General features: G+C 65.7%; 58 protein-coding genes (2 of these 58 only partly in view). 21 read left to right on the top strand and 37 right to left on the bottom strand.

Features of this window, described 5'->3' with window-relative positions; translation table 11 throughout:
* Positions 1-396: the end of a hypothetical protein gene (locus tag FIV34_RS09165; protein WP_246058789.1), read on the top strand. 876 nt of this gene lie to the left of the window's left edge; 396 of the gene's 1,272 nt are visible here — the last part of the coding sequence; the start codon falls outside the window, past its left edge; the stop codon is at positions 394-396.
* Here FIV34_RS09165 and FIV34_RS09160 read toward each other — a convergent pair.
* Positions 285-1,175, bottom strand: a complete 891-nt coding sequence (locus FIV34_RS09160) for a hypothetical protein (protein WP_139981807.1) — start codon at positions 1,173-1,175, stop codon at positions 285-287. The genes FIV34_RS09165 and FIV34_RS09160 overlap by 112 nt on opposite strands.
* A 315-nt stretch (positions 1,176-1,490) precedes the next feature.
* Here FIV34_RS09160 and FIV34_RS09155 point away from each other — a divergent pair, with 315 nt between their 5' ends.
* Positions 1,491-2,645: a hypothetical protein gene (locus FIV34_RS09155; protein ID WP_139981805.1), complete on the top strand. Its 1,155-nt coding sequence runs from the start codon at positions 1,491-1,493 to the stop codon at positions 2,643-2,645.
* A 55-nt stretch (positions 2,646-2,700) separates the two neighbouring features.
* Here FIV34_RS09155 and FIV34_RS09150 read toward each other — a convergent pair whose 3' ends face one another.
* Positions 2,701-5,124, bottom strand: coding sequence for an autotransporter outer membrane beta-barrel domain-containing protein (locus FIV34_RS09150; RefSeq protein ID WP_139981803.1), 2,424 nt, complete (start codon positions 5,122-5,124; stop codon positions 2,701-2,703).
* A gap of 363 nt (positions 5,125-5,487) precedes the next feature.
* On the opposite strand from FIV34_RS09150, the gene FIV34_RS09145 reads away from it, so the two are divergent.
* The 3 genes from FIV34_RS09145 (at position 5,488) to FIV34_RS09135 (ending at position 11,494) form a co-directional block, all read left to right on the top strand.
* Positions 5,488-7,431 (top strand): hypothetical protein, encoded by a 1,944-nt coding sequence (locus FIV34_RS09145; protein WP_139981801.1) that lies wholly within the window; start codon positions 5,488-5,490, stop codon positions 7,429-7,431.
* Positions 7,432-7,459: 28 nt separating this feature from the next.
* The gene (locus tag FIV34_RS09140; RefSeq protein WP_139981799.1) at positions 7,460-9,496 is read left to right on the top strand and encodes a hypothetical protein; all 2,037 of its coding nucleotides are present in this window, start codon (positions 7,460-7,462) and stop codon (positions 9,494-9,496) included.
* Positions 9,497-9,622: 126 nt separating this feature from the next.
* Complete coding sequence (locus FIV34_RS09135; RefSeq protein WP_139981797.1) at positions 9,623-11,494, top strand: hypothetical protein; 1,872 nt, start codon at positions 9,623-9,625, stop codon at positions 11,492-11,494.
* Here FIV34_RS09135 and FIV34_RS09130 read toward each other — a convergent pair.
* The 10 genes from FIV34_RS09130 to FIV34_RS09085 are packed head-to-tail and all read right to left on the bottom strand — an operon-like array spanning position 11,484 to position 22,792.
* A complete protein-coding gene (locus FIV34_RS09130; protein ID WP_139981795.1) occupies positions 11,484-12,644 on the bottom strand; it encodes a GNAT family N-acetyltransferase in 1,161 nt (386 codons plus the stop codon). The two genes, FIV34_RS09135 and FIV34_RS09130, sit on opposite strands and share 11 nt — an antisense overlap.
* Positions 12,641-14,188: an oligosaccharide flippase family protein gene (locus FIV34_RS09125; protein WP_170207554.1), complete on the bottom strand. Its 1,548-nt coding sequence runs from the start codon at positions 14,186-14,188 to the stop codon at positions 12,641-12,643. Before FIV34_RS09125 ends, FIV34_RS09130 begins: the two co-directional genes overlap by 4 nt.
* Entirely contained in the window at positions 14,185-15,834 is a 1,650-nt protein-coding gene (locus tag FIV34_RS09120) for a hypothetical protein (RefSeq protein WP_139981791.1), read from the bottom strand. The genes FIV34_RS09125 and FIV34_RS09120 overlap by 4 nt, the downstream gene beginning before the upstream one ends.
* Positions 15,831-16,832: a UDP-glucose 4-epimerase GalE gene (galE, locus tag FIV34_RS09115; protein ID WP_139981789.1), complete on the bottom strand. Its 1,002-nt coding sequence runs from the start codon at positions 16,830-16,832 to the stop codon at positions 15,831-15,833. Before galE ends, FIV34_RS09120 begins: the two co-directional genes overlap by 4 nt.
* Positions 16,829-17,659 (bottom strand): alpha/beta fold hydrolase, encoded by an 831-nt coding sequence (locus tag FIV34_RS09110; RefSeq protein WP_139981787.1) that lies wholly within the window; start codon positions 17,657-17,659, stop codon positions 16,829-16,831. The genes galE and FIV34_RS09110 overlap by 4 nt, the downstream gene beginning before the upstream one ends.
* Entirely contained in the window at positions 17,659-18,435 is a 777-nt protein-coding gene (locus tag FIV34_RS09105; RefSeq protein WP_139981785.1) for a serine aminopeptidase domain-containing protein, read from the bottom strand. Before FIV34_RS09105 ends, FIV34_RS09110 begins: the two co-directional genes overlap by 1 nt.
* A gap of 2 nt (positions 18,436-18,437) precedes the next feature.
* Positions 18,438-19,805, bottom strand: a complete 1,368-nt coding sequence (locus tag FIV34_RS09100) for an outer membrane beta-barrel protein (protein ID WP_139981783.1) — start codon at positions 19,803-19,805, stop codon at positions 18,438-18,440.
* 23 nt (positions 19,806-19,828) lie between these two features.
* A complete protein-coding gene (locus FIV34_RS09095; protein WP_139981781.1) occupies positions 19,829-20,587 on the bottom strand; it encodes a P-loop NTPase family protein in 759 nt (252 codons plus the stop codon).
* Between the two features lie 12 nt (positions 20,588-20,599).
* On the bottom strand, positions 20,600-22,132 hold the full coding sequence (locus tag FIV34_RS09090; protein WP_139981780.1) for an XrtA system polysaccharide chain length determinant: 1,533 nt from the start codon (positions 22,130-22,132) through the stop codon (positions 20,600-20,602).
* Between the two features lie 36 nt (positions 22,133-22,168).
* Positions 22,169-22,792: an XrtA/PEP-CTERM system exopolysaccharide export protein gene (locus FIV34_RS09085; RefSeq protein ID WP_139981778.1), complete on the bottom strand. Its 624-nt coding sequence runs from the start codon at positions 22,790-22,792 to the stop codon at positions 22,169-22,171.
* A 154-nt stretch (positions 22,793-22,946) separates the two neighbouring features.
* Here FIV34_RS09085 and FIV34_RS09080 point away from each other — a divergent pair, with 154 nt between their 5' ends.
* Complete coding sequence (locus tag FIV34_RS09080) at positions 22,947-23,660, top strand: YdcF family protein (RefSeq protein ID WP_170207553.1); 714 nt, start codon at positions 22,947-22,949, stop codon at positions 23,658-23,660.
* On the opposite strand, the gene FIV34_RS09075 is transcribed toward FIV34_RS09080, so the two are convergent.
* Both FIV34_RS09075 and FIV34_RS09070 read right to left on the bottom strand, forming a co-directional pair.
* Entirely contained in the window at positions 23,657-23,950 is a 294-nt protein-coding gene (locus FIV34_RS09075) for an antitoxin Xre/MbcA/ParS toxin-binding domain-containing protein (RefSeq protein ID WP_139981774.1), read from the bottom strand. The genes FIV34_RS09080 and FIV34_RS09075 overlap by 4 nt on opposite strands.
* A 98-nt stretch (positions 23,951-24,048) precedes the next feature.
* Positions 24,049-24,363 carry a lipoprotein gene (locus tag FIV34_RS09070; RefSeq protein WP_139981772.1) on the bottom strand — a complete coding sequence of 105 codons (315 nt, stop codon included), beginning with the start codon at positions 24,361-24,363 and terminating at the stop codon, positions 24,049-24,051.
* A 127-nt stretch (positions 24,364-24,490) separates the two neighbouring features.
* Here FIV34_RS09070 and FIV34_RS09065 point away from each other — a divergent pair, with 127 nt between their 5' ends.
* Positions 24,491-26,029 carry a cation:proton antiporter gene (locus FIV34_RS09065; protein WP_139981770.1) on the top strand — a complete coding sequence of 513 codons (1,539 nt, stop codon included), beginning with the start codon at positions 24,491-24,493 and terminating at the stop codon, positions 26,027-26,029.
* Between the two features lie 4 nt (positions 26,030-26,033).
* On the opposite strand, the gene FIV34_RS09060 is transcribed toward FIV34_RS09065, so the two are convergent.
* Complete coding sequence (locus tag FIV34_RS09060) at positions 26,034-26,372, bottom strand: hypothetical protein (protein ID WP_139981768.1); 339 nt, start codon at positions 26,370-26,372, stop codon at positions 26,034-26,036.
* Positions 26,373-26,485: 113 nt separating this feature from the next.
* On the opposite strand from FIV34_RS09060, the gene FIV34_RS09055 reads away from it, so the two are divergent.
* Entirely contained in the window at positions 26,486-26,848 is a 363-nt protein-coding gene (locus FIV34_RS09055; RefSeq protein ID WP_139981766.1) for a peptidase C13, read from the top strand.
* On the opposite strand, the gene FIV34_RS09050 is transcribed toward FIV34_RS09055, so the two are convergent.
* Together FIV34_RS09050 and ispG are read right to left on the bottom strand one after the other, a co-directional pair.
* Positions 26,845-27,675: an aldo/keto reductase gene (locus FIV34_RS09050; RefSeq protein WP_139981764.1), complete on the bottom strand. Its 831-nt coding sequence runs from the start codon at positions 27,673-27,675 to the stop codon at positions 26,845-26,847. The genes FIV34_RS09055 and FIV34_RS09050 overlap by 4 nt on opposite strands.
* A 72-nt stretch (positions 27,676-27,747) precedes the next feature.
* Entirely contained in the window at positions 27,748-29,004 is a 1,257-nt protein-coding gene (gene ispG, locus FIV34_RS09045) for a flavodoxin-dependent (E)-4-hydroxy-3-methylbut-2-enyl-diphosphate synthase (protein WP_139981762.1), read from the bottom strand.
* Positions 29,005-29,072: 68 nt separating this feature from the next.
* On the opposite strand from ispG, the gene FIV34_RS09040 reads away from it, so the two are divergent.
* Entirely contained in the window at positions 29,073-30,548 is a 1,476-nt protein-coding gene (locus FIV34_RS09040; RefSeq protein WP_139981760.1) for a phospholipase D-like domain-containing protein, read from the top strand.
* Here the strand turns inward: FIV34_RS09040 and FIV34_RS09035 are convergent.
* From FIV34_RS09035 to FIV34_RS09025, 3 genes are read right to left on the bottom strand one after another with little or no spacing between them, the layout of a single operon-like run.
* Positions 30,545-30,838 (bottom strand): DUF6587 family protein, encoded by a 294-nt coding sequence (locus tag FIV34_RS09035; protein WP_139981758.1) that lies wholly within the window; start codon positions 30,836-30,838, stop codon positions 30,545-30,547. The genes FIV34_RS09040 and FIV34_RS09035 overlap by 4 nt on opposite strands.
* Positions 30,835-32,679, bottom strand: a complete 1,845-nt coding sequence (feoB, locus tag FIV34_RS09030) for a ferrous iron transport protein B (RefSeq protein WP_139981756.1) — start codon at positions 32,677-32,679, stop codon at positions 30,835-30,837. The genes FIV34_RS09035 and feoB overlap by 4 nt, the downstream gene beginning before the upstream one ends.
* Positions 32,676-32,921 (bottom strand): FeoA family protein, encoded by a 246-nt coding sequence (locus FIV34_RS09025; RefSeq protein WP_139981754.1) that lies wholly within the window; start codon positions 32,919-32,921, stop codon positions 32,676-32,678. Before FIV34_RS09025 ends, feoB begins: the two co-directional genes overlap by 4 nt.
* 116 nt (positions 32,922-33,037) lie before the next feature.
* Between FIV34_RS09025 and FIV34_RS09020 the strand changes: the two genes are divergently transcribed.
* Together FIV34_RS09020 and dacB are read left to right on the top strand one after the other, a co-directional pair.
* On the top strand, positions 33,038-33,823 hold the full coding sequence (locus FIV34_RS09020) for an enoyl-CoA hydratase-related protein (RefSeq protein ID WP_139981752.1): 786 nt from the start codon (positions 33,038-33,040) through the stop codon (positions 33,821-33,823).
* On the top strand, positions 33,811-35,199 hold the full coding sequence (gene dacB / locus FIV34_RS09015; protein ID WP_139981750.1) for a D-alanyl-D-alanine carboxypeptidase/D-alanyl-D-alanine endopeptidase: 1,389 nt from the start codon (positions 33,811-33,813) through the stop codon (positions 35,197-35,199). The genes FIV34_RS09020 and dacB overlap by 13 nt, the downstream gene beginning before the upstream one ends.
* A 10-nt stretch (positions 35,200-35,209) precedes the next feature.
* Here the strand turns inward: dacB and FIV34_RS09010 are convergent, their stop codons facing one another.
* Positions 35,210-35,689 (bottom strand): glutathione peroxidase, encoded by a 480-nt coding sequence (locus FIV34_RS09010; RefSeq protein WP_139981748.1) that lies wholly within the window; start codon positions 35,687-35,689, stop codon positions 35,210-35,212.
* A 96-nt stretch (positions 35,690-35,785) separates the two neighbouring features.
* Here FIV34_RS09010 and FIV34_RS09005 point away from each other — a divergent pair, with 96 nt between their 5' ends.
* From FIV34_RS09005 to FIV34_RS08995, 3 genes are read left to right on the top strand one after another with little or no spacing between them, the layout of a single operon-like run.
* Complete coding sequence (locus FIV34_RS09005; RefSeq protein ID WP_139981746.1) at positions 35,786-36,790, top strand: methionine ABC transporter ATP-binding protein; 1,005 nt, start codon at positions 35,786-35,788, stop codon at positions 36,788-36,790.
* Positions 36,787-37,461 (top strand): methionine ABC transporter permease, encoded by a 675-nt coding sequence (locus FIV34_RS09000; protein ID WP_139981744.1) that lies wholly within the window; start codon positions 36,787-36,789, stop codon positions 37,459-37,461. The genes FIV34_RS09005 and FIV34_RS09000 overlap by 4 nt, the downstream gene beginning before the upstream one ends.
* A gap of 49 nt (positions 37,462-37,510) precedes the next feature.
* Positions 37,511-38,320, top strand: coding sequence for a MetQ/NlpA family ABC transporter substrate-binding protein (locus FIV34_RS08995; RefSeq protein WP_139981742.1), 810 nt, complete (start codon positions 37,511-37,513; stop codon positions 38,318-38,320).
* Here the strand turns inward: FIV34_RS08995 and pncB are convergent.
* Both pncB and FIV34_RS08985 read right to left on the bottom strand, forming a co-directional pair.
* Positions 38,317-39,495: a nicotinate phosphoribosyltransferase gene (gene pncB / locus FIV34_RS08990; RefSeq protein WP_139981739.1), complete on the bottom strand. Its 1,179-nt coding sequence runs from the start codon at positions 39,493-39,495 to the stop codon at positions 38,317-38,319. The two genes, FIV34_RS08995 and pncB, sit on opposite strands and share 4 nt — an antisense overlap.
* Positions 39,492-39,875, bottom strand: a complete 384-nt coding sequence (locus tag FIV34_RS08985; protein ID WP_139981737.1) for a thioredoxin domain-containing protein — start codon at positions 39,873-39,875, stop codon at positions 39,492-39,494. Before FIV34_RS08985 ends, pncB begins: the two co-directional genes overlap by 4 nt.
* Before the next feature lie 96 nt (positions 39,876-39,971).
* Here FIV34_RS08985 and FIV34_RS08980 point away from each other — a divergent pair, with 96 nt between their 5' ends.
* On the top strand, positions 39,972-40,769 hold the full coding sequence (locus FIV34_RS08980) for a cytochrome c (RefSeq protein ID WP_139981735.1): 798 nt from the start codon (positions 39,972-39,974) through the stop codon (positions 40,767-40,769).
* Here FIV34_RS08980 and FIV34_RS08975 read toward each other — a convergent pair.
* The 3 genes from FIV34_RS08975 to FIV34_RS08965 are packed head-to-tail and all read right to left on the bottom strand — an operon-like array spanning position 40,738 to position 43,450.
* Complete coding sequence (locus FIV34_RS08975) at positions 40,738-41,808, bottom strand: aminopeptidase (RefSeq protein ID WP_246058788.1); 1,071 nt, start codon at positions 41,806-41,808, stop codon at positions 40,738-40,740. The two genes, FIV34_RS08980 and FIV34_RS08975, sit on opposite strands and share 32 nt — an antisense overlap.
* 32 nt (positions 41,809-41,840) lie before the next feature.
* Positions 41,841-42,374 carry a cytochrome b gene (locus FIV34_RS08970; protein ID WP_139981733.1) on the bottom strand — a complete coding sequence of 178 codons (534 nt, stop codon included), beginning with the start codon at positions 42,372-42,374 and terminating at the stop codon, positions 41,841-41,843.
* Positions 42,371-43,450 carry a catalase family peroxidase gene (locus FIV34_RS08965; RefSeq protein ID WP_139981731.1) on the bottom strand — a complete coding sequence of 360 codons (1,080 nt, stop codon included), beginning with the start codon at positions 43,448-43,450 and terminating at the stop codon, positions 42,371-42,373. Before FIV34_RS08965 ends, FIV34_RS08970 begins: the two co-directional genes overlap by 4 nt.
* Positions 43,451-43,584: 134 nt before the next feature.
* Between FIV34_RS08965 and FIV34_RS08960 the strand changes: the two genes are divergently transcribed.
* Positions 43,585-44,100, top strand: a complete 516-nt coding sequence (locus tag FIV34_RS08960; protein ID WP_139981729.1) for a sigma-70 family RNA polymerase sigma factor — start codon at positions 43,585-43,587, stop codon at positions 44,098-44,100.
* Positions 44,097-44,846, top strand: coding sequence for an anti-sigma factor family protein (locus FIV34_RS08955; RefSeq protein WP_139981727.1), 750 nt, complete (start codon positions 44,097-44,099; stop codon positions 44,844-44,846). The genes FIV34_RS08960 and FIV34_RS08955 overlap by 4 nt, the downstream gene beginning before the upstream one ends.
* Here the strand turns inward: FIV34_RS08955 and lolD are convergent.
* The 9 genes from lolD to FIV34_RS08910 form a co-directional block, all read right to left on the bottom strand.
* On the bottom strand, positions 44,843-45,532 hold the full coding sequence (gene lolD, locus FIV34_RS08950) for a lipoprotein-releasing ABC transporter ATP-binding protein LolD (protein WP_139981725.1): 690 nt from the start codon (positions 45,530-45,532) through the stop codon (positions 44,843-44,845). The genes FIV34_RS08955 and lolD overlap by 4 nt on opposite strands.
* Positions 45,525-46,766, bottom strand: coding sequence for a lipoprotein-releasing ABC transporter permease subunit (locus FIV34_RS08945; RefSeq protein ID WP_139981723.1), 1,242 nt, complete (start codon positions 46,764-46,766; stop codon positions 45,525-45,527). The genes lolD and FIV34_RS08945 overlap by 8 nt, the downstream gene beginning before the upstream one ends.
* Positions 46,767-46,862: 96 nt before the next feature.
* Positions 46,863-47,267 carry a hypothetical protein gene (locus FIV34_RS08940; protein WP_139981721.1) on the bottom strand — a complete coding sequence of 135 codons (405 nt, stop codon included), beginning with the start codon at positions 47,265-47,267 and terminating at the stop codon, positions 46,863-46,865.
* Entirely contained in the window at positions 47,239-47,487 is a 249-nt protein-coding gene (locus FIV34_RS08935) for an FAD assembly factor SdhE (protein ID WP_139981719.1), read from the bottom strand. The genes FIV34_RS08940 and FIV34_RS08935 overlap by 29 nt, the downstream gene beginning before the upstream one ends.
* A gap of 45 nt (positions 47,488-47,532) precedes the next feature.
* Positions 47,533-48,318, bottom strand: coding sequence for a succinate dehydrogenase iron-sulfur subunit (locus FIV34_RS08930; RefSeq protein WP_139981717.1), 786 nt, complete (start codon positions 48,316-48,318; stop codon positions 47,533-47,535).
* 21 nt (positions 48,319-48,339) lie between these two features.
* A complete protein-coding gene (sdhA, locus tag FIV34_RS08925) occupies positions 48,340-50,127 on the bottom strand; it encodes a succinate dehydrogenase flavoprotein subunit (protein ID WP_139981715.1) in 1,788 nt (595 codons plus the stop codon).
* Between the two features lie 3 nt (positions 50,128-50,130).
* Complete coding sequence (gene sdhD, locus FIV34_RS08920; RefSeq protein WP_139981713.1) at positions 50,131-50,517, bottom strand: succinate dehydrogenase, hydrophobic membrane anchor protein; 387 nt, start codon at positions 50,515-50,517, stop codon at positions 50,131-50,133.
* Entirely contained in the window at positions 50,514-50,906 is a 393-nt protein-coding gene (gene sdhC, locus FIV34_RS08915; protein WP_139981711.1) for a succinate dehydrogenase, cytochrome b556 subunit, read from the bottom strand. The genes sdhD and sdhC overlap by 4 nt, the downstream gene beginning before the upstream one ends.
* A gap of 57 nt (positions 50,907-50,963) precedes the next feature.
* Positions 50,964-51,131 carry a DUF1674 domain-containing protein gene (locus FIV34_RS08910; protein WP_139981709.1) on the bottom strand — a complete coding sequence of 56 codons (168 nt, stop codon included), beginning with the start codon at positions 51,129-51,131 and terminating at the stop codon, positions 50,964-50,966.
* Between the two features lie 126 nt (positions 51,132-51,257).
* Here FIV34_RS08910 and ygfZ point away from each other — a divergent pair, with 126 nt between their 5' ends.
* Together ygfZ and FIV34_RS08900 are read left to right on the top strand one after the other, a co-directional pair.
* Positions 51,258-52,049: a CAF17-like 4Fe-4S cluster assembly/insertion protein YgfZ gene (gene ygfZ / locus FIV34_RS08905; protein ID WP_139981707.1), complete on the top strand. Its 792-nt coding sequence runs from the start codon at positions 51,258-51,260 to the stop codon at positions 52,047-52,049.
* A 490-nt stretch (positions 52,050-52,539) separates the two neighbouring features.
* The gene (locus tag FIV34_RS08900; RefSeq protein WP_139981705.1) at positions 52,540-52,974 is read left to right on the top strand and encodes a cell wall hydrolase; all 435 of its coding nucleotides are present in this window, start codon (positions 52,540-52,542) and stop codon (positions 52,972-52,974) included.
* A gap of 151 nt (positions 52,975-53,125) precedes the next feature.
* Here FIV34_RS08900 and FIV34_RS08895 read toward each other — a convergent pair whose 3' ends face one another.
* Positions 53,126-53,593, bottom strand: coding sequence for an outer membrane lipoprotein (locus FIV34_RS08895; protein ID WP_139981703.1), 468 nt, complete (start codon positions 53,591-53,593; stop codon positions 53,126-53,128).
* Between the two features lie 27 nt (positions 53,594-53,620).
* Positions 53,621-54,220 (bottom strand): glycine zipper 2TM domain-containing protein, encoded by a 600-nt coding sequence (locus FIV34_RS08890; RefSeq protein WP_139981701.1) that lies wholly within the window; start codon positions 54,218-54,220, stop codon positions 53,621-53,623.
* A 141-nt stretch (positions 54,221-54,361) separates the two neighbouring features.
* On the opposite strand from FIV34_RS08890, the gene FIV34_RS08885 reads away from it, so the two are divergent.
* Together FIV34_RS08885 and FIV34_RS08880 are read left to right on the top strand one after the other, a co-directional pair.
* Complete coding sequence (locus FIV34_RS08885) at positions 54,362-55,129, top strand: TatD family hydrolase (RefSeq protein WP_139981699.1); 768 nt, start codon at positions 54,362-54,364, stop codon at positions 55,127-55,129.
* A gap of 86 nt (positions 55,130-55,215) precedes the next feature.
* Positions 55,216-55,364, top strand: partial view of a MarR family winged helix-turn-helix transcriptional regulator gene (locus FIV34_RS08880; RefSeq protein ID WP_246058787.1) — the 5' portion only. It continues 346 nt past the right edge of the window; the window shows 149 of its 495 coding nt (coding positions 1-149); its start codon is at positions 55,216-55,218; its stop codon lies off the right edge, out of view.

Here is a 55,364-nt window from a genome sequence, read left to right as displayed (position 1 = left end):
GTGGACACCGGTATCCACGTCGAGGGCCGGCCGGAGTGGATCTTCATCAAGATCCACACCCACGGCACCCAGGAACGCGACATGGACACGCTGCTGGGCGCGCCCGTGGATGCGATGCACACGTACCTGGAAGAGCGCTACAACGACGGCACGAACCATGTCCTTCACTACGTCACGGCTCGGGAGATGTACAACATCGCCAAGGCCGCCGAGGCAGGAATGACAGGGAATCCGGGCCTGTACCGTGACTTCGAGCTACCCCGCCCGCCGCACGCCGCGCGGGATCAGTTGATCGACGGCTCCGCCTCGGGCTCAACCTCGGGCAGCGAGCCGACGTCGAATGGCACGATGACGGAGCCGGACGCGCTGACCGAACCCTCCCGCTCGATGTCGTAGGCAAGTTCGAGGCAGAACCGCGCAGCGCCCTCACTCGCCGCCAGCCTCAGGATATCCTCGCGCCGGATCAGCAGCTTCAGCATCGGCTCCAGCATCGCCTCGAGGTCCGTCAGCACGAGCGTATCGAACCAGGCGTCGCCCAGGCGCATACGCACGCGGTCGCCGCCCTTGCACGACGGCCGCGATGCAGGGATATCGACCACCAGCCCCTGGGCGGTCTCCTCGACCCGCATGACACCGTCCACGGCCGTATACACCACCGGCGCCGTGATCCGGCCGGGAATATGGTGCAGGACCACCATCAGCCCCGTAGGGTCCGAACGCACCGTCAGCTTGCCGTACTCGGCGCGCACTTCGTAGAAGAAGTCGATGCGACCATTCACACCGAACTGGGCGAGCACGCTTCGACTGAAACGAAACGTCAGCGGGAACGCACTCTCGACGATCGTCAGCGTCCCCGCCTCCACCACCTTCTTCGTCTCACGATGTCGCAGCATCACGGTGACGATGTCGCCCACCCGGAGCCCCTTGAAGTCAGGAACGAAGCCCAGGAGCTCCTGGTTGGGCATGGCCAGCAATGAGGCCAGGGTGAGGCCGTCACGCTTGAGGATATCGGGGAAGACGATAGGGTTCAGGCACCGCCGCAAGCGGGGCTTCAACATCACCCGCATCTCAACGGGAAAGGGCTGAACGTTGCGGGCCATGCCCGTGGCGCTCCAGTCATAGTTCAGCTCGGGGCGAGTGTCCCCCAACATTTTCTTTTGACGTCGACGTTTCATGTGACTCTCCCTGTGGTGCGTCTGATGGAGCTGGCAGGTTAAGACGCACCGTGCAGGCGACCTATCGGTGTTGCCGCCGCCGTTCGGTCACTTCACACCAACGGATCGGGTCAGCGCTCGCAGGGTCGTTGTAAGCGAAGGGTCAAGGGCCGGGTTCTCGAAGCGGAGCCTCTAGGCCTTCGCCTACATGGCGGAGGGCTTTTTCGTACGTCAACTGACGGAAACCGCTGCCACTTGTTGCAAGCATTACCGCTACTTGGGTCCTGTTCGATTCGACACACTTCCCGGCACCCATGACTGCCACAAGGAAGGATAGTGACGAAAAAGAAACGCGCCAAAAGGATGGACCACGTGGGCGAACGCGGCGTGGTAACGACCACGGCGACCATCTTCCCCATCGAAAGCAAGCCGGTGCTACCGGATGTCCTGGGTGATGGGCAGACCCTTCCCCATGACACGCCTGAGCGGGGCATCCGTGTTCATGCCGCTCCCGTCAAGACGCCCGGCTACGTTACGTGGCCGGGCGACCTCTGCGCGGTCCTTTTAGATGGTGCAATCATCCCGTCGTCCGTCACGGTGTTGCCCGATCCGGTTCCGGACGTTATCGAACTCCAACTCTCCAAAGAACTCATCCAAGGCCTTGCGGACGGCCCTCACTCGATCGCTTATCGCATCACGCCCCTTCCCATCGGGACCATCCAGGAGTCCCAACATGGCACCTTCCGCATCGATCGCACGCCGCCCAGCGGGTCACTCCTTCCATGCATCATCTTTCCGGAGCGCGCGGAGCTCGACGGGGTATCCGCTGCGTACCTGGATTCCCTACCAAATGCAGAGCTCGTCGGAACGGTCCCACCTTACAGTGAGATCTCGCGCGACGATGCACTGGATTTCTATCTACGGATGCGCGGGTCGACGGATGAGCACTTCATCGGCCGGCAGATGCAGGTGGCGGATGGTCCGTGCCAGGTCAAAATCCGCCTGACCCTGGGCATGATCGACGCCCTTGCCTGCGATGGCACGCTTGACGTCTGGTATTACGTCACTGACATCGCGGGGAACCGTAGCCAGGCCTCTCCGTCAACATCCCTGCGGATCCTCGGGCGCGGTGCGCCGCGCGTCCTCCCGCCGCCGATCATCCGGGGCATGGAGAAAGGCAGCCTCACCGAGCACGACGTGAAACCACACCTGCATGTCGACATCCCCCGAAGCACTCCGGCGCCGATCCCGGGAGATATCGTGGTTTTGCACTTCGGCGACAGCAGTCTTCCCGCGTTGCCGCTATGCCTGGGGGACATTGGCGATGACCCCATGCTCTGTGTTTCGATTCCGCACGATATCGTACAGACCGAGACGCGGCGCGAAGCGTGGACTGAGGGCGGCATTCCTTGTCAGTACGATATTGTACGGAAGGGTGTTCATGTGCCGTCGAAAATCGCATTTGCGAGGATTGATCCGCCACAGCAGTAGCCAATTCAAGTAGAAAACGAACTGGCGCGACACTGTTGCGCCAGTTCGTGATCCCCTACAGTGTCATCCGTAAGCCTACGTGGCCGGTCCAACCCTGGAACCCGCCGGCGCCGAGATAGTGTCGGTATCCTCCTTCGCCAAATGCCTGCAGCCGAGGTGTCAACTGTGCGTTTACGCCAACGGCGACGGCGTATTCACTACCGTTGCTACCCGATGAAAAGCGTGCCGCCGGAGCCAAACCGCTCGCGCCGGCTGCCACAGTCGCATTACCAGACGTCGTGCTGACGTCGAGGCGAACGAAAGGGGCGAATAGCTCATCGGTACGCGCGATGGCTACACCAGCCGTCTTTCCGACATACCGATGGCCCTTGAACGTCACGTTCAAGCTATCGTGGCCCTCGATGGGCTTGAGGCGTACGCTCCCGGTAGACAGCTGAACATGGGGCTCGGCAGACCATTGCGCACCGACCTGCACTGGCCATCCAAAGGCGGCGGAGAACCCGGTTGCCGTCGCTCGTATCCGGCCAACACCTTTTCCTCCGACGAGGGTATCGGTGGCTCCTCGAATACGCTGACGACTGACAACCCAGTCAGCCCAAAGTCCATTCCCGCCCTTCCACGTAATCCAAGCGGACGTGCCATTTGCACGCAATCGCGTCACGCTTTCGCCATCAACCGCGTGCGGCACGATCGACGACCGTCCGCGATCGAATGCCCAGCCGGCGCGCACGGAACCGTTATCTCCGTCGAGGCCTACAATGGACCCGCCGAACTGCCACGCCTCCATCGTGTGATCGTAGTCGTAGCCATAACGAGAAAAGGCGCGACCGCTGCTATATCTCTGATTTCTTCCCGAGAACCGAGCGAATAACTCACCGCCGGTCTTCCCTTCAAAATCCTGGTCGCGGATCTCCCCGAGACGTTGATGCAGATTCGTGAACATGCCCTCAGCGTAAGCAAAAATTGCCCCGGGCGTGGAAATATACGATGCTACCTGCGGCGCGACCGCGGGTCGGGGCTTTCCTTCTGGACCTTCGCCCGACCCTGTTTCGCCACCACATGATGTCTCACAGACGGTGCGAGACACGAGCCGATAATCCCAATTCAGCTTCGCGTCCTTGAGATGGCTTTCTGACTCATCTGTTTCACCAGGACCGAACGCCTTGAGCTCGTACTGGTAGGGGCCGGCGACAAGATAACCACCCTTCAACCTAAACGCGCCTGGCCTTGAGGCACCGGCCACCTGGACGAGGCTTGCACCCTCGTTATTGTCTGCTAGGTGGTTCTCATTCCTATCAGTGTGGGCAGGAGTATCTGCAAGCGAGACGACCAGGTTCACGGGGCTCGTGGCCGTCACGTCGCCGCCAATCAGCAACTTGTCGCTAGTCCATGACGTCCCGCCAGTAGCGGCCGTCGGACTGGCTTGCAAGAACACCTCGCCGCCAGCCGCCACAAAGGCACCGTCAACCTCCAGTCGCCGTCCGGTACGTCCATCGCTGAATCCGGCCGCACCTCCTGCCAGGCGCAATGTCGCCACCCGGCTATCCGTCGCCGCCATCCACGCTGCATGGTGATCAACGGTCACATTGGCCTGGCCCCTGATGTGCCCGAGTAATGACGTATCCCGAGCGAGAGTAATGTCGGCACTCGCCATCTTTGAAAGGTCGACATCGCCACGGATGAATGACCCTTCCGCATCCAGGTCCAAATGAGCAGCCTCACCAACTCGGATCGCGACCCCTGCTTTCGAGGTGAGCTCTGCCCCCGACCTGAGCACGACGCGCGCTTCCTCCGTACCGTTCGACGTTCTCTCAACCGAAATGGCGGCTCCGTTTACCCCGTTGATTTTCGAAGCCTCAACGAACAGCTCACGCCTTCCTCCCCCCGTCGTTCTCCCGGGCGCACGGAGCTGTACTCCATCGCCATCACCATGGACCTCGGTGCCAGCCATCAGACGCGCCGTGCCGGTAATGAGGATCAGGCCTGTGCCTCCAGTGCCACTGCCCTCGACATGTGAACTGAATGCATCGAGCGATCCGCCGGCATCGATCACTACCCCAGCAGATGTGCCCGAGACGGTGCTTTCGCTCAACCTGGCGGTCGGAAGGGTATTCGGAGGTGCTCCCCCAGCCATGTGGTTTAGATAAATGCCGATGCCGTCGTTTGCCTTGACTGTTGATCCCGCGATGTCAATGGCACCCGACAGCAACTCGATACCTTGATCGGACGAATCGACGCGCGCAGAGCTCATGCGCAACGTACCATCGTAGATCTCAACGAATTTTGCTCGCGCCCCATTCAGCAGAGACAAGCTTGCGCCCTGCTGCAGATCCCATGCGTCAGGCACTCCATGTGGACCCTCTACCACGAGAACGTCGCCGCGGCCGAGACTACGAGCTTCGACGAGCTGATATTCGCCAATACTTCCCGCAGCCATCACTGCTGCCGCAACACGTTGCCTTACTCGACTACCTTCCATCTTTTCTCCATCGCACTACAGATCGGTACGGAAAACGAGCTCCGAACCACGCTCATGGAAATTAGACGCGAACTGCGACCGTGCCAGGTGTAAGACAAACCCGATTCTCGGCGTAGTCTCATTCCGAACGCATGTCAGTTAGCACGGCTAGAGAAAGTACCCCTACATAAAGCAAGGTTAGGACTACATCGATCGGCGGAAGATGGGATCACCGCGACAGGGTGAACCCGACATTCAGGCGCCCCCTCGACTCGTATCGTTCTCTCTCCACCAAACGAGAGACGCAAACGTATGAATGAAAGAGATTACCTGTTGTCGCCGTCCTTGACAGACGGGCAACACGCACAGCCGCAAGCCGTAAAGATGGTCAAGACCATCAGGTCCGTTGACACCTCTTTTGATCATCTGAAGCCTGTAGTCCCTGCCGCGCTTTCCGACGGGCTTCTACCCATCTCCTCCTTTGACCCGTTCCTGGTCGTATGTGCACCCATCATTGATGTCCCTGGCTATGTGACCATGCCGGGAGATCTCTTTTCGGCTGCCGTGAACGGCCAGACCTTTATCGAGACTAAGGTTGAATACAAAGGAGAAGATTCGCCGTATGTCGAACTCCACATCCCGAAGGATCGGATCGACGATCTGGAGGACGGCATCCATGCGTTGTCGTACATCTCGCAGCAGCGCCCGATCGGCGAACGGATCAGCTCGGGAAAGACACTCATCTACCTCGATCGTTCACCCGCCGGCGGCCGGTACCTCCCGCGAATCGTTTTCGAGGAACGCATTGAACTCGACGGCTTGTCGCTTCGTGGGCTTCTTGACCTTCCCGATGCCGCTCTTGTAGGCATCATCCCTGATTACGCGGGAATCGATCCTAGAGACACTATTCACGTTTTCATGAAACGCCGAGGGACCAATGAAGAGCTCGCGGCAACCACGATCAGCGCGCTCACCGATGGTCGACCCATGGAAGTGCGATTTGACCGCAGCATTCTGGAGAAGATCAATGCTGCTGGTCGTGTCGACTTCTACTATCACGTCGTAGACGCGGCCTCAATCAAGAGTACCTCCTCGGCTACAACGCCCATCAACCTCTCCATCCTGGATAGCCCAGAGCAGCTTCCCCCGCCCATGGTCGAGGGCGCAGACGACGGTCTTTTGACGGACGCAGATATTCGTCCTTCGCTCCAAGTGCGTATTCCCGCACTCATTCCACAGGCACACGCTGGTGACACGATTCAGTTGTTCGTTGGCGATCGAGCCTTCATGCCTTTTGAGATCGATGAAGACGACCTCGACAACGGCCCGCTGAAAACCGTATCCCTTGACTATGCCACCGTCGTCAGCTTTGCCGATGGAATGACTGACCAGCCGTTTACACAGCAATTCCACTACGTACACAGGCGCTTCGGCGTAGAAAGTACGTCAGAAGCCGTCGTGCACCAATTCGACACTACGCTTCCTGGCGGCTGGGATCCCCTCCCCGCGACGCCCGAAAACGAGGCGCTAGGATTGCCTGTCCTCCGTGGCGCAACGGGACCCGTTGACAACGTCATCAGTTTTGAGGATTCCACGAAGCCAGCCAGCGCCTTCATCCCAGCACCGACACACGTTTCTCGTGCTGGCAATGGTATCGACGAAGGCGACCGCATCAGCGTCGAACTAGATGGAACGGTTGTCGCCGAGCACGTGGTGATGGATGAACCCTATCCGATCATCGTTACGATTCCGGCTAAGGCGCTGAGAGAACACACAGGACTGGTGAAGATGGCCTATGAGGTTACGCGCCTCTTATCCACCGAACCACACGTTGCAAAAGCAAAGTCACCGTCGCAGGACGTCCGTATTCATTCGGCTGACGCACTTCCCGGTGCCGGCGCCGCGTTGAGCCCGTCGACCTTTATCAAGGCACGCGAGCGCGAAGAAGAGCAAGGGTACGCCATCCGCTTCCCCGACTTCATCAACGGATATACGCAGCTTCGCATCTTTGAATACGTAAACATGAAGGATGGCGATGAAATCACCATTACCTACAACGCCTTTGACAAATATGACGGCGGCAAATATGTGCCCGAAGCAAGTGGCGAGCTCAAGCATCGTGTTACTGCGGCCGACCTTGTTCCGAAACGCGAAGCGGATCCTTTCACGGGCGACGCCATCTATATCGACATCGACTTTCCTATCGAACCAGCGAAGCGTCTGAATCACGGTCATTTCGAATATTCGCACGTCGTAACAAACGCCGTGGGGTCAGGCGCTTCGAGCTTAAAGGAAGTGATTGTCGTCCTTCGACTTCCGCAGGGCTGATTCCGCCACAATAACCTGGAGTAATTGCATGATCGGTTCAGATCAACCGCGCATCCTCACCCTTACCCCGCCCAAGTTTCGCGAAGCCGATGATGGCGGTCTGGGCTATGACGACATCGTCGCCGACCCGACACGAAGCATCACCGCACAGGTCGGCCCGTGGGGTCGACTGATCGCGGGCGACGCTATCGAGATCCTCTGGGGTCCCGAATTTGAGTCCATTGCGCGCCATATCGTCCGCGATGAGGACGATCGCACGCCGCTTATCGCGGTTCCCGTCTCCAGAATCCGGAAGGCCGGCGAAGGACTGATGGAGGTCGCCGCCAGGATCACCACGGTGGATAGCGGCGAGGTCGAGCAGTCGGAGAGCGCCACGGTACGCGTAAAGTACTCAGTGCCAGGCGGCCTGGATCCCGATCCGGCAACGCCGTATCTCAATGAGCGGCTTGCAAAGCCCGCCATCGAGCCGCTGCCGCTCCCTGACAGTCTCGAGGGAATCACCGTCGTCGTGCCGCCTTATGAGAATATGGCCGTTGGCGATGTGATTAACGTTCTTTGGCAGGGGTCATCTGCTTCTCGACCCGGCCTTTCCGGAGACGAGGTCGGGCAGCCTGTCCGTATTGAGATTAGCCGGGATACCGCTGCCGCCACGGCGGGCGAAGAGATCACGATCCGCTACGAGATCCATGACGTGGTCGCAAACTGGTCGCGCTGGTCGCAGGCGGCAAAGCATGATGTTCCGCCCGACGAAAGCTCGTCTCCGTCGGCGCCTTGGGTGCTGGGCACCGTAGGTGACAGTGGCAATGCGCTTGACCTGAACCAGGTCGGCGCGGCCGACGTGGTCGTCCGTGTAGAAAACCATCCCGTGCTCGTCGGAGACCGCATCTCAGTCGTATGGAGTGGCGTAACGGCAGCGGGTAAGACGAGACAGTATGTCACCGAGCCCCTGGCTGTCGCGCGACCGGGCCAGACACTCGATTTCCCTATCCCTAACGCTTACGTCATCGAATTGGCGGGTGGTCAAGCGACCGTCGAATACCGATTCGTCTCTGCGGGCAAGCAGATCTCTTCGCGTCGGCGCGCGCTTTCGATCCTCGGCGTGGCACCATCGCTTCCTCCGCCAGAGCTGCGCGAGGCCATTGGTCACACGCTTGACCCAAAAAGCACGGTGGGCGGCGCGCACGTTGACGTTAAGCCTTGGCCCGGCATGAGTCCTGAGGATCGGTGCGATCTCGAATGGGTGGGTCGCCGAGCTGACGGGCAGCCTACTTACTTTCGCTCGGCACTGACGGGAGCTGACCTCGAGGAAGGAGACGCTCTGACGTTCGTCGTTCCGGAGGACGAGGTGGACCGGCTGGCAGGTGGCACGCTGCGCGTTCGCTATAGCGTCGCTCTGCACACCCTGGTCCGATCTGAGGGCGCAGTCACGATGTCGCCGATCGCCCAGCTTCCGTCTCCGTGGCTTGAGCTCTCGGTCACCGCGCTGACACCTGATTTGAGCATCGACTCAACCCCCGCAACCCTCTCCGGCAACATGATCCGCCTTGAGAAGCCCTTAGCTTTCCCGCCACCGGGCACTTTCCTTTCGCGCGTGGCGACCGGCGGTGTTCCGCCGTATCGTTACAGCGTCTCCAGCGGCGCTGTCGACGTTGATGAAGCCACGGGGCAGGTCGTATCGCTTCGCAACGGCGATGCAATCGTGACGGTCACGGACGTGCGCGGGCAAACGGCCTCGTATCCGATCACCGTCAGCAATGTGCTCCACCTGGTGGATCTCGGATCTGTTGACCTATGGCATGAGGCGAATCGCAAGACCACAGCAAGAAATGGTCGCACGCCGTCACCTGCGGACTGGGATGCCATGCGCGCCGCTTATGGCGGTGCGCCTGGTGTCCGAGCCGACGCCGCCTGGACATCGCAAGTGACGCGGCTGCTGTTTCCCAAGCAGCAGATGCGGGTGGTCGTGTTCCCTAATACCGGCGAGCGCCAGACCCGTCGCGCCGAGGGTCTCGGCGGACCGCTTCAATCGGCCGCGGTGTGGATGGTTTTCGTCCCGCAAGCGTAAATCGGCATGGCGCGCGTTCTTTCCGTCCGGAGCGCGCGCCCTACTTCAAGGACGTTGCTGGAGATGCATGCCATGAATGGCACGAATAATCGTAGCCTGACCTCCCCTCTCTGCATTGAGTTCGCCATGTCTGATGGCGAGAATATCGGCCGCGCCTCGATCATCCGAGGCGACGTGGAACACTTCGTCGCCCGGGTCGGACCTTGGGACGGCTTCCTGGAGGGCGACGAAGTCGTTCTCTCAATGTACGGCCTCGATACCGTCGTCATCGCGCGTATCTATGACGAAGAGGTCGACCGGGGCGCCATCTGCTTTCAGGTGCCGCTGTCCGCCTTCGACACACGTGTAGATGGACCGTACTCACTTGTGCTGGACCTGTATCGCAACGGCCACCAGGTGTTTTCGCAGGTGGATAACCTGAGCATCAAGCTCAGCGCACCTGGGCAACCGCCCTACGTGCCGGGCGTCCAGCGTGCGCCAAAGGCGCTCGAACCGGTGCGCATGCAAGGTGAACTCGTAAGCGGCGCTTCCGCTGCACACGTGTTGATTCCGCCTTATGAATCGATGGCGCCGGGTGACCATATCGTTGTCAGGTGGCACGACCGCTTCATCGCCCTTCCCCCCGTATCCCCACTCCAGGTGGGCCTTCCGCTCCTGGCTGCGATCGATGAGCCGCTACTTGGTCTTGAGGGTCTGCACGACGTCAGCGTCACCTGGCACGTGCACGACGCCTCCGGCAACGGCTCAAGCTGGGCACCCACCATTGATGTTCCCGTGCCGCCGACGGGTGCCGACGCGCCGGCGCCCTGGCTTGAAGGCACCCTGGACGACGAAGGCCATGCTTACCCCGCCGACCCGGCCGCAACGCAGCGCCCGTGCGTTCGCGTGGAAGGTCACGGCGCCCGGATCGACGACCGCGTGACGCTTTACTGGGACGGGATCACGGCGAGCGGCAAGCCGGAGAGCTGGTCCTCCGTGCCGCGGACCGTACGGCGCGAGGCGCAGACGCTGGACTTCGACATGCCCGCGGGCCTGCTGGGCCGCGTGGCCGGCGGCTCCGGCTTGCTCCACTACACGGTGAATCCTTCCGCTTTCTCGCCCCGCTATTCGTTGAAGCGCCGCGTCAAGGTCCTGGGTGCGCCACCGCACCTTGCCGAGCCGATCGTCGAACAGGCCGATGGCGCGGTCCTCGACCCACAACGTGCCCAGGGTGGCGCATCGGTGACCGTGCCGTCGTGGCCAGGGATCGCCCCGGACGATGAGTGCCACCTGGTATGGCTCGGGACGACCGCCGATGGCGAAGTGACCTATCACGGCGACGTTGCCCTGGGTTACGAGGCGCGCAGCCGTGGCGGCCTGTGCTTCCACGTGCCCGCGCACGAAGTGGCGCGGCTCGATCGCGGCGTACTTCGTGTCGGCTACCGGGTAAAGACGTTTGCCGAAGTGGAGACGCCGCGCGGGCTACGCCAGGAGTGCGTGCACACGATGCTCTCCGAATGGCAGGAGCTGCGCGTGCAACTCACGCAAGCGATGCCGCGTACGGTACTGGACGACCTCAATGGCCTAGCCCATCGCCGGATCGATCAGTTGAAGCGCCCCTTCATGACGTTTACCCCTATTCGGGGTGATTGGTCGGTCCGTGGTGGCCGGGAGGGGATCGCGCCGTTTCACGACGGCACCTTCCTGTGCTCGTCCGATGACAGCGTCGCCATGCATGTGGACTTTGCCGAGCCCTGCGAATCAGTCCGTTTCGGCTACGGCGCGAGCGGGTCGGGTGGTGGTGGATCGATCCTGCATGTCGACATCTGCGGGGAGCTAGGCCACACGGTGTCCCAGGCCATCTATCTGGTCCCGATCAGTGGCCTGCCCGGCCTCTGGGTCCATCTGCAGGCTTCGGACTACGGTGAACGTATCGGGTCCATCGTCGTCCGCAAGGACACCACGGGCATGTTCAGGCGAGTCACGGCGCAGCTGGACAACTTCACGCTCACCTGGTGACAGGCGACGTCGTGGCCTGCCCGCGCTTCCGGGAGCGCATGTCCTCCCGGACGCGGTGCAGGCCGCGGTACAGCCACCTCACTGGCGCATACATATGGAAGCCGGCCGTGGCACGCGCTGAGCGTACGACGTAAAGCGAGCCGCAGGGCTGGCTGTACGTGGCAAGAAGGCGTTTGTACTGGTTGTCGCCGTAACCGAAGCTCACGTTCTCGCCGGGGAACCGGTCGAGAAGCGCCTTGATGGCCTGGAACACGGCGACCGACCCGATGCCCACCTTCGCGATGGCTTCGTCATAGCCAAGGTCATCGACGAGATACGTACCCGCCACCCGGTAGCCGTGGACATAGGCCAGGGGCTGCCCATCGCGAAGCACCACGTGGCCCACGATATGGCCAGCCGCGGCGAGCCGCTGGAACAACGCCACCCGCAGCGGGTGATCCCAGTGGATGGGAAGGTCGTCGTGATGCCACGTGCGCGGATACAGCTCGTTCATAAGCCGGCAATACTCGGGCATGGCCTCCGGCGTATCGAAGACATGCAGCGCGGCGTCGCCACCGAGCTTCCGGTACGCACGACCAATTCGCTGGGTGAGATCCGTCCGGCGCTTCTTGTCCATCTGGGCCAGCCACGCCTCCGAGGAGGCCTGGCCTTCGATGGTCCACTGCACCTGGTCAAGGAGATTCGCCGAGACCAGGCGCATATCCTCGCCCTTCCCCAACGATTCGGCGAAGGTATTGGGCAGCGGGCTTTCCTGGATGCGCATGACGCGGACATCGATGTCCCCATGCAGCTGGCGAACGATGGCCAGTGTGGCGGTCGCGCGCTCCGCCGCTACGGCGACGATCCCCGCGCCAAGCAAACGCAGCGCTTCACCGCGATACAGGCTGACCCGACGTCCGCCAAGGTCTAGCCGTGCCGTATGCCGGATAGCGAGGAACGGTGCATAGCCCACCATGCGCCCTGCCCCGTCGCGAACGACGATCACATGGGGCATGGTGCCGTCATCGCGACTCTCTACCTCGTACGCGATCCAGTCCGGGTGCTGGAAGATGCCGTCGCACCCACCGGGCGCATCGGCGAGGGCGGCCATCTCATCGCGCGCTGCGCGCAGCGCGTCCAGGGTACGCAATATGGAGCACAGGTAGTTCATGAGCTTGCCTTCGCCGCGGAGGGCGGCACGATGGCGAGGACACGCGACAGCGCACGCCCGGGTGGACCCAACCGGCGGCTGATGCCTGCCATCAACTGGAGATCATCGGCGGACCAGTAGCGCACCCACACGCTGCCCGGAACGTAGATGGCCACGAAGGCCAGCGCGCCGACAAGGAAACCGAGCCGCGAAGGCGTGGCCTCCGTCGCGGCCCAGGCGGCGGCCATCGCCACCAGGCCCACCGCGAAGAGCCGCACCATCGCCGCCAAGGGCAAGCCGCCCTGGGTCGCCTTGCGCAGGTAGTGCACCGCCAGGCCCATCTCGACGATGCGCGTGGTGGCGTAGGTACCCACGGCGCCGGCCAAGCCGAACGGCGGAATCAAGGCAGCGCCCGCCACCGCGTTGGCGACAAGCGCCACCACGGCGATGCGCACGCGGTCGTCCTGGCGATCCACGACGGTCTGGAATGCGGCGATGCCGTTGCCGATGAGCAACAGGCCGCCAAGCACCAGCGTGGCCTCGATGGCCGGGATGGCGTCGACATACCGGGTGCCGTACATCAGGCGCACGATCTCGGGCGTGGTCACGACACCAAGCCCCGCAATGGCAATGCCCACTGCCCAATAGAACCGCGTCGCCTCCGAAAGGAACCGCGCCGCCTTGGCCGTACCGCTCTCGCCATACGTCTTGGCCATGTACGGCAGCAACGTCGAGGTGAGCCCCACCGAGAACAGCTGGACCGCGCCGCGGGTCAGCGTGCCGGCGATGGCGAAGTAGCCCACCGCCACCGAGCCGGTGAACGTATTGAGCATGAACACTTCGATGGTGCCGGTGCGGAACGAGCCCATCAGCACGAGCGTCGCCGTGAGCTTCAGGTGCCGGTTCACCCGCGCGGTCATCGCGGGCGGAATCTCGCCTGGCTCGAACGGACGGCACAGCCGGCGGTACATCAATCGGTTGATGAGATTGAGCAGCAGGCAGGCGATGGTGAACAGGGCCACGAAGGACAGCAGCCCTGCATGGGTAAACATCGCACCCAACACCAACAACATGCCGACGATGCCGCCAATCACGGTGGCGACGGCCTCGGGCTCAAAACGTTCCTGGCCCTTGCCGACGGCCACCAGCATGGCGTAGTTGGCCTTGGCGACCACGGCGACCACCACCAGGAGCATGATCGGCAGCAGCGACTGGTCCCACTCCGAAGGGCGGAACAGCGCGGCCACGATGACGAACAGCCCGATGACGCCGAGCGAGCTCCAGCCCTGGATCCGCGAGAAGCGGGCCGCGAGGCTGGACGCCAGGCGGGGATCACCCATGCCATCGGCTTCGGCGATGAACTTGGTCGACGACGTGGTCAGTGCATGGTTGGAGCAGACGATCAGCCAGCCGCACAGCCACACCGTGAAGGCGTAGCGACCAAAATCCGCAGGCCCAAGTGAACGGGCGATCCACACGCTCATCAGCAGCCCGAGCGCGTACTCGATGTATGTGGACACCGTGACGATGCCCACGCTGCGGAGGACGTCGAGACGGCGGGTCAAGGCGCGTGCCCCGTGGCGAGCTTGCGCCCTTCCGGCGTCAGCCCGGCGCCTGCCGGCTGCGCCATCATCCACTGCGCCACGCCGGCGCCGCGGTTATTCCAGTTGAAGCGGCGTACGGTGTCCGAGATGGCGGCGCAGGACGGCGCGTAGGAGTCCGCTATCGCCGAGAACCGCTTCGCCAGCGCGGCAGCGCGCGATGCATCGCTCTCGAAATAATGCGCGGCGGCGACCGGCAGGCCCAGCTCCACCGTGTGGCCATCGCTGTACCAGCCCTCGGATTCCTGGATCTTCGTCAGCTCAGCCGGCTTGGCCTGCGACGACGACCAGTACCACGCAATCTGCCCGTTCGGGCCGGAACAGCTGTTGCGCCAGTCATGCGGCGACACAAGCAGCTTCGGATCAATCCAGCCGTAGCGCTCCAGGTAACGCCCGAAGTCCACGATCATCGGCGGGATCCGTGCGTCGCCCGTCACCAGCCACGCGTGCCACAGGCCGTCGACGATGTTCTCGCTCATCCACGGCGAGGCGCCGCGTACGTCATCGGCACCGTTCGGGTCGTTCTCGTGCACGTTCCAGCTGTTGCGCCATGAGCCGTCGTCGCCGAGGCCATCGGGATTGTGGCGCTGGTGGGCATCCAGCCAGCCCACCCGCTGGTCGATGCGCTCGCGGTCGCGCTTGTCGCCGGTGAGCTCGTAGGCGGCCACGGTCTCGATCAGGCCCAGCCCGGCGAGGCGCTCGGTGAAGTAATCCTTCGGCGCGGTGTACGCACCGGGCGCCGCATTCCAGCCGCCGGTGGCCCACAGCTCGGTCATCTTCGACACCGTCGCGGCGTCATGCACGCTGTCGTCGCCGGTCAGGCCCACGGCCAGCAGGATCGGTTCGATGTAAACGTATTTGACGTCGCAGGGCTTGCCATCCGGCAGCCAGCCGCCGGCACAGGAGGGGCTCATGGGAAAGCCATCCCGCTTGATGCCGGCCATGTACCAGCGATAGCTCTCTTCGGCCGCTTCCAGGTAGTCGGCGCGCCCGGTACGCACATATGCCTTGAAAAGGGTCGACGGGCGATCAAACAGCCACGCCGTGGTGTCCTTTACCGGCATCTCGTGGGCCCATGCAAACTGCGCGTCCACATAACCGGCGTACGCCTCGCCCTTGGCCGCCACGCTTTGCGGGCCGGCGATGAGCGAGGCGGTGAGCCATTGCGGCGTGAGTGTCGCCAGGGCGGCCGGTTTACCCTTCACCAGACCGTCGGCGTAGGGCCAGCCGGGCGCTGTGGCCTGGCGTGCCGCACCTACGGCGAAGTAGTACGTTCCCTGCGCACCACGAAACTGCGCGCGCACGGCGCGAATGCTGCCGTCACGGAAGTGCCAGGTCAGCATGACCTTCACATCGGACGCGACTTCGACACCGTGGACATCGAGGATCCGCAGGTCGTGCGCATCCTTCAACACGCCGGGAGCGAACGGAATGCCGACGGACACCGGCAAGGCATCACCCTGCCCGGCCACGCGTTTCACGTCGATCTTCTGCACGGCGGGCGGAAGCCCGTCCACCGACATCGCGTCCGGCCCGGTCACCGAGACCAGCGCAAGCAGGCACGCCAGGAGGAACAGGAACCGGCGCGTGCGGGCAGAGACAGCGTTCATGCCACGGACGCGATGGGTACCACGCCGGCCAGCTGGTATTCCCAGCTCAACGCGGTGCGCACGATGAAATCGAGGTCGTCGTACCGCGGCTCCCAGCCCAGCACCGCGCGCAGCTTGTCGCTGCGGGCGATGAGCTTCGGGATATCGCCCTGGCGGCGCGGATGCTCGACGATATTCAACGCATGGCCTCCCGCGCGGGCCACGGCATCCACCACCTCGCGCACGCTGTAGCCGTGGCCGTAGCCGCAGTTCAGCGTGAGCGAATCGCCGCCGCTGCGCAGGTGGTCCAGCGCGCGCAGGTGTGCCGCTGCCAGGTCGTCCACATGGATGTAGTCGCGCACGCCCGTGCCGTCCGGCGTGTCGTAGTCGGTGCCGTAGATGCCAATACTCGGGCGCTTGCCCACCGCGTGCTCGCAGGCCACCTTGATCAGCAGCGTGGCCTGGGGCGTGGAATGCCCGATGCGCCCTTCCGGGTCGCAACCGGCCACGTTGAAATAGCGCAGGATCACATGGCGCATCGCACCCGTCGCCGACCAGTCGCGCAGCATCGTCTCGGACATGAGCTTGGACGTGCCGTATGGGTTGATCGGCCGCGTCGGCGTATCTTCATCCGCCACGCCAGCGTCGGTGGTGCCGTAGACCGCCGCCGTCGACGAGAAGATGAATTTGTCGACGCCCGCCGCCGCGCACGAAGCCAGGAGGTTGCGGGTGTTGCAGGTGTTGTTGCCGTAGTACTTGAGCGGATCGCTCACCGACTCCGGCACCACGGTATGCGCGGCGAAGTGCAGCACGGCATCCACGCGGTAGGTTTCCAGCGTGCGCGCCACGAGGTCGCAGTCACCTACGTTGCCCTCGACGAAGGCCGCACCGCGGACCGCTTCGCGAAACCCCGTGGAGAGGTTGTCGATGACCACCACGCGCTCGCCGCGCGCCACCAGCTGTTGCACCGTGTGGCTGCCGATGTATCCGGCACCCCCGGTAACCAGGACCGTGCTCATGCTTGCCTCCCCGCTGCCGGCGGGAAATTCCGCGCCAGCCAGCCGCCGATGCCGTCGACGAGCCGCGCGCGGTCGCCGGTGAGAATGTAGGTGTGATCGGTTTCCGAGCGATAACTGGTGGTGACGCCGGGGTGGTCCATCACCTTGCCGAAGCACTCGCGGAACTGCCGCGCGTGGTTGAACGCGTAGCTGATGCCGCCGGAGTAGACGAGGTAGAGCTTCATGCCCCGGCCTACCATGCCGGTGAAATCCGCGATGACTTCCTCGCGCGGCGCGGGCGCCACGGAGAACACCGGCTCAGGCGCCGGCTTGTCGGTACCACCGCCGCCCGCGCGTTGACGCAGGAAGCGCGTCCAGCGCGCTGGGTCCAGCACGCGTGGCAGGTAATGACGGAGCTTGTAGCCCAGCGTGCGATACGCGTAGCCATCGAGGAACACGGCACCGGACACGCGCGGGTCGCTGGCCGCCACCGTATGCGCGTTCTGCGCCCCGGAGCACAGGCCGACCAGCACGAAGCGCTGGCAACCCGCGCGTTCGGCGAGCAGCTTCATGGCATCGTCGACATCCGCGCAGACCTGCTGCGTGCGCGTGAGGCCACCGCCGCTGGCGCCGCTGTCGCCGAGCGTGGAGAGGTCGAAGCGCAGCGTCGGGTAGCCGGCGGCATTCAACTGCCGGGTGAGCTCGACGTGCAGGCGGAACGGGCCAATGCGATGGACCATGCCTGCGTTCAGCACGATCACCCCGGTTTCGCCGAAGGCCCCCTCCGGGACACCGGCGATGCCGACCAGGTGCCGTGCCCGGCCAAATCGGAACGCTTCCTCGCGCATCACGCGTCCTCCGCCATGCGGCCGGTAACGGCCTGGATCAGGGGGTGGGAAAGAATCGCGGCCTCGAGCCGGCGCAGGTCATTCCACGGCGTGGGCGGTGCGATCGCGGCGACGCGCCCTCGCGTCGACACCAGCGGCTCCCAGCGCGGTGCAGCGCCAGCGGGCATCGAATCCAGGACCAGGGTCGGCACATTGGCCGGCGTCACCTTCAGCGCAGCGATCTGCTTGCGCAGGCTGTCGCCGATATCGAAGCCGAGCCACTGCTCGGCCACGTCCGCGTGCGTGCGCGGCTGGTTGAAGCGGTCGGCGTCTTCGCGCAGGGCGGCCTGCATGGTATCCAGCGCGCTGACGTAGTCGTCGCCGTCGATCACCGGATCCCACGCGATGACTTCGGCAAAGCGGGCCCGATCGGCCGCGCCCAGCGCGATGCTGCCGCCAAGCCGCGCCCCGAAGGCCACGATGCGATCCACGCCCGCCCGCGAACGCAGTTCGCCCGCCGCGGTCACGGCATCGCCGATGCAGCGCTGCCAGTCCACCTCGGCGCTGTCACCGGCCGAATCGCCGGTGCCGTGGTAATCGAAGCGCAGCACCGCGATGCCCTGGGCGGCGAGCGCCTGGGCCAGCTGGCGGTACAGCCGATGGGTGCGGATGAGTTCCTGCCCCAGCGGCGGGCACATCAGTACGGCGCGCCGCGGTGTCGAGGCCGGCGCGTGGTACATGCCAAACAGGCCGCTGTCGGCACCGAAGAAGAACGGCAGTTCGGGGTCGGTTCGCATGCTTACCTCCGGTAGACCACGCCGACGAAGAACGCGCTTTCGCGGTAGTTCTGCCCAACGGCGTCGCTGGTGCGGTGTTCGCGCGCCACGGAGACATGCCAGCTCCAGTGCCGGTTCCACTGCTGGGCCAGGTCCAGGCCCAGGCGGACCGTGGTGTCGCGACGGTCGATCGTTTCGTAGTTGGTGCGGTCCGCCGTGCCGAAGCCCGACAGGGTCAAGGTGGGCGTTACCCGATAGCCGACGCCCACGCTGAGGCCCTTGCCGGTCTGGTCGAAGGTGCCATCGTCGATGTAGCGCAGGCGGTTCCACGCCGGCGACACGGTGAGCACCAGGCGTTCACCCTTCCAGTTCCAGGTCGCCTCGAAGCGCTTTTCCTTGTAGACCTGCGAGCCGATCACCGCGCTGCCCACGGCGATACCGGAGAGGCTGCCGCGGCCCAGGCCGCCGGTGTTGGCGAACGGGTCGAGCGCCTCGACGCGGTCGGCATTGGCGTCGCTGCCCAGGCCGTACACCGTGGGCGCGGTCATGAGGTCGGTCGCGGCATCGGCATACTGATACGCGCCCGCGACGGTCAGCGAGTTGCGCAAGGTGGGCTGCCAGCCAATCTGCAGGCGAACCAGCGGCGCCGAGCGGTCCTTGCCCTCATTGAAGTCCAGCTGCGTGCCACCCACGGACACATCCGCATCGAAGTGCGCCAGCTGGCTGGTGTAGCGCAGGAAGGCTTCCTTGCGATCGTAGTCGGCGCTGCTGGGCTGGTTGGAGAAGTTCACGTGCTGGAACTCGACGTTGCCGGACAGCGTGTCGGTCGGCGTGAGGTCCCGAAAGAGGCGGAACGCGGCCAGGCCACGGTTGGAATCGAACTCGTTCACCCGCGACGCGTAGCTGTTGATGAAGCGCAGCTCCACCTGGCCGCGCGTCGCATCGCCAAAGCGCATGTGCAGCGTGGGGCCCAGCGCCACGACATTGGTCTGCTGCTGGTTGCCCGGCGAATCGGACTGCAGCTGGTCCACCGGCTGCACGCCGGCGTAATCCTCGACGGAGAAATCCAGGCGGCCCGGCATGATCGTCCAGTTCCCCTGCCCGGCAATCTGCGTCTGCGTCTGTGAATCGAAATGGTTTTCCAGGTATTTGCGGTACTCGAACGTGCCGGCCACGTTGGCCTGGAACGTGGAGCCGAGCTGGGTGAACTGGAAGGTGCCACCAGGCGTCAGCACGTTTTCGCTGATCGGGTTGTCCGGCGACAGCGCGATGTTGTTGCTGTGCTCGAGCCCCGCATACAGCGTGTAATCCAGCGTTCCCGCCTGGCTTATCGCGGGCGCGCAGGCCAGGCCCAGCAACACCGCATGGGCGAGCCTCTTCACTGCCGGCATGTTCCCTCCCCTGGAGCCGAGGCTCACGGTGACTCGTTGAACACCACGCCCGCGAGCTTGGCGGGGTCGAAGTTGGCGACGGCCTGGTTGATCGCGGCCGGTGTGTCACGGCCATAGCCGGCCACCAGCACGACGAAATCCGCCAGGTCGGAAAGGATGCGTGCGTCCGGCGCGCCCTTGACCGGCGGGCCATCCAGGAACAGGTAGCGGTCCGGATAGCGGCAGCGCAGCGAATCAAGCACCGCGCGCATGCGGAACGAGGAGAAGTACTCGCTGCTGTTCTCGCGCGCCTTGCCCGCGGGAATCATGCGCAGGCGCGGTACACCGGTCGGGTACATGATCGAGGCGATGCCGCGTGACGGATGCTCGAGGAAATCGACGAGGCCACCGGTCGCCGGCTCCACGCCCATCGCCTTGTGCTGGTTCGGGTAGCGCAGATTGCAGTCGATCAGCAGGCTGGTCTTCGACTCATCGAAGGCGAAGGCCGTGGCCAGGTTGCGCGACACGAAGCTGCCACCGGAACGCGGGCTCACCGAGCACACCAGGGTGATGAAGTTGCTGTCGCCACCCATCTCCAGCAGGCGCGTGCGGATGCCGCGGAAGGCATCGGACTGCTGGCGCACCGACTCTTCGCGATGGATGAGGCGCTTGCGCTCACAGTCGATCGGGGCCAGCGCGCCCTGTTCCTCGCGCATCCGCGCAATGGAATGGCTCGGCGTGGCGTGCGCGTCGTCGTGGGCGGTGGCGATCACGTCGCCGAGTTCGATGTTGTTGACGGCCATATCGAATGTCCTTTAGCCCTTCAGGCGCAGCCAGATCACGAGGAGGTAGACCATGCCCACGCCCAGCACGATCGTGGCCAGCATCATGTTGTGCAGGTGGCTACGGCGGCGGTCGCGCGGCGTCGGATAGAACGGCACGGTGGCGAGCACCGGGAAGCCCGTGGCACGTTCCAGCTGGGCCACCGAGCGAACACGCGGGTCGAAGCGCGCCACCATGAACAGCAGGCCCAGCGGCACGGCAAGCGCCAGGGCGAGGCCAGCCAGGCCGAAGTGCATGAAGCGCAGGCCCGAGGGCACCAGCGGCATCACCGCCGGGTTCTGCACCAGGAAGTTCAGGCCACGCTGCTCGGCATCCAGGTTCATGGACACGCGGGCGTTCTCGCGGCGCTTCAGCAGATCCTGGTAGACGTCACGGTTGACGTTGTAGTCGCGGGTCAGCTCGGCCACCACGTTCTCGGAATTCGCGATGCGCTTGCTGCGCTCCAGCTCGGCCTGCAGCATGGATTCGCTGGCACCGACACGGGAATTGCTCGCGGCGGCATCGGCACGCGTCTGCGCCAGCTGGATACGCATCTGCTGGTACACCGGGTTCATCGCCACCGTGTGGTCCACCTGGGGCCCACCGCCCGCCGCGCGGTTTGCATCAGCCGAAGCCATCTGCTTGCGCGTGTCTTCGATCTGGTGGCGCAGCCGGATCACATCCGGGTAGTCGTCCGTGTAGCTCAGCAGCAGCTTGTCGAGCTGGCCCTGAAGGTCCGCCAGCTGGGTCTGGTACACGCCACCGACGGTCTGGACCGCGTTGACTTCGGATTCGCCGTTGAGCTGGGACGCCAGGGCGGAAGCCTGGGAGACCTTCTGCATGTAATCCATGCGGTTGGTTTCAATCTGCGAGCGCAGCTGGCTGATCCGCGAGTTGGTATCGGTTTCGCTGCCCGGACGCGCATCGGCGTTGGCATCGCGGTACGCCTTGAGCTTGTCCTCGGCATCGGTCAGCTTGGCGCGGTAGGCCTCGACCTGGCTGTTGATGAACTCGTAGGCTTCGCGGCTTTCCTGCTGCTTGGAGGCGAGGCTCTCGCTGATGAACAGCTGGCCGAACGCGCGGGTCACTTCGAAGGCGCGGTGCGGGTCGGAATCGAAATAGGTGATGGTGATCAGGTTTTCGCGGGTGTTGATGATCCGCGTACGCGCCTTGATCCCTTCCACCAGCTTGTCGCGTTCCACCGGCGAGGGATTGGTCGCGGTCCAGCCGCCCACCTTCAGCACGGTGTCGAGTACGCGCTGGCTGAAGATCACGTCGCGGGCGATGCCGGCGCGGTTCTTCGTGCCGGTGGCGGAGGCGGCGCCTTCCATCAGCGGCGTGATGATGCTCGACTCCTGCGCCAGGATCGTCACGGAGGCTTCGTACTTCTTCGGCCACAGCATGCCCACCACCAGCGCTACCAGCGCGATCGCGGCGAATACCATGCCCATGGTGAGGCGGCGCCTGCGTGCTTCACCCAGCAAGGCGGGCAGCATGCCCGCGAAAGGAACGAGTTCCCCACTCATCGAATTACCCCTTGCCCCGGCGTGGCCGGTGATCGGTCAGAAAGCACGTTGCGGTACGGTGATGACGTCGCCCGGCTGCACCGGGTAGTTGTTCGACAGGTCGCCCTGCTGGAGGATCTTTTCCAGGTGGATGGAGTACGCCTCCGAACTGCCCTTGTCGGTGTGCCGATAGAGCTCGGTACGATCGGGCGCGGCGAATTCCGTGGTGCCACCGGCGGCCAGCACCGCGTCAAGCACGGTCATGCCCTGGCGGTACGGGATGGAGATGGGGCTGCGCACGGCACCGGTGACACGGACGCGAGACAGGTATTCGTGGCTGCGCAGGGCGGTAAGGATCACGGCTACCTGCGGATCGCGGATGTACTGGGCCAGTTTCTGCTGGATTTCCGCGCCGACCTGGTCGGTGCTGCGGCCACCGGCGGCGACATCGCCCACCAGCGGCACGGTGATCTTGCCGTCGGGCCGTACCGGCACGCTGACGCTAAGGTCGGGGTTGTGCCACACGGTGATCTGCAGCTGGTCGTCCACACCGATCAGGTACTGCTCAACCACCGGGCTGGCCGCGTCCGCCTTGGGCGGTGGCAGGTTGCTTCCGCCGGTGGCACACGCGGCCAGTTGCAGGGCCGTGATGATGACGACGATGCGATTCCAGTGCTTCATGATGTCCTTCCGCCCCTGTGAGTTCACGGTCGGTATCGTCATTTCTATAGCGTGCCGCGTCCATTCCGACTGCCCGCCTATGCCGTTCGACCGACGGTGAAAACTCGCGGAGTGCGCGATGATGGTCCCCCGCGGAACGTTCCGAAGGCACCGGGTGGCTGTCGTCGAATACATCGTCTCGCGCGCTTTGCACCCTGCCGTGCAGGCCCTGTTGCTCGCCCTCCTAGCGGGGGCGTTTGTCGTGGCGCGCCGACCACGCCTCGCTCTCGCCGGTGGCGTGGTCGCGGTGGCCTGGATCTGGCTGGCCTCGTCACCGGCGGTGGCATTGCGCCTGCGTGGCGGGCTGGTCAGCGAGGCCGCCCCGGCAACGCCACGGGCGGACGCCATCGTCGTGCTCGGCGGCGGGGTGATCCCCGCCGGCGCCTGGGCGCTCACCGATTCCCGGGCGGGGACCGGCCTGAGCCTGTGGCGGGAAGGCTACGCACCGCTGATGCTCGTCTCGGGCAGCGACCAGGCGCGCACCCTGGCGGCGGGCTATGCGCTGTCCGGCATCCCGCCGGCGGATTTGCGCGTCGAGGCCACCAGCCGCAACACGCATGAGAACGCCCGCAACACCGCCGCGCTGCTGCGCGCGGACGGGCTGGACGACATCCTGCTGGTGACCTCGCCGATCCACATGCGCCGCGCGGCCGCGTCGTTCCGGCACGAGGGCATCCACGTCTCGCCCGCCCCCGCGGCGGATGACGACCGTGGCCTGCTCATGGCATCCGCCGCCTGGCTGCCCCGCCGCGAGGCCCTCACCCTGACGGCACGCTGCCTGCGTGAGTACGCGGCGCTGTGGGTGTACGCCCGGCGCGGCTGGATCTAGACGGCGGCCACCGTGCCGAACTGCTTGAACACCACCTGGTCCCACACGGCATCCACATCGCCGTCGGCCAGCATGTCGCAGGCACTGCGCCCGGCGAACGCGCGCTGCGGCATCACCAGCCAGCGGGCGGCCCGCTGGCGGTCACCGATGCAGCACAGCATGAGCTGGGCCAGGGGTGGGTGGCTGCCCTCCAGGGCATCCAGGGCGCGGGTTATGGCGGCTTCGCGGGCATCGTGGAGCCGGGTCAGCTCGCTGGCCAGCTCGGCGAAGGTCGGTGACGTCTGTGGCATGGCGGGATACTCCCCAGGGCGCGTTGGGGAAAACCTAGCCCTGTGCGCCCATGTAGCGCTTGTACCCGCTTGATCTGCCTTCCCGGCGCTTGCGCTTGCTAGGGATCGCCGGTCTCGATCTGCAGGGTGGTCTTGCTGTCGCGGCGGATCAGGCCGGGGCCGAACTGGACCACCTTGTTGTCCTTTAGCACAACGGTGTAGTCCTTATGGGAGAAGGAAAAGCGGCCCGGACGGCGGTCCAGCCAGCTCAGCACTTCGTAGCCGATGATGGAACGGTCCGAATCGGGGGCGCCGAGGCGGTCCAGCACCTCTTCGCGCGGCGTGCCGACTTCCAGTTTGGACACCTTCGTGGCCATGCCCTGGCAACCAGCGAGCCCGGCCGCAAGCACGGCCACGGCGATCAGACGTTTCATCGGCACCCCGGTGTCGAAAGGCATGGGCCCGATGGTAACCCAGCGTCGCAAAACGATGCGAGCCGGGTAGCGTGACGGGCGTCGCTGCGCTATTCATGGCGGCAGACCCCGCCTGCGGAGCTGCCCCATGGCCCTGTTCGAGAGCATGATCCTGCTGTCCCTGCTGGCCGTGGTGCTGCTCCGCCTGCTGCGCCGCCTGGCCTTGCCCTACCCCACGATCCTCGCCGCCGCCGGCACCGCCGTCGCCGCGCTGCCGTGGGCGCCGCATATCGCGATGGATCCCAAGCTGGCCCTGGTGCTGTTCATCGCACCGGTGCTCCTGGATGCCGGTTTCGACATGCCGCCACGGACGCTTCGCCGGTTCTGGCTGCCGACGCTGTCGCTCGCCGTGGTCGCGGTGGCGCTGACCACCGCCGCCGTCGCGTGGCTCGGCGCGGCCTGGGCCGGCATGCCGCTGGCCGCCGCGGTGGCCCTTGGCGCCATCGTCGCGCCACCGGATGCCGGTGCCGCCACCGCCGTGCTTTCGCGCCTCAACCTGCCACGGCGCACCGTGCAGGTGCTCACCGCGGAAAGCCTGCTCAACGATGCCTCCGCCCTGCTCATCTTTGGCGTGGCCGTACGCACGGCCATGTCCGCCGACGGGCTCGCGCGCACGGTGCCCATGCTGTTCCTCGCCGTGCCCGGTGGCCTGTTGCTGGGCTGGCTGCTCGGCAAGGTGTTCGTGCTGCTGTCGCGCGAGTTGCGCGGCACGCTGAGCGCCACCCTGCTGCAGTTTGCCGGTGTGTTCGGCGTATGGATCGTCGCCGAATCCCTCCACGTGTCGGCGATCCTCTGCGTGGTGTCGTTCGCCATGACCATCGCCCACGTGCTACCCGCGGAAACGCCGCCACGCGATCGCGTGCATGCGTACTCGGTGTGGGCCGCGGTGGTGTTCATCTCGAACGTCATCGCCTTCCTGCTGGTGGGGCTGCAATCGCGCAGCATCATCGCGCGGCTCCCGGCCGACGAACTGCGGCAGGCCCTGTGGTTCGCCGGCGGCGTCCTCGGCGTGTGCATTGTCGTCCGCTTCGCCTGGGTGATGCTTTACACGACGTTGCTGCGTCGCTTCCGGCGCGACACCACCTTGCCCAACCCGACGCCGCAACAAGGCATCGTGGTGGCCTGGTGCGGGATGCGTGGCCTGGTGACGCTGGCCACGGCGCTGGGCTTGCCTGACGACTTCCCGCAGCGCGACCTCATCGTGCTCACGGCGTTTGCCGTTACCGTGGGTAGCCTCGTGTTCCAGGGCACAACGCTGGCGTGGCTCGTCCGCGCGCTGGGCTTTGCACGCGACACGAGCCTGCGTGAAGACGCCTCGAAGGTGCGCCTGAAACTGCTTGACGCGGCCGATGCCACGCTCGATGGCGAAACCGGCGAAGTGGCGCATCGCATGCGCGAGTACTACGCCGATGCGCGGCACGAGGCGGAAGCCGGGCGCAGTCCGGTGGCGGGAACGCAACTGGCCGAACTCAAGCGGCGCGGCCTGCATGCAAAGCGGCTACGCCTGCTCGAGATGCGCCACAAGGGCCAGATCGATGACGACGTGTTCCATCTGCTCGAGAACGAGCTCGACTGGTCGGAACTCGCGGTCACCGCGCCGGACGACCGCGAGATCGTCGAAGGCTAGGCCTTCAGTGCTGCACCGTCGACGGCACGGCCGGCGCCTGGCCGACAGGCTTGCCGTGCGGATCGAGCGTGTGGCCCGCGGCATCGGTATCGTGCGTGGCGGCGTTACGTACCCGCGGCGTCACGCCTGTCGCCGGCTTCACCGGGGAGAGGCCGCGCTCGGTGGCGCCCGCGTCGGAGGCGGGCTGCACGGGCGCTGCGGCCGGGTTAGACGACACGGGCGCCGATGCGGGGTTGGCTTGGGTCGGTGCAGCCGGCGTGGCCGGCGGCGGTGAGGTGGGCGCCGCCTGCGCGAAGGCGGCGGGCGTGGCGATCAGGAAGGCCAGGGTGAGCAACGGGCGCATAGGATCTCCAGCGGGCGCGCCATGCGGCGCGGTGTGGCTTGCACCGTAGCGCCGGCCGTGTGAACACCCTGCCTGCCTGCTAGGCTCCGTTCTTCCCTTCCCGGAGACACCCGATGCTGCTTGCCCTGATCTTCGCCTTCGCCGGTGCCGATGGCTTTGACGCGCGCGTGCAGGCCGCCAAGGCGCTGGAAACCACCGCCACGGGCAAGCCATTCCAGGGGCGGCTTTGGGACCACGTGGGCAATGCCGCCACGGATGCGCTGAAGGGCTGCATCGCCAGCAACGCCCCAGCCGACAAGCGGCCCTTCACGCTCGTCGCCGTGCTCGATGCGCAGGGGCATCCTGGCGATGTCGCCGTGCGTCCCGCCACGCCGGTGGCCAACTGCTTCGCTGGCCAGGTCGCCGTGTGGACGTTGCCGGCGCCCCCGAAGGCGCCGACACCGTACCCCATCGAGATCGATGTCTCGATGGATTAGTTCAGCTCGTCCGGATTCGGACCCATGCGCTTGCCGCTGTCGAGCTTCGCGATGGCGGCCATGTCGTCGGCGCTCAGTTCAAAATCGAATACATCGATGTTTGAACGGATGCGCTCCGGGGTCACCGATTTCGGAATCACCATGTGGCCGAGCTGCACGTGCCAGCGCAGCACCACTTGCGCAGGCGACTTGCTGTATTTCTTGCCCAGCGTCACCAGCGTCTCGTTCTTCAGCAGGTCGCCGCCCTGCCCCAGCGGGCTCCAGGCTTCGGTAATCACCTGGTGTGCGCGATTTGCCGCGACCACGTCGTTCTGCGCAAAGTCCGGATGAAGTTCGATCTGGTTCACCACCGGTGCCACGCCGGTTTCCTTGACGATGCGTTCCAGGTGGTCCGGCTGGAAGTTGCTGACGCCGATGGAGCGGATGCGGCCTTCCTCGCGCAGGCGAATGAACGCCTTCCACGTATCCACGTAACGATCGTTCTTCGGCGTCGGCCAGTGGATCAGGTACATGTCCAGGTAGTCGGTGCCGAGCTTCTTCACGCTGGTATCGAACGCGCGCAGCGTGCTGTCGAAGCCCTGCTCCGAATTCCACAGCTTGCTGGTCAGGAAGAGGCCGGCACGGGCGACGCCGGAGCGCTCGATGCCCTGGCCCACGCCTTCTTCGTTCTTGTAGATCGCGGCGGTATCGATCGACCGGTAGCCGGCCTTCAGCGCTTCCTGCACGGCGCGCGAGGTGTCGTCGTTCGGGATCTGGAAAACACCGTAGCCGAGCTGCGGTGCCTTGTGCCCATCGTTGAGGGTGAGCAGCGGGACGGAATGCGTCATGCCTTGTCTCCTGGGAGAGGGGGAATCCATCCGTGATGGTGCCGGATGGACCCGCATGCAAGGCGTGATCGGCTAGTCGTGGCGCGCTGAATAATGCGTTTCGACGTAGTTATCGAGGATGGCGACGAACTCGTTGGCGATGTTGTCGCCACGCAGGGTCATGGCCTTTTCACCGTCGATGAACACCGGGGCGGCCGGTGCCTCGCCGTTGCCCGGCAGGGAGATGCCGATGTTCGCGTGGCGCGATTCACCCGGGCCGTTCACGATGCAGCCCATCACCGCCAGGGTAAGGTTTTCGACCCCGTCGTACTTCACCCGCCATTCCGGCATGCGCTCGCGCACATGGCCCTGCACCGTCTGCGCCAGTTCCTGGAAGAACTCGCTGGTGGTGCGGCCACAGCCGGGGCACGCGGTGACCAGCGGCGTGAACGCGCGCAGGCCCATGGTCTGCAGCAGTTCCTGCGCCACGATGACTTCCGCGGTGCGCGACTGGCCCGGTTCCGGGGTGAGCGAGATGCGGATGGTGTCGCCGATGCCTTCCTGCAGCAGCACGGCCAGCGCGGCGGCGGAGGCGGTGATGCCCTTCGAGCCCATGCCTGCCTCGGTCAGGCCCAGGTGCAGGGCGTAATCGCCGCGACGGGCGAGGTCACGGTACACCGCGATCAATTCCTGTACGCCGGAGACCTTGCAGGACAGGATAATCCGGTCGCGCGCCAGGCCGATGTCCTCGGCGCGTGCCGCGGAGTCCAGGGCGGAGCGGATCAGCGCCTCGCGGGCCACGTGGCCCGCGTCCCACGGGTTGGCACGCAGGGCGTTCTCGTCCATCAGCGTGGCGACCATGGACTGGTCCAGCGAGCCCCAGTTGGCGCCGATGCGCACGGGCTTGTCGTAGCGGATCGCCATATCGATGATCGAGGCGAACTGGCTGTCCTTCTTCTTGCCGAAACCCACGTTGCCGGGGTTGATCCGGTACTTGGCCAGCGCTTCGGCGCAGGCCGGCTCGCCTTCCAGCAGCTGGTGGCCGTTGTAATGGAAATCGCCGATGAGCGGCACCGAGACGCCCATCATGTCCAGGCGCTCGCGGATGCGCGGCACGGCGGCCGCGGCGGCCGGGGTGTTCACCGTGATGCGGACCATCTCCGAACCGGCGCGGGCCAGCTCGGCCACCTGCTTGGCCGTGGATACCGGGTCTTCCGTGTCCGTATTGGTCATGGACTGCACCACGATTGGCGCGCCCCCGCCGACCTTGACGCGGTCGATGTGGACACCGGTGCTGGGACGGCGGGATTCGGCTTCCGCGGGGCGCGGACGGGTCAGGTCTTCGGTCATAGCGGGCGATTTTAGCGCAACCCCGTGACAGACACCGCCTTCTCCTTGATCCCGATAGACTCCTTCCCATGAATGCCACTCGCAGCCACGCCTTCTCCACCCGCCAGTTCGCTGAACAGGCCCTCAGCCGCAGCGCCGGGGCGCCACTTATCGCGGGCAACGCCGTCGAACTGCTGATCGACGCCCAGGCCCACTTCGACGCCTGGCTGAACGCCATTGCCGGCGCGAAGCGCCACGTGTTCCTAGAGAACTACATCATCCGCAACGACCGGATTGGCCAGGCCTTCCGCGACGCGCTGGTGGAGCGGGCCCGCGCGGGCGTGTTCGTGGCCGTCATCGCCGACTGGGCCGGCTGCCTCGGCCAGTCGCGCTCCAGCTTCTGGAATCCGCTGCGCGAGGCCGGCGGCGAAGTGCGCATCTACAACCCGCCGCGGCTGGGCAGCTCGTTTGGCTGGATCAGCCGCGACCACCGCAAGGTGCTGGTGGTGGACGGCGAGACCGGCTTCCTGTCAGGCGTGTGCATCAGCGAGAAGTGGCTGGGGAATCCGGCGAAGGACGTCCCGCCCTGGCGCGATACAGGCGTGATGCTGCATGGCCCGGCGGTGGCCGAGATCGAACAGGCCTTTGCCGACAGCTGGCAGGACGCCGGCGCGCCGCTCCCCGAGCATGCCCGCCTCGCCTCTGGCGACGCCGTCGGCCAGGCCGGCGACGTCAATCTCCGGGTCATCGCTACCCAGCCCAGCACGGCCGGCATGTACCGCCTGGACCAGATGGTCGCCGCCATGGCGACGAAGACCCTGTGGCTGACCGATGCGTACTTCGTCGGCGTGGCGCCTTACGTGCAGGCCCTCTCGGCCGCGGCACGCGACGGCGTCGACGTGCGCCTGCTGGTTCCAGGTACCAGCGACATCCCGATGGTGGCCGGCATGTCCCGCTCGGGCTACCGCCCGCTGCTGAAGGCCGGCATCCGCGTGTTCGAGTGGAACGGCTCCATGTTGCACGCGAAGACCGCGGTGGCCGACCGCCGCTGGGCACGCGTGGGCTCGTCCAACCTCAACATTGCCAGCTGGCTGAGCAACCGCGAGATCGATGTCGCCATTGAAGACGCGCCGTTCGCGCAGAAGCTGGCGGACCAGTACGAGGCCGATCTGGAAAACGCCACGGAAATCCTGTTGCGCGGGCGTCGCACCCGGTCAGGCAACGAGCGCATGCGCAGCCGTTCACCGCGCCCGCCGCGGCCGCGGCATGGCGGCGGCAGCTCCAGCCGTGCGGCGGCCGGCGCGTTGCGTATTGCGAATACCGTGGGTGCGGCCATGTCGCACCACCGCGTGCTGGGCGATACCGAAACCGGGTCGGTGCTCGCGGGCGCCGTGGCCGCCATCGTGCTGACGGTGGTCGCCGTGCTCTGGCCCGCGGTGATCGCATGGCCACTTGCACTGGTTGGCGCGTGGTTCGCGGTAAACCTCAGCGTGAACTGGTGGACACTCCGCCGCCAGCGCACGCAGAAGCCCAACGAGGATCCCGCCGCGTCCGAAGGGATCTAGTGGCGTGACTTGAAGGTGAGCGGCTGTGCATCGGCCGGGCTGGCCGGTGCCGGGCCGCAGCTATTGCACGAACCGCAGCCGTCGCCGCAGCTGCCGCTCGCGCTGGCCGGCTGCAGTTTCCTGCCCACCGCGCGCACCACGCCGGGGCGGCCTTCGTGGTTCAGGCTGGCCGAGACGCTCGCCATCACCCGCGTCGAGGTCTTCGGCAGCAGCTTGCGGAACGCGACATAGGCGCTGACCAGCACGATCAGGCCGATCACCACGCCCTCCACCAGCTGGAACGTGCTCATGAGAGCGCCCTCGCGATCTGATACGTCGCCAGCGACGCCAGGTAAGCCAGGCCAAACAGATAGCCGGCCGCCACCGCGACGTTACGCCAGGAATTGGTTTCGCGGCGGATCACCGCCAGCGTCGACATGCACTGCGGCGCGAACACGTACCACGCCAGCAGCGACAGCGCGGTGGCAAGCGACCACGAATGCGCGATCACCGGGCCCAGCTGCGAGGCCACGGCGTCATCGCTGCCCGACATCGCATAGACGGTACCCAGCGCGGCCACGGCCACTTCGCGCGCGGCCAGGCCCGGCACCAGCGCGATGCAGATCTGCCAGTTGAAGCCGATGGGCGCGAACACGTACTGCAGGCCACGGCCCAGCATGCCGGCCAGGCTGTAATCGATCGCCGGCTGGGTCGCGCCCTCCGGTGCCCCCGGGAAGCTCGACAGGAACCACAGCAGCACGGTGAGCGCGGTGATGATGCCGCCCACGCGCTTGAGGAAGATCAGCGCGCGTTCCCACAGGCCCAGCGCGATATCGCGCACGTGCGGCAAGCGGTACGAGGGCAGTTCCATGATCAGTGCGTGCTCGCTGCGATCCTTGCGAAAGCGCTTCATCACGAAGGCCACGCCCAGCGCGCTGAAGATACCGGCGAAGTACAGCACGAACAGCACGATGCCCTGCAGGTTGAAGATGCCTACCGAATGGTTCGGGATGAACGCGGCGATCAGCAGCGTATACACCGGCAGGCGCGCCGAGCACGTCATCAGCGGTGCCACCATGATCGTCGTCAGGCGGTCGCGCGGATCGGAGATGCTGCGCGTGGCCATGATGCCGGGAATGGCGCAGGCGAAGCTGGAGAGCAGCGGGATGAACGCGCGGCCAGTGAGGCCCACGCGGAACATCATGCGATCCAGCAGGAACGCGGCGCGCGGCAGGTAACCGGATTCCTCCAGCACCAGGATAAACAGGAACAGGATCAGGATCTGCGGCAGGAACACCAGCACCGCGCCCAGGCCGGCGAACACGCCATCGTTGAGCAGGCTGTGCAGCGCGCTGTCCGGGGGCAGGAAGCTGGTGGTCCACGTGCCAAGCGCGGCGATGCCGGCCTGGATGGCGTCCATCACCGGCTGCGCCCAGGAGAACACCGCCTGGAAGATCATGAACATCAGCGCGGCGAGGATCGCCAGGCCGAACACGGGATGCAGCGCCCAGCGGTCGATCGCATCGTCCACGGCCGCGGTATCGCGCGAGAGCGATACCGTCTCGGCCAGGATCGAACGCACTTCGGCGTGCAACTGCTCCACGCTGGCGTCGTCGATGGCCGAGGGCACGATCGCGGGGACGGCCTGGTCGATGCGTTCGATCAGCAATCTGGCGCCACCGCGCTGCACGGCGACGGTTTCCACCACCGGCACGCCGAGGCGCTGCGAGAGCTTCTGGGTATCGATGACCATGCCGCGGCGACGCGCGGCATCCATCATGTTCAGTGCGAGCACCACCGGGCGGCCAAGGCGGCGCACTTCGAGGACGAAGCGCAGGTGCAGGCGCAGGTTGGTGGCATCGGCCACGCAGACGATCAGGTCCGGCGCGGCTTCACCGGGGTAACGGCCCTGGCACACGTCGCGGGTGATCGCCTCGTCCGGGCTGGTGGCATCGAAGCTGTACGCGCCGGGCAGATCGAGGATATGCAGCACGCGGCCGGACGGCGCGGTGAAGCGGCCTTCCTTGCGCTCCACGGTGACGCCGGCGTAGTTGGCCACCTTCTGGCGGCCGCCGGTGAGCTGGTTGAACAGCGCCGTCTTGCCGCAGTTGGGGTTGCCCACCAGGGCAATACGCATCGTCGAGGGACTCATGCCACGCCCTCCACGGTCACTTCCACCCGCTCCGCCTCGGTGCGGCGCAGCGCAAAGCGCGTCGAACCGATCTGGATCAGCACCGGATCGCCGCCGACCGGGCCCCTTGCGACCAGCTTCACCGGCTCGCCCGCGACAAAGCCCAGGTCGCGCAGGCGCTGCGCAATGAGGTCGGCGGGATGGGCATCGGTTACGGTCTGGACCACAGCTTGGGCACCTTTCGGTGCGTCTGACAGGCGCACGGGGAAAATTCTCAAATAAGAACTGTTCGCATTATATGCATTATGGGGGCCCTTGCGGGGCCCTACGAGGTAGACCGGCCCTTTATGATTCGCATTACGTCTTTCGGAGAACCTTCATGCCGGCTGTTGAACTGACCCGCCGCGGTGCCGTCGCCCACCTGCTGATGAACCGCCCCGAGGTGCACAACGCCTTCGATGACGCACTGATCGCCGATCTCACCGCCGCCATCGACGAGGTCGATGCGGACCCCGCCGTGCGCGCCGTGGTGCTCACCGGCGCGGGCGCAAGTTTTTCCGCCGGTGCCGACCTGAACTGGATGCGCGGCATGGCCACGGCCTCCGAGGCCCAGAACCGCGACGATTCCCTGCGCCTGGCCCGGCTCATGCGGCGGCTGCAGTTCCTCTCCAAGCCCACCGTGGCGCGGGTGAACGGCGCGGCCTTCGGTGGCGGCGTGGGCCTGGTGGCCTGCTGCGACATCGCGATCGCGGCCGATGGGGCGAAATTCGCCCTTTCCGAAGTGAAGCTTGGCTTGGTGCCCGCGGTGATCTCGCCCTACGTCATCGCCGCCATCGGCCTGCGGGCCGCCCGCCGCCTGTTCATCACCGGTGAGATTTTCAGCACCGCCGCGGCGGCCAGCATGGGCCTGGTCCATGAAACCGCGCCGCTGGAGGAGCTCGACGCGGCCGTGGACCGCGTGCTCGGCCTGCTCACCAAGGGCGGCCCGGTGGCACAGCGCGAGGCAAAACACCTCGCCCTGGCCATGGGCGGCATGAGCGAAGGCGACATGGAACGGGTGGATGCCGAAAACGCCGAGCTGATCGCACGGCTTCGCGTCTCCGCCGAGGGGCAGGACGGCCTCGGCGCCTTCCTGGAGAAGGGCCAGCCTTCGTGGCTGCGTTGACCACACGGCAGCGCGCTTCCGTGTGGGTCGCGCTGCTGTGGCTGGCGGCGCCGCTGCATGCGCAATCCCTTCGGCAACAGATCGACGCGAGACTGGCGGAGCCGCGCTTCGCCGCCGCGTCATGGGGCATCAGCGTGGTGTCCCTGGACGATGGGCACCCGGTGTACGGGCATGACGACGGCAAGCTGATGCTTCCGGCCTCCACGGCCAAGCTGTACACCGCCGCCTTCGCGCTGGACCGGCTCGGCGCCGATTACCGCACGCATACCGATGTACTGGCCGCGGGCGACCTCCGCCGCGGCCGCCTGCGCGGCGCGCTGGTGCTGCGCGGCCGGGGCGATCCCACCCTGGCCGGCGATGCCTGGGCGGACCAGCTGGCGGAACAGGTGGCGGCGGCGGGCATTACCCGCGTCGACGACGGCATCGTCGGCGACGACACCGCGTTTGCTGGCCCGCCCGTCGGCAGCGGCTGGGAAGCCGCCGACCTGCAGGAACCCTACGGCGCGACGGCCAGCGGCCTGACCATCGACGAAAACACGATGCTCGCCGACGTCCGCGACGGCACCGTAGTGCTCAACCCCACCGATGCCGCGACCACGCTGGCAGAACAGCCGTCCGATGCGCCGGAGATCTACCGCGCGCCGGGTACCTCGACCCTGCACGTGCTGGGCGCCACGCCACGCAAGGTGCGCCTCTCCCTGCCCGACCCCGCGTTGACGGCCGCGCGGCGCTTGCAGGTGGCACTCGAAGAACACGGCGTCAGCGTCAGGAAGGAAGCGCGCAGCGTGCACTGGCCGCTGCCTGCGCCCGAAGGCACGCGCGTCGCCACCCTGCCCTCGCCGGCGCTTGGCGAGATCCTCTCGTCCGGCCTGAAGCGCTCGCAGAACATGTACCTGCAAAGCGTCTTCCTGCTGGCGGGGCTCGAAGCAAGCGACCAGACGGCACCGCACACCGAAGACCGCGCCGCCGCCGCGCTTGCGGCATGGCTGGCGACGCGTGGCATCGGCCCGTCCGCGACGACGCTGGAAGAAGGCACCGGCCTGTCGCGGCACGACCTGACGACGGCGGGCTCGCTTACCCATCTGCTGGCAACGGTGGATACGCCGGCCTTCCGCGCGCTGCTGCCCACGGCCGGCGTGGATGGCACCCTCGCGCGACGCCTGAAAGGCACGGCCGCCGAAGGCAACGTGCAGGCGAAAACCGGCAGCATGAGCTACGTCAACGCACTCGCCGGTTACGTCACCACGAAGGCCGGCCAACGCCTGGCCTTCGCCGTGATCCTCAACAACTACAAGCCAACGCAGGGTGCCGCTTCGGTATCATCTGAAGTAGATGCGATCGCAGTGATGTTGGCCGAATCGACGGAGCACCTGTAGCGCGCGGGTATTACAGCAGCGCGGGCAGATCCTTGCCGATCTTCTCCGGCGTGTCCGTGGGCGCGTAACGCTCTACCACTTCGCCGTCGCGGTTCACCAGGAACTTGGTGAAGTTCCACTTGATGCCCTCGGTGCCGAGGAACCCCTTCTTCGTCGACTTCAGCCACTTGTACAGCGGGTGGGCCTTGTCGCCGTTGACGTCGATCTTGGAGAACATCGGGAAGGAGACGTCGTAGGTGAGCGAGCAGAAGTCGCGGATCTCCGCCTCGTCGCCCGGCTCCTGGTGGCCGAACTGGTCGCAGGGGAACCCGAGCACGTCGAAGCCCTGGGCGCCGTATTGCTTCTGCAGTTCCTCGAGCCCCTTGTACTGCGGCGTGAAGCCGCACTTGGAAGCGACGTTCACCACCAGCACCACCTTGCCTTTCCATTCAGCCAGCGAGCGCTCGTTGCCATCGATATCACGGGCGGAAAAATCGTAGATGCCGGTCATGATGCTCCTTTGGGGGCGGGTGGAAAGCGCACAGTCTACGCCGCCCGGGGCCTTCGGCTACCATGGACGCCTTTCCATCCAGGCCTCCCCACGCCCGTGATCCGTTTCGAAGCCGCCTCCAAGTCCTACCAGGTCGACGGAGCGCTTGTCCCCGCCCTGCAGCCCGTGGACCTTGCCATCGAGAAAGGCGAGGTTTTCGGCATTATTGGCCACTCCGGCGCGGGTAAATCCACCCTGCTGCGGATGATCAACCTGCTGGAACGCCCCTCGGCGGGCAAGGTGCTGATCGACGGCCGCGACGTGACGCAGGCCAGCGGCCCGGAACTGCGCCGCCTGCGCGCGGGCATCGGCATGATCTTCCAGCACTTCAACCTGCTCTCCTCGCGCACGGTGGCCGAAAACGTGGCCTTCCCGCTGCGCCTCCAGGGCGACATGGCCGAAGCCGACATCGTCGCGCGCGTGGCCGAGCTGCTGGCGCTGGTGGGCCTGGAAGCCCATGCGACGAAATACCCGGCGCAGCTCTCTGGCGGCCAGAAGCAGCGCGTGGGCATCGCCCGCGCCCTCGCCAGCAAGCCGTCCATCCTGCTGTGCGATGAAGCCACCAGCGCGCTCGACCCGCAGACCACCGCCTCGGTGCTGGAACTGCTGGCCGACATCAACCGCCGCCTGGGCCTCACCATCGTGCTGATCACCCACGAGATGGACGTGATCCGCCGCGTGTGCGATCGCGTGGCCGTGCTCGACGCGGGCAACGTGGTCGAGATGGGCACGGTGGCGGATGTGTTCCTGCATCCGCAGCACCCGACCACGCGGCGCTTCGTGGCCGAAGCGGACCATCGCGAGGGCCGCGGCGACGCTTACCCTGGCATTCCCGGCAAGCTGTTCCGCCTGTCGTTCCGCGGGGAGGCCACGTATTCGCCGCTGCTCTCGCAGGTCGTGCGCGATACGGGCGTGGAATACAACCTGCTGTCGGGACGCGTGGATCGCATCAAGGACGTCCCTTACGGCCAGCTCACGCTGGCCATGCACGGCGAGCGCCTGGATGAGGCGCTTGCACAGATCCGGGCCGCCGGCGTCGATATCGAAGAGGTGGCCGCGTGAGCCCGATGCAGACCCTGTTCCCGAACATCGACTGGGCCGAAATCGCACAGGCCTGTGTCGACACGCTGCTGATGCTCGGCGGCTCGTTGCTGTTCACGCTGGTGCTCGGCTTGCCGCTGGGTATCTGGCTGTTCCTCACCGCACGCGGCCAGCTGCATGCGAAGCCGAAGCTCTACGGCGTGCTCTCGCTGCTGGTGAACGTGCTGCGCTCGGTGCCCTTCATCATCCTGATGATCCTGCTGATCCCGTTCACCAAGGCGATCACCGGTGTCAGCATCGGCATCCGTGGCGCCATCGTGCCGCTGGTGATCGGAGCGGCACCGTTCTTCGCCCGCCTGGTGGAGACGGCCTTGCGCGAAGTGGACCGCGGCGTCATCGAAGCCAGCCAGGCGATGGGTGCCACGACGAAGCAGATCGTCACCCGCGTGCTGCTGCCGGAAGCCCGGCCGGGCCTGGTCGCGGCCACCACGGTGACCGCCGTCGCCCTGGTCGGCTACACGGCCATGGGCGGCATCGTGGGCGCGGGCGGCCTGGGCGCGCTGGCGTATCAGTACGGCTACAACGGCTACAAGCCCGATTACATGCTGGTCACCGTCGCCCTGCTGGTGGTGCTGGTCCAGCTGCTGCAGATGCTGGGCGACTGGCTCGTCGGGCGGTATAGCCGTAAATAAGGCCAACCCGGTATGCTGTCGCACCGCAACATCGTGCCCGGATGCCCCCATGAAAAAGCGCCTGATCTCCCTCGCCACCGCCTTTGCCGTCCTCCTGGCAGGCTGTTCCCATGGCGAGTCGGGCAGCCAGGCGGACGCGGGCAAGCCGCTGACGGTGGCGGCCACGCCGGTGCCTCACGCGGAAATCCTTAAAGAAATCAAACCCCTGCTCGCGAAGCAGGGCGTGGACATCGAGATCAAGGTGTTCACCGACTACGTGCAGCCCAACCTGCAGGTGGCCCAGAAGCAGCTGGATGTGAATTTCTTCCAGACCGAACCCTATCTGGACGCGTTCAACCGCGAGCGCGGCACCAACCTGGTGAAGGTGGTCGGCGTGCACATCGAGCCGTTCGGCGCCTATTCGCGCAAGTACACGTCGATCGATGCGCTGCCGGATGGCGCCAACGTCGTCATCCCGAACGACCCGAGCAACAACAGCCGCGCCCTGCTCCTGCTCGCCAGGCACAACCTGATCACCCTGAAGAACCCGGGCGACAAGCTGGCGACGCTGAAAGACGTGGACCAGAACCCGAAGCACCTGAAGTTCCGCGAGCTCGAAGCGGCGATGCTGCCGCGCGTCCTCGACGAAGTGGACCTCGCGCTGATCAACACCAACTACGCGCTCGCCGCCGGCCTGAACCCGGTGAAGGACGCGCTGCTGATCGAAGACAAGGATTCGCCGTACGTGAACTTCCTGGTCTCGCGCGCCGACAACAAGGACGACCCGCGCGTGCAGAAGCTCGCCGCCGCCCTCACCTCGCCCGAGGTGAAGGCGTTCATCGAGAAAACCTATAACGGCGCGGTGCTTCCGGCGTTCTAAGCCGCGGGAAGATCGAACACGCGGCGCAGGTAGGCCACGTAGTCGAGGTCGTCGCACATGCTCTTGCCCGGTGAATCGGAGAGCTTGGCGACGGGCTGGCCGTTGCAGCGGGTCATCTTGATCACGATATTGATCGGCTCCGGCCCGGTATCGTTGGTGAGGTTGGTACCCACGCCGAACGAGAGGATGCAGCGCCCCTCGAAGTGGCGGTAGAGGTCCATCACCTTCGGGATGTCCAGGCTGTCGCTGAAGACCAGGGTCTTGGTGCGCGGGTCCACGCGGTTCTTTTCGTAGTGCGCGAGGATGCGGTCGCCCCACGCAAACGGGTCGCCCGAATCGTGCCGCGCACCGTCGAAGAGCTTGCAGAAATACATGTCGAAGTCGCGCAGGAACGCCTCCAGGCCGTAGACGTCCGACAGCGCGATGCCGAGATCGCCGCGGTACTCGCGAGCCCACGCTTCCAGGGCCGCGACCTGTGAATCGCGCAGCCGCGGTCCCAGCGACTGGAACGCCTGCAGGTATTCGTGGGCCATGCTGCCGATCGGCGTCATGCCTGAGCGCATGGCGAACAGCACGTTGCTCGTGCCCGCCAGCTGCTTGCCCCACCCGGTGCGCATGATGCCCAGCGCTTCTTCATGCCACGCGCCGGAGAAGCGACGGCGCGTGCCGTAGTCGGCCACGCGCACCTTGTCGAATCCCGGGGTATCGCGCAGCAGTGCGATCTTCGCGTGCAGGCGCGCACGGCCTTCGGCCAGGTCGTGGTCCGGGAAGGCGTGGCGGAAATACAACTCGTTGATGATGGCCAGCAGCGGCACTTCGAACAGGATGGTGTGCAGCCACGGCCCACGGATGACGAGGTCGATCTCTCCGTTATCCGTGGCGGACGGCGTGATCGACACGTATTTCGCGTTGAGCTGGAACAGGCCGAGGAAGTCGACGAAGTCGCTGTCGATGAAACGCATGCCGCGCAGGTAAGCCAGTTCGTCTTCCGTGAAGCGCAGCGAGCACAGGTGCGCAAGCTCCTGCTCGATCGTCGGGATGAGCGGTACCAGGTTGATCCCCGGCGTGCGGCAGCGGAAGCGGTATTCCACCTCGGCGGCTGGGTACTGATGCAGCACCACCTGCATCATCGTGAACTTGTAGAGGTCGGTATCCAGCAGGGAGCTGATGATCATGCGCTGGCCTTGGTAAGGGCGATCTGCTTTTCCACGGCCTCGACGAAGCGGTCGGTGCCGGGCCACGGGGTGATCTTGCCGAGCTTCTTGCCCCGGTGGAACAGGAAAAAGGCCGGGATGCCATGCAGGCCGAAGCGCGTGGCCATTTTCGGATCGTTGTACACGTTGTCGTTCAACCAGCGCACCTCGGGCCACTGGAAGCGCTCGGGCGTCAACAGGATCTGGCGCTTGGCGATATCGCAGTTGGGGCAGTCACGGCCCCACAGGAACAGGATGGCGATGCGGTTGTCGTCGGCCGCGAGGTCGGCATCCAGGGCGCCATCGGTGATGGTCGGCATGGGAAAGCGCTGGAAGAACTCGGGGACGGTGGTATCGGACATGGTGGATCCGTGATCGGGTCGAACTCCCCCGATGGGGGCGACAAGGCCATAATTCGAGGGTAGTGCGATGATTCGCCCCCCTTTAAGGACATACGCGTGCGCCGTTTGCTCGGATTCCTCCTCGCCGCCTTCGCCGGCCTGGCCCAGGCCGCCAGCCTCACGGTGGCTACCGGCCACGGTGCCACCACGCTGACCACCCAGCAGCTGCTGGGCCGGCCGGACGCCCGCCGCATCGAGGTGCCGGGCGACGTCTCCTACCACCGTGCCATGCGCTACACGGCGGTGCCGCTGAAGGCCCTGCTGACCGGGGTAGCTCCGGACGCGCACCTGCAGTTCACCGCGCTGGATGGCTTTTCAGCCGAAATCCCCGCGACCCTCGTGCTCAACGGACACGGCGCCGAGGCGTGGCTGGCCGTCGAAGATGCCGCATGGCCCTCGCTGGGCGACGGCAAACTGTCCGCCGGCCCCTTCTACCTCGTGTGGCTGCACCCGGAAGCCGGCAAGGTGGGCCCGGAGCAGTGGCCGTACCAGGTGGCCTCGATCCGCGTGCTGGCCGACCCGGCGGCGCGCTTTCCGCTGATGCGTCCGGCGCCGGGCCTGGCCAGCGACAGCCCGGTGATGCGCGGTTTCGCCGTTTTCCAGCGCAACTGCATCACCTGCCACACCCTCAACGGCCAGGGCGACGCGAAGCTGGGGCCGGATCTCAACCTCCCGCACAGCCCCACCGAATACCTGCGCGACGGCATGCTGCGCGTGCTGGTGCGCAACCCGCAGGATCTGCGCCACTGGCCGCAGGCGAAGATGCCGGCGTTCAACGCGCAGGTGCTATCGGACCACGACCTCGATGACCTCGAGGCTTACCTCAGGCACATGGCGACGCGCAAAGCGAAGTAGCGGACGCCTTCAGCGATTCGAGCTGGCGCGTGCGCGCGTCGGGCGGCAGCGTCGCCAGCGCCTGCACCGCGGCGAAAAACCTGGGCCAGTCGCGTCCGGATTGGGCGAAGAGCGCCGCGAAGGCGCCCGTCCACTGGTCGTACAGCCCGAACGGCAGGAGCCGTGCGTTGCTCATCGGCTGGGCCATCCAGCGATCGTAGCGACGATCTCCACCGGCCTCGCCCGCGCGCCAGACGAGGTAGTTGCCACGGAACACTTCGAAGGCTTCGGCCTTGGCGACACGCTTGGCGTCGTCATCCATCGGCAGCGCGTACATCGCCTTCAGATCCTCGCGTAGCGCGAGCACCTGCTCGGTAAACGAATGAGCCAGCGCATCGCCTTTCGGATCCGGCGGCGGGAGGTGTCTTGCGGCGTGCCACTCACGCACGCCTTCCTGCTCGACGAAGCTGGCATACGATTCGTTGAACGAGGAATCGTTCTTCACGTAGATCTTCTGGTGGCCGAGTTCGTGGAAGATCGTGCCCACCAGGTCGTCATCGTCCCAGCCGAGCATGCTGCTCAGCACCGGATCGGCGAACCAGCCGAGGGTGGAATAGGCCGGCACTTCGCCGAGCGATACATCGTTACCGAGCGCGCGCAGGCGTGCGGCTTCGCGATCCGCGAGGTCTTTGCGGAAGTAGCCGCGGTACGACACGCAGCCCGCGAAGGGGAAGCACTGCACCACCGGATCCACCGAGAGTTCCGGCGTGGCGAAGACGTTCCAAGCGACCCACGGGCGGTCGAGCTGCACGTAGTAGGTGTAGCTGCGATTGGCCGGCAGGTCGAGGTGCTCGCTGGCGAAGGCACGCGCCTCGCGCGCCGTCACCAGGCGCTGGCGTACCTTGTCCGTTGTCTTCGGATCGGCGATGACCTTGTCGATGGGCTGGCGCGCCATCAACAGCGCGCCCTGCCCGTGCGTGACATGGGCGTAATAGCCGAGGGAACGGCAGCCGGCGAGCAGCGCGAGCATGGCGGTCAGGGCGATCGGGACAAGGCGCATCGGGCGATTGTGCCCGATGCGCCCGGAAGGCACTAATTGCCGGTGGTCATCGATTTCAGCACGCCATCGCGGCGGATGAGGCCGTGCATGAGCGCGGCGCCCATGTGCGCGAGGAAGGTGAGGAAGAACAGCCACGCCAGGTACCGGTGGGCTTCACGCAACCATGCGAAAAGCGCCGGATCCTGCGGCAGGATCGGTGGCAGGACGAAGCCACCGCCCATCACCACCGGGTACTTGCCTGCGGAAAGCATGCCCCAGCCAATCAGCGGCATCAGGATCATCAGTCCATACAGCACCCAGTGCGAGCCCTTCGCCGCGAGCTTCTGCCACTCCGGCATATCCACCGGCAGCGGTGGCGGCCGGTGGACCAGGCGGAAGCCGAGGCGAATGAGCGCAAGCACGAAGATCGCCATGCCCAGCGGCCGGTGGATCGCGACGAGGGCGGCGTGTTTCTCGGCCAGGGTGCTCACCATGCCGGCGCCGATGAACAGCATCGACAGGATCATGATCGCCATCAGCCAGTGCAGCACGCGGGCCACGGGGTGGAACGTATCGTAGCGACTCATGGCGTTGTCCCCTTCGGCTGCAGGGTACCCGGCAGGTGGCCCTCCTCGCTGGTGCGGCGCAGGTACGATTCGGCATAGGCGGCCGAACGCGCGACGATGATCGGATCGCCCGAGATCTCCATGCCGTGCGGCAGGATCGCCGGATCGTAGTTCACGTCACGGCACGGGCCGTTCGCCTGCGGCTGCCAGCTGTCGAGCACGATGGTGCCGGCGTCGACCACCTTGCGATCCTCCGGCCATGCCTTCGAGGCGTCGTCGATCGGGTCGCCATCGTTCGCGAAGACGAACTGGAGATGCCAGCGTGCCGGCCCGGCGGCCAGGCGCTTCTGCAGGTCCGCGGCGAGGTACTCGGTGTCCCCTGCGGCCGGGCTGCCGTCGCCCGTGGAGGGCGTTTCCGGCACCACCTGCCAGCGCACCGCATGCCGCTGACCCGCCGCATCGCGCAGGTAGAACGCATTGAGGCTGCGGTAGGTCTCGTCCACGTAGCTGGCCGGCGGCTTGGCCTGCGAGATCCACATCAGGAAGGGGCCGGTCTCCGGGTGGGACCCGAAGAACGCTTTCGCCTTGTCGGGGTTCGGCTTGCCGGTGGCCGGATCGGGCGCGGTAGCCACGTTCAGGGCGTAGAAATCCTGTGGCGTGGACACCGGAAACACCGGCATGGCGTTCATGCCCGTGCGCCACTGTTCACCGTCGGCCATGTCGAAGCGCAAAGCCATGCTGCGGATGGGCGCGGAGCTGTCCGGTGCCTGCGGGTTACCGCCCGGGATGGCGAAGCGGCCGACCAGGGGCGTGCTGCCGCTGGCGAACAGCCTGGCCGATGAGAACGCGGCGAGCTGTCCGTTGGACTCAAAGCGGCCGCCCACGCAGATGCCCTTGGCGTGGTTGCGGCGGTAACCGGGATGGTCGCCGCCGTTGGCCTGCAGGACGTTGATCATTTTCTTCGGGCTGAGCCGGTCGGGGGCCAGCCAGCCGCCGACGTAGCCAAAGGCCACCGCGGTGCCGACCACGGCCAGGCCGATCACGCCCCAGCGCCAGGCAAGGCCTGTGGGGGGTCGCGGGTTCCTGGGGTCCTGCATGGTGCTTCTCCTCTCCCCGCGGTGCGGGGCTTCAAAAGGTGGGACGCACGTCAGCGACTTTTATTCCCTCTGCAAGGAATATTTCGTCACGACGGTCGTCTTGCCTACGATCCGTTCCCGATAAGAGGCCCGGCATGTCCGATCCGCAGTTCGACGATGCCCTGCGCACCCTGCTGCCGCGACTGCGGCGCTTTGCGCTGTGGCTGGCCCGGGATGCGCACGCGGCGGATGACCTGGTTCAGTCGACGATGGAGCGGGCGCTGGCCAAACGGGCCTCGCGCCGTGATGACGAGAGTCTGCGTGCGTGGCTGTTTGCGATCTTGTACCGGTTGTTTCTCGACGGGAAACGCCGGGCCAGCCGCTATGCCCTGCTGATGGGCGCGCTGGGACGGGAAGAAACGCCCACCTGGCCGTCGGCCGAGCGCGTGGCGGAAACCCACGCCACCCTCGCCGCGTTTGCATCGTTGCCGGATGAGCAACGCAGCCTGCTGCTGTGGGTCACCGTCGAGGGGCTGAGCTACCAGGAGGTGGCCGGCATCCTGGGCATCCCCATCGGCACCGTCATGTCCCGCCTCTCCCGTGCCCGCCGCGCGCTCCGCGCACTGGGTGACGGCACCACCGAAACCCCTGCCCTGCGGCTGCTGAAATGAACACCATCCCGCCCAGCGAACACGACATCCACGCCTACGTGGACGGCCACCTTGATGAGCCGCGCCGCAGCCACGTGGAGCGACACCTGGCCCGCGACGCCGAGCGCGCGGACGAGGTGCAGGCCTGGCGCCAGGATGCGCAGCAGCTGCGCGCCCTGCTGGTGGGCGACCTGGGCCCGGTACCCGACCTGGACCCGGTATTCGTCCGCGGCCGCATGCACGAGCGCCGGGTGCGCCGCCTGTCGATGGCCGCCGGCTTCGTGATCTGCCTCAGCGTGGGCGCCCTGTTCGGCTGGACGGTGCGCGGCATGGGCAAGGGCTCCGTGGAGCCCATGGCCGACGCCATGCAGGCCTACCGGCTGCTCGTGGTGGACCACGGCCTGGGCCTGGACATCACCACGCCGAACGAAAACGACCTCCGGGCGTGGTTGAACGGCAGGGTCGGCGCCGACGTGCGCCTGCCCGACCTGGCCGATGCCGGCTTCCGCCCCATGGGCGGGCGCCTGTTCGCGACCGACCAGGGCCCGGCCGCCATGGTCCTGTACGACGACGGCAACGGGCATACCGTGAGTTTCTATGTGCGGCCGCCGGGCGCGGCGCGGCACCTGCTGCCCCGCGGCGAACGCGAGGACAGCGGCCTGCTGGCGAATTACTGGTCGTCGGGCGGCCACAACTACGCCGTGGTGGCCCTGGCCGACAGCGCGGGCCGCGCTGCCACCCGGAAGATGATCGGTAAGTCGATCTAGCGCTCGAACAGCTCGCCGTTGTGCAGCTCGAGCGTGCGGTCCATGCGTTTCGCCAGGCGCGAATCGTGGGTGACCAGCACGAAGCTGGTGCCGATCTCGCGGTTGAGCTCCACCATCAGGTCGTACACCGCCGCCGCGTTCGCCTCGTCGAGGTTGCCCGTGGGCTCATCGCCCAGCACGCAGGCCGGCCGGGTGACCAGGGCACGCGCCACGGCGCAACGCTGGCGCTCGCCGCCGGACATCTCCGCCGGGCGGTGGCGCAGGCGCGAGCCCAGGCCCACGCGCTCCAGCAACGCCGTGGCTTCCTTCTGCGCCTGCGCGATGGACACGCCGCGGATCAGCAGCGGCATGCACACGTTTTCCAGCGCGGTGAATTCCGGCAGCAGGTGGTGGAACTGGTAGATGAAGCCCAGCGACCGATTGCGCTCGCGGCCACGCTCGGCGTCCGAGAGTTCGGACAGCACGCGGCCGTTCACTTCCACCTTGCCGGCCGTGAGCGTATCCAGGCCACCGATGATGTGCAGAAGCGTGGACTTGCCCGAGCCGGACGCACCGACGATGGACATGGTCTCGGCACGGCGCAGTTCGAAGTTCACGTTCGACAGCACGCCGGTGCGCAGGTCGCCTTCTTCGTAGACCTTGGCGACGCCGGTAGCGCGCAGGACGATCTCGTTGGGATTATTCATAGCGGAGCGCCTGGGCAGGCTGCGTGCGCGAGGCGCGCCACGCCGGATACAGGGTGGCCAGCAGCGAGAAACCGAAGGTCACCAGCACCACCCAACCCACGTCCGACCACAGCAGCTGGCTCGGCACTTCGCTGATGTAATACACATCCGGCGCAAGGAAGGTATGGCCGCTGACGCGCTCGATGAACTTCACGATGGCCGGCAGGTTGTACGAAAGCAGGCCGCCGAAGGTGACGCCCGCGGCGATGCCGACCACGCCAACCAGCAGGCCCTGGACCATGAACATGGCCATGATGCTGCGCGGCGTGGAACCCAGCGTGCGCAGGATGGCGATGTCAGCCTGCTTGTCCGTGACCAGCATCATCAGCATCGAAATGAGGTTGATGACGGCGACGAGGATGATCAGCGAGAGGATCACGAACATCACCGTCTTCTCCATGTCGATCGCATGGAAGAAGTTGGCGTGGGTGTCCATCCAGGTCTGCACGCGATACGTCTGGCCGAGGCGGTTGACCAGCATCTGCGCCACCGGGAAGGCCTGGCGCATGTCGTCCAGCTTCAGGCGGATGCCCGTCGGCCCTTCCTGGCCGTTGAGGCGCTCGGCGTCCGGCATGCTGATCAGGGCGAGGTTGGAGTCGTACTCCTGCATGCCCAGTTCGAAGATGCCGCTGACGGTGAAATTGCGCAGCTTCGGCACCGCGCCCATCGGCGTGGCGGTGAACTGCGGGACGACGACGGTGACCTTGTCGCCCTTCTCCACGCCCAGCTGCACGGCCAGCTCGCGGCCGAGGATGATGTTCCAGCCGTGGTCGGTCAGGTCCGTCATCTTGCCTTCGACCATGTGCTGGTCGAGGTCGGACACCTTCGGCTCCATCGACGGCAGCACGCCGCGGATGATCGCGCCGCTGGAGCGGCGCGCCTGCAGGAAGGCCTGGATTTCCACGTAAGGCGCGGCGCCTTCGACGTGCGGCGTGTCCTTGGCGATGGCGACGGCCTGCGGCCAGTCGCGCACCGTTTCGTCGATGCCGGAGACGGTGACGTGCGCCACGGCGCCGAGGATGCGCGAACGCAGCTCGCTGTCGAAGCCGTTCATCACCGACATCACCGTGATCAGCGCCGTGACGCTGATGGCGATGCAGACGATCGACACCGTGGAGATGAACGAGATGAACTGGTTGCGCCGCTTCGCCCGCGTATAGCGCAGGCCGATGAAGAGCTCGAGGGGTCTGAACATACCTGTCGGATTACACCTGGAAGTGGGGAGCCCGCCACGAAAGGCATGCATCGCGCGGCAGAGTGCCCGATGCGGCGGCGGTCGGCAAGGCCGTCGCTAGGGCCCAAGGCGGATGCGCAGGATCCGTAACGTGTCGGCGTCCATGTTATCCGGTCCGAGCACCAGGGTTGCCCTGCCCTTGTGCCAGAAAAGCCGTAGGAACACCCATTCACCGACCACGCGGGCGTCCCGGGGTTCCGCGGCATGGATGGCGCCGTGCGGGTCGATGGCCACCCACGCGCCCTCGGGATGCCACTGGACGGCCGCCAGCGCGGGCTGCCGGTAGCGACGCACCCGCCAGAGCCCAACGGCGAGCGCGCCGGCGGACAGGCAGGCGCGGGCCGCCAGCGGCAGGCTGGTAGGCCACGGTGCCAGGGCACCGGCGAGCACAACGAGGCAAAGGAGCTGGGTCAGCGCGGCCGAGGGGCGCGCCTCAAAGGTGATGCCTTGCACGGATGTCATCGATGATGGCCTGCCAGTCGTCGCGTGGAGGACGGGCATGACCCATCACCCAATCCCAGAGATCGGGATCCTGCACGTCCAGCAGTTCATCGAATGCCAGCCTGGCGGCCTCGTCTGCGTCGGCGAAGCGCTCGTCGAGCCACCAGCCAAACAGCTGGTCGAGCTCGCGGGTACCGCGGCGGGTGCGCCAGCGCAGGCGTTTGAGGCGGGCTTCTTCCATCGGGGATCCAGCGGTCCGGCCCCGTCGGGGCCGGACCAGGCCTCATCAGGCCGAACGGCGCTGCACGATCAGCTTCTTGATCTCCGCAATCGCCTTCGCCGGGTTGAGACCCTTCGGGCAGGTGCGGGCGCAGTTCATGATGGTGTGGCAGCGGTACAGCTTGAACGGATCTTCCAGGTCGTCCAGGCGGTTGCCGGTGTCTTCGTCACGGCTGTCCACGATCCAGCGGTACGCCTGGAGCAGGATGGCCGGGCCGAGGTAGCGGTCGCCATTCCACCAGTAGCTGGGGCACGACGTGGAGCAGCAGGCGCAGAGGATGCACTCGTACAGGCCGTCGAGCTTCTTGCGGTCTTCCGGCGACTGCAGGCGCTCCTTGTCGGCGGGCGCCGGGCTCTGCGTGCGCATCCACGGCTTGATCGACGCGAACTGCGCGTAGAAGTGCGTGAGGTCCGGCACGAGATCCTTCACCACCGGCATGTGCGGCAGCGGGTAGATCGCGACGGTGCCACTGCCGCATTCCGAGATCGCACGGGTGCAGGCCAGCGTGTTCGTGCCGTCGATGTTCATCGCGCACGAACCGCAGATGCCTTCGCGGCACGAACGGCGCAGCGACAGCGTGGAGTCGATCTCGTTCTTGATCTTCAGCAGGGCATCCAGAACCATCGGGCCGCACGTATCGAGGTCCACTTCGTACGTGTCGGTGCGCGGGTTCTGGCCGTCATCCGGCGTCCAGCGATAGATCTTGAAGGTGCGCGTGTTCTTCGCGCCCTTCGCCGGGAAATGCTTGCCGGCCGTAATTTTGGAATTCTTGGGTAGCGTGAACTCTGCCACGATTGCCTCTCCGGTCCGGTATCAGTAAACGCGCTTTTTCGGCGGCACGACTTCGACGTCATCCGTCAGGGTGTACATGTGCACCGGACGGAAATCGAACTTCGAGCGGCCTTCCTCGTCGATCCACACCAGCGTGTGCTTCTGCCAGTCGTGATCGTCGCGGTCCGGGAAATCTTCGCGGGCGTGGGCGCCACGGCTCTCGGGACGCTGCTGCGCCGAGTGCATGGTGGCCACGGCCTGCGAGAGCAGGTTCGACAGCTCGAGGGTTTCGATGAGGTCGGAGTTCCACACCAGCGAACGGTCGGTGACCTTCACGTCCTGGAACTTCGCGAACACGTCGGAAATCTTCTTCGAGCCTTCGTCCAGCGTCTCGCCGGTGCGGAACACCGCCGCGTCGTTCTGCATGGTCTTCTGCATTTCGGCGCGGATCTGCGACGTCGGCGTATTGCCGTTGGCGTAGCGCAGCGCGTCGAAGCGGCCGAGGGCCTTGTCCAGCGCGTTGGCCGGCAGGTCCGGATGGGCCGTGCCCGGCTTGACGACCTCGGCGCAGCGGTTGGCCACGGCACGGCCGAACACGACCAGGTCGAGCAGCGAGTTGGAGCCGAGGCGGTTGGCGCCATGCACCGACACGCACGCGGCTTCGCCGATGGCGAACAGGCCGGGCACCACGGAATCCGGGTTGTCGTCGAGCTTGGTGACGACTTCGCCGTGATAGTTGGTCGGGATGCCGCCCATGTTGTAGTGGACGGTGGGCAGGACCGGGATCGGCTCCTTGGTCACGTCCACGCCGGCGAAGATGCGCGCCGACTCGGCGATACCCGGCAGGCGCTCGCCGATGACCTCGGGGCCGAGGTGCATCAGGTTGAGGTGGATGTGGTCCTTGTTCGGGCCCACGCCGCGGCCTTCGCGGATTTCGATCGTCATGGCGCGGCTGACCACGTCACGCGAGGCAAGATCCTTCGCGTTCGGCGCGTAGCGCTCCATGAAGCGCTCACCCTCGGAGTTGGTGAGGTAACCACCTTCGCCGCGGACGCCTTCGGTGATCAGGCAGCCCGCACCGTAGATGCCGGTCGGGTGGAACTGCACGAACTCCATGTCCTGCAGCGGCAGGCCAGCGCGCAGCACCATGCCGCCGCCGTCACCCGTGCAGGTGTGGGCGGAGGTGGCGCTGAAGTACGCACGGCCGTAGCCGCCGGTGGCCATGACCACGGCGTGGCCGCGGAACAGGTGCAGCGTGCCTTCGTTCATGTCGAGCGCGAGCACGCCACGGCAGACGCCATCCTTGTCGAAGATGAGGTCGATCGCGAAGTACTCGATGAAGAACGTCGCGTCGTGGGCCAGCGCCTGCTGGTAGAGGGTGTGCAGGATGGCGTGACCCGTACGGTCGGCCGCGGCGCAGGTGCGCTGCGCGGTGCCCTTGCCGTAATGGGTGGTCATGCCGCCGAACGGACGCTGGTAGATCTTGCCTTCTTCCGTACGGGAGAACGGCACGCCGTAATGCTCGAGTTCGATGATGGCCGGAATCGCTTCGCGGCACATGTACTCGATGGCGTCCTGGTCACCGAGCCAGTCGGAGCCCTTGATCGTGTCGTAGAAGTGGAAACGCCAGTCGTCCTCACCCATGTTGCCCAGCGCGGCGGAGATACCGCCCTGCGCGGCCACGGTGTGCGAGCGCGTCGGGAACACCTTGGTGATGCACGCGGCCTTGAGGCCCTTCTCGGCCAGGCCGAAGGTGGCGCGCAGGCCAGCGCCACCGGCGCCAACCACGATCACGTCGTACTTATGTTGTTGAACCTTGTAGGCTTCCATCGATCAGCTTCCGAGCGCGACGCGCAGCACGGCCAGCACGCCCGCAAGCGCGGCGAGTACGGCGATGAACTTGATAAGGACCAGCGAGGCCACTTCGAGCCAGCGGGTATGGACGTAGTCTTCGATCACCACCTGCAGGCCGAGGAAGGCGTGGCGGAACATCGTCAGGATGAAGGCGATGGCCAGCACGGCGTTCCAGGGCTTGCCCAGGGTGGCGCGGGCGGTGGCGTAGTCGGCATGCAGCAGGCCGAGCAGCACGCACAGGAACCAGACCGTCAGGAAAACCAGGGCGAGCGCGGTGACGCGCTGGGCCATCCAGTGGCTGACGCCTTCCTTCGCCGAGCCGAGGCCGCGGGCGCGGGCCAGCGGGTTGCGCAGATCCTTGCTCATGCGTGGCTCCCGGTCAGCACGTAGGCCCAGACAGCCGCGGTGAGGACGATGGCCACGACGATCGAGGTCCAGCTGGAGCGGACGAACGACGCGATGGCGTAGCCCTTGCCCGTGTCCTGGACCAGGTGGCGGATGCCGTTGGCCAGGTGGTAGAAGAACGCCAGGGTCCAGCCGATGAGCACGAGCAGGCCCAGGGGGCTGCCGGCGCAGGCGCTGAACGACGCGTAGGCTTCCGGGCCGGCGGCGAGGGACGCGAGGCCCCAGGTGATGATCAGGCTACCGACGGCAAGGATGATGCCGGTGGCGCGATGCAGGATGGAGGAAACCATCTGCACTTGCCATTTGTAGACCTGCATGTGGGGTGAGAGCGGTCGTCCCGTTTGTGCCATGGCGGCTATCCTGGATTGGAATCGCTGATGCCCGAACTGCCCTCTGTCGCCTTACGCTCAGAAGTCGATGCAGCGTCCGTTCTTTTCCCAGTCGCCGTAACGCGTTGGGTCCAATGGCGCTTTTTCGACCGCTGGCTCGCCATTCGTGGGGACGATGGGCGTTACGAGCGGTTTCGCCGGAGCGGAATCGTTCGCATTTGCGGGCTTCAAGGGGTGGTCGGACATGGTTATAAAACTCTAAAAGCGTAATACCTGTGCCTTCACAGCACAACCTTGACGATACCGGCGAGCCTTGGTTTGGCCTTGGCCCGACCGTATATCTTACTCCCCCACCCCTTCCTGCGCGCGCCCATGCCGAGCCGTACCACTCGCCCCATCACCCTCGCCGGCCCCGACGCCGCCAGCTTCGCCAATGCCCAGCTCAGCAGCGACGTCCTGTCGCTGGAAACGGGCCGCTGGCAATGGAGCGGCTGGCTCGACCCGAAGGGCCGCGTGCGCGCCCTGCTCCAGGTCACCCGGCTGGACGACGAACGCTTCGTGATCGTGCCGCGCGGCGGTGATGGCGAAACGCTCGCGAACGACCTCAAGCGGTTCGTGTTCCGTGCAAAAGTAAAGATCACGCTGGGCGATGCGCGCTTCGTTGCCAATGGTGATGATGGTGCGCACGACGACATGCATGCGCATGAAAACGACGACGGCACGATCGTGTTCGGCGAAGGTGATGCATCGATACATATCGGCATGCGCGACGATGCGGATGCATGGCTTGCACGTCATGTTGAAAAAGGTTTCGCATGGCTTCCCGATGACGCACTGGGAAACTTGTTGCCGCCCGCACTGTCCATGGAACGCCTGGGTGCCGTGTCGTTCAACAAAGGTTGTTTCCCGGGGCAGGAAATTGCTGCGCGCCTGCATTTCCTCGGTGGCCACAAGCGACACCTGCGCGCGGTGCGGTCGGATGTCGCACTTGTCGCGGGACAATCGCTGCGCATGGACGGCCGCGATGCAGGCATCGTGTTGATGCACAACGCTTCCGACGATCTACCTATGTCGCTTGTCGTATTGGATGACAGCGTCGTTCAGGCGCAGGCTCTTGAAAGCGACGGTGCGCGCCTGCACATCATCTCGACATTCCCTGCGTGATGTTCTGCACACTTCTACAAATATGAACTCGCTGTTGCGTGAGCCAAACCTGAACCGCGCCACCCGAGCACTTGCACAAAACGTGACGCGCCACTAGGCTCCGCCGATCCCATTTCGTGGCCACGGTGTATCGCCCTGGTTACACCCGCGACGATCCGTCGACGATGACGGTTCTGGCGCGACCCGGCGAAAGCCGGCGATTTTTGAAATGTGCGCATGCCGCATCGCGCGCTGTAAGCCAACGGAGCCGCCGCATTCCGCGAAGCCGCTCCCTTTTGGCGAACCCCTACCGGGGGCTCCGGACAGCCACCCAGTAAAGTCACAGTGTGTGACACCCGAAGCATTCGCGTGCCTAACGCATAAAGCGCGATTGCGATTCGGTTAGTCCAGGTAGTAACGGCCTGCCCGCCCGTCTACCGCCCGTACGTCCCCCAAGGCGCTTTTTTCCAAGGCCGCAAGTGACGGAAAAGCTCGTTGGAGGCAGATACACATGAAACTTTCCGCTTTGCTCTGGATGGCGTCCGTCCTTCCGAGCCACCTAGCCGACCAGACGTGCCTGGCGACGACGGTTTATCTTGAAGCACGTAGCGAACCGACCATCGGCCAGTATGCCGTGGCGGAAGTGGCCCTCCGCCGGCGTGATCGCGGCATGGGTGGCAAGAACGTGTGCGATGTCGTCTCGGCGCCGCGCCAGTTCGCCATTACCACGACACCGAAAGATTTTGAGGTAACCGACCTCGTTTCGTGGTCGAAGGCATGGAAGATCGCTGGTGATTCCATGAACAACTGGAGCCTGCCCAAGAGCGAACGCCTGGTCTACGTGCCGCAGGCCGACCACTTCGCCACGGTAGCGGTTTCACCGAGCTGGTCCGCCAGCCGCATCGTTCGCAAGATCGGTGACCATGCGTTCTACGCCGTGAACTAAAACACGCGACAACGCGCGGGGAAAAGGAATCAGAGCGGGCAGCTTGTGATTCCCGGGAAAAGGGGCCCTCAGAAGAGGGTCTTTTTTTTGCCCAAAGAAAAACCCGCCTCGCGGCGGGTTTTTTCATTTGGACGTCTAGCCGTCTATCGCATCACATGCGATAGACGTGGTCACCACGGATTTCCACGTAATCGCCAGGGCGCAGCTGCGGATCGTCGGCCTGCGTGATCACGGCGGAGCGGCCATCATCAAGCCGTACGCGCACCTGCCACGCCACATCCTGGCCATTGCGCTTGCCTACCTGGTTGCCGACGACGCCGCCGACCACCGCGCCACCGACGGTAGCGGCCGAGCGGCCGTCACCCTTGCCGATCGTGCTGCCCAGCACGCCACCGGCGACGGCGCCGATCACAGCACCGAGCGGTGACGACTGGCGATCGGTGTAGATCTGCTGGACATCGCTGACCACGCCACACTGGGCGCAGCGGCGCGAGCCACCGCCTTCGTAGACCACGCGATCCTCGCGAACCACCCGGCGCGGCTGCTCGTAGCACGCTGTCAGCGACAGCGGGACGATGGCAGCGACGACGAGGCCAAACTTGCGGACGATGCTATGCATGGGGACGCCCTCGAGGATCGATGAGATTTACTGACGCGCGTCGGAAACGACCGACACGCCTTCCTGGACTTCAACGCGGTCGCCCGGGTCATGATCCATGCGGATGGAGCGGGTCACGCCGTTGTATTCGTAGCGCACGTCGTAGGCGACGATCTTGTCGCCACTCTTGCCCGCCACGGTGTCGCACTTGCGCACGGTGCTGGTGACGGTGTTCGTCTCCTGGCGACGCTCCTGGATCTCATGGCCGGCGTAACCGCCGCCCACCGCACCGGCCACCGTGGCCAGCGTGCGGCCCTTGCCGCCGCCGATCTGGTTGCCGAGCAGGCCGCCCGCCACGGCACCAATGGCCGTACCGGCAATCTGGTGCTGGTCCTTCACCGGTGCCCGCCGGGTCACCACTTGGTCGTGGCACTCGCGCTGCGCGGCCGAGGCGGCCTCGCGGACCGGATCCACGCTGACCACACGGGCGTACTTGGGACCTGCCGGCTCCGGCGCTGCGACGGGCGCGGCGGCCGGGGACGGCCCATTAGCCACGTCAGCGTTCGCGTCACGGTTGCAGGCAGAAAGGCTCAGCACCAGGGCCGCGCCCAAACCAGCGTTCAGGACGGAAATCATCAACCTGCTCATAACCCTACTCTCCTGGAAAATATCGGCCTCGCCGGACCACACGATCCGAAACTTCGTAAGAACGCCTCGGGGCCATTTGACAATCGTTAAACTGAACGACGCCTTAGACTGGCGCCTCGAAGCAAAACGGCAGCAAACCGCATGCATGACCTGGTAGACACCCACGCCCATCTCGACGACGCCTCGTTCGATGCGGACCGCAGCCCGATGTTCGATCGCGCGGCCGCGGCGGGCGTGCGGCGCTGGATCGTACCGGCCATCGATCGCGGCAACTGGGAAGCCGTCGAGCATGTGTGTCGCGCGCGTGAAGGCGCGTATCCAGCGTACGGATTGCACCCGCTCGTGATCGACAAGCATCGCGACGAGCACCTGGTGGAACTGCCGGACTGGCTGGAAAGCCACGGCGCCGTCGCCGTCGGCGAGATCGGCCTCGACTTCTATGTGGAAGGCCTGGACCCGGAACGCCAGCGCGACGTGTTCGTTCGCCAGCTGCACATCGCGAAGGAACACGACCTTCCCGTGATCGTGCATGCGCGACGCGCCTTCGAGGAAACCATCCACACCCTGCGTCGCATCGGTGGCTTGCGTGGCGTGGTGCACAGCTTCGCGGGCAGCGAGGAGCAGGCACGGCAGCTGTTCGAGATGGGCTTCCACATCGGCATCGGCGGCCCGGTGACCTATGACCGCGCCAACCGGATCCGCCGCGTGGTGGCGCAGATGCCGCTGGAATGGCTGTTGCTGGAAACCGACGCCCCCGATCAGCCCTGCGCGCATCGCCGGGGCGAGCGCAACGAGCCGGCCTTCATGGTCGATGTCCTCGAGACCATCGCCAGCCTCCGCGACACCGACGCCGCCGGGATCGCCGCGGCCACCACCGCCAACGCTGCGCGGCTCTTCGCCCTCGCCTGACCGCTTGCCCCCGGGCGAAGCCCTTGCTAGCCTAATAGTTCACCAGCGAACTATTAACCAGCAAAATGTCCAGCCTGAAACCATGTGTGGACGCCCTCTACCAAGGGGTCGACCGGGTCGCCGACATCATCCCCGGCCTGCCGAAGTGCGAAGTCCTGCTGATTCGCCTGCTCCTGCTGACGGGCGAGGCGCTGCAGCGCGATGTGGAAGCCAAGCTCAAGCCGTTCGACATGAA

This window comes from Luteibacter pinisoli, assembly GCF_006385595.1.
GTDB lineage: Bacteria > Pseudomonadota > Gammaproteobacteria > Xanthomonadales > Rhodanobacteraceae > Luteibacter > Luteibacter pinisoli.
The sequence above is the reverse complement of the archived record's forward strand: the minus strand, read 5'-3'. Positions and strand labels throughout refer to the sequence as shown.

Bases quoted from the DNA above. Each gene is read 5' to 3' on its own strand.
- FIV34_RS08985 (WP_139981737.1), bottom strand. From the start codon at position 39,875: ATGTCCGATACCACCGTCCCCGAGTTCTTCCAGCGCTTTCCCATGCCG.
- FIV34_RS08910 (WP_139981709.1), bottom strand. From the start codon at position 51,131: ATGTCCGACCACCCCTTGAAGCCCGCAAATGCGAACGATTCCGCTCCG.
- FIV34_RS09020 (WP_139981752.1), top strand. From the start codon at position 33,038: ATGCCGGCTGTTGAACTGACCCGCCGCGGTGCCGTCGCCCACCTGCTG.
- sdhC (WP_139981711.1), bottom strand. From the start codon at position 50,906: ATGGCACAAACGGGACGACCGCTCTCACCCCACATGCAGGTCTACAAA.
- FIV34_RS09090 (WP_139981780.1), bottom strand. From the start codon at position 22,132: ATGAGTGGGGAACTCGTTCCTTTCGCGGGCATGCTGCCCGCCTTGCTG.
- ygfZ (WP_139981707.1), top strand. From the start codon at position 51,258: ATGCCGAGCCGTACCACTCGCCCCATCACCCTCGCCGGCCCCGACGCC.
- FIV34_RS08940 (WP_139981721.1), bottom strand. From the start codon at position 47,267: ATGACATCCGTGCAAGGCATCACCTTTGAGGCGCGCCCCTCGGCCGCG.
- FIV34_RS08900 (WP_139981705.1), top strand. From the start codon at position 52,540: ATGAAACTTTCCGCTTTGCTCTGGATGGCGTCCGTCCTTCCGAGCCAC.
- FIV34_RS09130 (WP_139981795.1), bottom strand. From the start codon at position 12,644: ATGAACTACCTGTGCTCCATATTGCGTACCCTGGACGCGCTGCGCGCA.
- FIV34_RS09060 (WP_139981768.1), bottom strand. From the start codon at position 26,372: ATGCGCCCGTTGCTCACCCTGGCCTTCCTGATCGCCACGCCCGCCGCC.
- FIV34_RS08995 (WP_139981742.1), top strand. From the start codon at position 37,511: ATGAAAAAGCGCCTGATCTCCCTCGCCACCGCCTTTGCCGTCCTCCTG.
- sdhD (WP_139981713.1), bottom strand. From the start codon at position 50,517: ATGAGCAAGGATCTGCGCAACCCGCTGGCCCGCGCCCGCGGCCTCGGC.
- FIV34_RS09100 (WP_139981783.1), bottom strand. From the start codon at position 19,805: ATGCCGGCAGTGAAGAGGCTCGCCCATGCGGTGTTGCTGGGCCTGGCC.
- FIV34_RS09050 (WP_139981764.1), bottom strand. From the start codon at position 27,675: ATGACGCATTCCGTCCCGCTGCTCACCCTCAACGATGGGCACAAGGCA.
- FIV34_RS09010 (WP_139981748.1), bottom strand. From the start codon at position 35,689: ATGACCGGCATCTACGATTTTTCCGCCCGTGATATCGATGGCAACGAG.
- FIV34_RS09140 (WP_139981799.1), top strand. From the start codon at position 7,460: ATGATCGGTTCAGATCAACCGCGCATCCTCACCCTTACCCCGCCCAAG.
- FIV34_RS09085 (WP_139981778.1), bottom strand. From the start codon at position 22,792: ATGAAGCACTGGAATCGCATCGTCGTCATCATCACGGCCCTGCAACTG.
- FIV34_RS09075 (WP_139981774.1), bottom strand. From the start codon at position 23,950: ATGCCACAGACGTCACCGACCTTCGCCGAGCTGGCCAGCGAGCTGACC.
- FIV34_RS09120 (WP_139981791.1), bottom strand. From the start codon at position 15,834: ATGAACGCTGTCTCTGCCCGCACGCGCCGGTTCCTGTTCCTCCTGGCG.
- FIV34_RS08965 (WP_139981731.1), bottom strand. From the start codon at position 43,450: ATGCAGGACCCCAGGAACCCGCGACCCCCCACAGGCCTTGCCTGGCGC.
- FIV34_RS09095 (WP_139981781.1), bottom strand. From the start codon at position 20,587: ATGGCCGTCAACAACATCGAACTCGGCGACGTGATCGCCACCGCCCAC.
- FIV34_RS09105 (WP_139981785.1), bottom strand. From the start codon at position 18,435: ATGCGAACCGACCCCGAACTGCCGTTCTTCTTCGGTGCCGACAGCGGC.
- FIV34_RS08935 (WP_139981719.1), bottom strand. From the start codon at position 47,487: ATGGAAGAAGCCCGCCTCAAACGCCTGCGCTGGCGCACCCGCCGCGGT.
- FIV34_RS08890 (WP_139981701.1), bottom strand. From the start codon at position 54,220: ATGAGCAGGTTGATGATTTCCGTCCTGAACGCTGGTTTGGGCGCGGCC.
- FIV34_RS08975 (WP_246058788.1), bottom strand. From the start codon at position 41,808: ATGCGCCTTGTCCCGATCGCCCTGACCGCCATGCTCGCGCTGCTCGCC.
- FIV34_RS09040 (WP_139981760.1), top strand. From the start codon at position 29,073: ATGAATGCCACTCGCAGCCACGCCTTCTCCACCCGCCAGTTCGCTGAA.
- FIV34_RS08970 (WP_139981733.1), bottom strand. From the start codon at position 42,374: ATGAGTCGCTACGATACGTTCCACCCCGTGGCCCGCGTGCTGCACTGG.
- FIV34_RS09135 (WP_139981797.1), top strand. From the start codon at position 9,623: ATGTCTGATGGCGAGAATATCGGCCGCGCCTCGATCATCCGAGGCGAC.
- FIV34_RS09070 (WP_139981772.1), bottom strand. From the start codon at position 24,363: ATGAAACGTCTGATCGCCGTGGCCGTGCTTGCGGCCGGGCTCGCTGGT.
- FIV34_RS08945 (WP_139981723.1), bottom strand. From the start codon at position 46,766: ATGTTCAGACCCCTCGAGCTCTTCATCGGCCTGCGCTATACGCGGGCG.
- pncB (WP_139981739.1), bottom strand. From the start codon at position 39,495: ATGATCATCAGCTCCCTGCTGGATACCGACCTCTACAAGTTCACGATG.
- FIV34_RS09160 (WP_139981807.1), bottom strand. From the start codon at position 1,175: ATGAAACGTCGACGTCAAAAGAAAATGTTGGGGGACACTCGCCCCGAG.
- FIV34_RS09055 (WP_139981766.1), top strand. From the start codon at position 26,486: ATGCTGCTTGCCCTGATCTTCGCCTTCGCCGGTGCCGATGGCTTTGAC.
- FIV34_RS08885 (WP_139981699.1), top strand. From the start codon at position 54,362: ATGCATGACCTGGTAGACACCCACGCCCATCTCGACGACGCCTCGTTC.
- feoB (WP_139981756.1), bottom strand. From the start codon at position 32,679: ATGAGTCCCTCGACGATGCGTATTGCCCTGGTGGGCAACCCCAACTGC.
- FIV34_RS08960 (WP_139981729.1), top strand. From the start codon at position 43,585: ATGTCCGATCCGCAGTTCGACGATGCCCTGCGCACCCTGCTGCCGCGA.
- FIV34_RS09110 (WP_139981787.1), bottom strand. From the start codon at position 17,659: ATGCGCGAGGAAGCGTTCCGATTTGGCCGGGCACGGCACCTGGTCGGC.
- FIV34_RS09065 (WP_139981770.1), top strand. From the start codon at position 24,491: ATGGCCCTGTTCGAGAGCATGATCCTGCTGTCCCTGCTGGCCGTGGTG.
- lolD (WP_139981725.1), bottom strand. From the start codon at position 45,532: ATGAATAATCCCAACGAGATCGTCCTGCGCGCTACCGGCGTCGCCAAG.
- FIV34_RS08955 (WP_139981727.1), top strand. From the start codon at position 44,097: ATGAACACCATCCCGCCCAGCGAACACGACATCCACGCCTACGTGGAC.
- FIV34_RS09035 (WP_139981758.1), bottom strand. From the start codon at position 30,838: ATGAGCACGTTCCAGCTGGTGGAGGGCGTGGTGATCGGCCTGATCGTG.
- sdhA (WP_139981715.1), bottom strand. From the start codon at position 50,127: ATGGAAGCCTACAAGGTTCAACAACATAAGTACGACGTGATCGTGGTT.
- FIV34_RS09150 (WP_139981803.1), bottom strand. From the start codon at position 5,124: ATGGAAGGTAGTCGAGTAAGGCAACGTGTTGCGGCAGCAGTGATGGCT.
- ispG (WP_139981762.1), bottom strand. From the start codon at position 29,004: ATGACCGAAGACCTGACCCGTCCGCGCCCCGCGGAAGCCGAATCCCGC.
- FIV34_RS09145 (WP_139981801.1), top strand. From the start codon at position 5,488: ATGGTCAAGACCATCAGGTCCGTTGACACCTCTTTTGATCATCTGAAG.
- FIV34_RS08895 (WP_139981703.1), bottom strand. From the start codon at position 53,593: ATGCATAGCATCGTCCGCAAGTTTGGCCTCGTCGTCGCTGCCATCGTC.
- galE (WP_139981789.1), bottom strand. From the start codon at position 16,832: ATGAGCACGGTCCTGGTTACCGGGGGTGCCGGATACATCGGCAGCCAC.